The organism is Streptomyces orinoci, from assembly GCF_003121295.1.
Taxonomy (GTDB): Bacteria; Actinomycetota; Actinomycetes; order Streptomycetales; family Streptomycetaceae; genus Streptomyces; species Streptomyces orinoci.
Map to the genome: position 1 here is coordinate 622459 of NZ_PHNC01000029.1, position 57434 is coordinate 679892.

Annotated in this window: 51 protein-coding genes and 1 tRNA gene (2 of these 52 only partly in view); 21 read left to right on the forward strand and 31 right to left on the reverse strand. The window is 72.6% G+C overall.

Going from position 1 to position 57434, the window contains the following annotated elements; genetic code table 11:
• The 7 genes from CV755_RS17625 to CV755_RS17655 form a co-directional block, all read left to right on the forward strand.
• Nucleotides 1–2799 carry the 3' portion of a glycoside hydrolase family 84 protein gene (locus tag CV755_RS17625; protein ID WP_109281940.1) on the forward strand. The gene continues 270 nt to the left of window position 1, outside the view, so only the last 2799 of its 3069 coding nucleotides appear in the window; its start codon lies beyond the left edge, outside the window; the stop codon is at nt 2797–2799.
• Between the two features lie 101 nt (nt 2800–2900).
• The gene (locus CV755_RS17630) at nt 2901–3365 is read left to right on the forward strand and encodes an aegerolysin family protein (RefSeq protein ID WP_109281173.1); all 465 of its coding nucleotides are present in this window, start codon (nt 2901–2903) and stop codon (nt 3363–3365) included.
• A 249-nt stretch (nt 3366–3614) separates the two neighbouring features.
• Nucleotides 3615–4592 carry an MBL fold metallo-hydrolase gene (locus CV755_RS17635; protein WP_109281941.1) on the forward strand — a complete coding sequence of 326 codons (978 nt, stop codon included), beginning with the start codon at nt 3615–3617 and terminating at the stop codon, nt 4590–4592.
• 123 nt (nt 4593–4715) lie between these two features.
• Nucleotides 4716–4955: a hypothetical protein gene (locus CV755_RS17640; protein WP_109281174.1), complete on the forward strand. Its 240-nt coding sequence runs from the start codon at nt 4716–4718 to the stop codon at nt 4953–4955.
• Nucleotides 4930–5454 (forward strand): DUF6879 family protein, encoded by a 525-nt coding sequence (locus tag CV755_RS17645; protein WP_109281175.1) that lies wholly within the window; start codon nt 4930–4932, stop codon nt 5452–5454. Before CV755_RS17640 ends, CV755_RS17645 begins: the two co-directional genes overlap by 26 nt.
• Before the next feature lie 25 nt (nt 5455–5479).
• Complete coding sequence (locus CV755_RS17650) at nt 5480–6328, forward strand: helix-turn-helix domain-containing protein (RefSeq protein ID WP_109281176.1); 849 nt, start codon at nt 5480–5482, stop codon at nt 6326–6328.
• 63 nt (nt 6329–6391) lie between these two features.
• A complete protein-coding gene (locus tag CV755_RS17655; protein WP_109281177.1) occupies nt 6392–6685 on the forward strand; it encodes a hypothetical protein in 294 nt (97 codons plus the stop codon).
• Nucleotides 6686–6750: 65 nt separating this feature from the next.
• On the opposite strand, the gene CV755_RS34710 is transcribed toward CV755_RS17655, so the two are convergent.
• Nucleotides 6751–6891 carry a hypothetical protein gene (locus tag CV755_RS34710; RefSeq protein ID WP_161968711.1) on the reverse strand — a complete coding sequence of 47 codons (141 nt, stop codon included), beginning with the start codon at nt 6889–6891 and terminating at the stop codon, nt 6751–6753.
• 128 nt (nt 6892–7019) lie between these two features.
• Between CV755_RS34710 and CV755_RS17660 the strand changes: the two genes are divergently transcribed.
• Nucleotides 7020–7883 (forward strand): serine hydrolase domain-containing protein, encoded by an 864-nt coding sequence (locus CV755_RS17660; RefSeq protein ID WP_109281178.1) that lies wholly within the window; start codon nt 7020–7022, stop codon nt 7881–7883.
• A gap of 16 nt (nt 7884–7899) precedes the next feature.
• Here the strand turns inward: CV755_RS17660 and CV755_RS17665 are convergent, their stop codons facing one another.
• The 3 genes from CV755_RS17665 to CV755_RS17675 all read right to left on the reverse strand — a co-directional run bounded on the left by CV755_RS17665 (nt 7900) and on the right by CV755_RS17675 (nt 12116).
• On the reverse strand, nt 7900–10866 hold the full coding sequence (locus CV755_RS17665; RefSeq protein ID WP_161968712.1) for an AfsR/SARP family transcriptional regulator: 2967 nt from the start codon (nt 10864–10866) through the stop codon (nt 7900–7902).
• Nucleotides 10863–11402 (reverse strand): hypothetical protein, encoded by a 540-nt coding sequence (locus CV755_RS17670; RefSeq protein WP_109281180.1) that lies wholly within the window; start codon nt 11400–11402, stop codon nt 10863–10865. Before CV755_RS17670 ends, CV755_RS17665 begins: the two co-directional genes overlap by 4 nt.
• Nucleotides 11403–11579: 177 nt before the next feature.
• Nucleotides 11580–12116 carry an HNH endonuclease gene (locus CV755_RS17675; RefSeq protein WP_109281181.1) on the reverse strand — a complete coding sequence of 179 codons (537 nt, stop codon included), beginning with the start codon at nt 12114–12116 and terminating at the stop codon, nt 11580–11582.
• Between the two features lie 259 nt (nt 12117–12375).
• Between CV755_RS17675 and CV755_RS17680 the strand changes: the two genes are divergently transcribed.
• The 9 genes from CV755_RS17680 to CV755_RS17720 all read left to right on the forward strand — a co-directional run bounded on the left by CV755_RS17680 (nt 12376) and on the right by CV755_RS17720 (nt 24251).
• On the forward strand, nt 12376–13482 hold the full coding sequence (locus tag CV755_RS17680) for a mechanosensitive ion channel family protein (RefSeq protein ID WP_109281182.1): 1107 nt from the start codon (nt 12376–12378) through the stop codon (nt 13480–13482).
• A 638-nt stretch (nt 13483–14120) separates the two neighbouring features.
• Nucleotides 14121–15410: a hypothetical protein gene (locus CV755_RS17685; RefSeq protein ID WP_109281183.1), complete on the forward strand. Its 1290-nt coding sequence runs from the start codon at nt 14121–14123 to the stop codon at nt 15408–15410.
• A gap of 44 nt (nt 15411–15454) precedes the next feature.
• The gene (locus CV755_RS17690; protein ID WP_109281184.1) at nt 15455–16423 is read left to right on the forward strand and encodes a glutamate ABC transporter substrate-binding protein; all 969 of its coding nucleotides are present in this window, start codon (nt 15455–15457) and stop codon (nt 16421–16423) included.
• Between the two features lie 117 nt (nt 16424–16540).
• Nucleotides 16541–17845, forward strand: coding sequence for a coiled-coil domain-containing protein (locus CV755_RS17695; protein ID WP_109281185.1), 1305 nt, complete (start codon nt 16541–16543; stop codon nt 17843–17845).
• A complete protein-coding gene (locus CV755_RS17700) occupies nt 17842–20307 on the forward strand; it encodes a serine/threonine-protein kinase (protein ID WP_109281186.1) in 2466 nt (821 codons plus the stop codon). Before CV755_RS17695 ends, CV755_RS17700 begins: the two co-directional genes overlap by 4 nt.
• A gap of 3 nt (nt 20308–20310) precedes the next feature.
• A complete protein-coding gene (locus CV755_RS17705; protein ID WP_109281187.1) occupies nt 20311–21456 on the forward strand; it encodes a PP2C family protein-serine/threonine phosphatase in 1146 nt (381 codons plus the stop codon).
• A 114-nt stretch (nt 21457–21570) separates the two neighbouring features.
• On the forward strand, nt 21571–22881 hold the full coding sequence (locus CV755_RS17710; RefSeq protein WP_109281188.1) for a vWA domain-containing protein: 1311 nt from the start codon (nt 21571–21573) through the stop codon (nt 22879–22881).
• A gap of 68 nt (nt 22882–22949) precedes the next feature.
• Nucleotides 22950–23807, forward strand: coding sequence for an FHA domain-containing protein (locus CV755_RS17715; protein WP_109281189.1), 858 nt, complete (start codon nt 22950–22952; stop codon nt 23805–23807).
• 39 nt (nt 23808–23846) lie between these two features.
• Nucleotides 23847–24251, forward strand: a complete 405-nt coding sequence (locus CV755_RS17720; protein WP_161968713.1) for a globin — start codon at nt 23847–23849, stop codon at nt 24249–24251.
• A gap of 126 nt (nt 24252–24377) precedes the next feature.
• Here the strand turns inward: CV755_RS17720 and CV755_RS17725 are convergent, their stop codons facing one another.
• The 7 genes from CV755_RS17725 to CV755_RS17755 all read right to left on the reverse strand — a co-directional run bounded on the left by CV755_RS17725 (nt 24378) and on the right by CV755_RS17755 (nt 33149).
• A complete protein-coding gene (locus CV755_RS17725) occupies nt 24378–25061 on the reverse strand; it encodes a DUF8010 domain-containing protein (RefSeq protein ID WP_109281190.1) in 684 nt (227 codons plus the stop codon).
• Nucleotides 25058–25492, reverse strand: coding sequence for an acyl-CoA thioesterase (locus CV755_RS17730; protein WP_109281191.1), 435 nt, complete (start codon nt 25490–25492; stop codon nt 25058–25060). The genes CV755_RS17725 and CV755_RS17730 overlap by 4 nt, the downstream gene beginning before the upstream one ends.
• Before the next feature lie 2 nt (nt 25493–25494).
• Nucleotides 25495–27159, reverse strand: coding sequence for an energy-dependent translational throttle protein EttA (ettA, locus tag CV755_RS17735; protein ID WP_109281192.1), 1665 nt, complete (start codon nt 27157–27159; stop codon nt 25495–25497).
• Nucleotides 27160–27316: 157 nt separating this feature from the next.
• Nucleotides 27317–28750: a thioester domain-containing protein gene (locus CV755_RS17740; RefSeq protein ID WP_109281193.1), complete on the reverse strand. Its 1434-nt coding sequence runs from the start codon at nt 28748–28750 to the stop codon at nt 27317–27319.
• A gap of 264 nt (nt 28751–29014) precedes the next feature.
• Nucleotides 29015–29530, reverse strand: coding sequence for a single-stranded DNA-binding protein (locus CV755_RS17745; RefSeq protein ID WP_109281943.1), 516 nt, complete (start codon nt 29528–29530; stop codon nt 29015–29017).
• A 153-nt stretch (nt 29531–29683) separates the two neighbouring features.
• Complete coding sequence (locus tag CV755_RS17750; RefSeq protein WP_109281194.1) at nt 29684–31510, reverse strand: GTPase; 1827 nt, start codon at nt 31508–31510, stop codon at nt 29684–29686.
• A gap of 4 nt (nt 31511–31514) precedes the next feature.
• Complete coding sequence (locus CV755_RS17755; RefSeq protein WP_109281195.1) at nt 31515–33149, reverse strand: dynamin family protein; 1635 nt, start codon at nt 33147–33149, stop codon at nt 31515–31517.
• A 303-nt stretch (nt 33150–33452) separates the two neighbouring features.
• Between CV755_RS17755 and CV755_RS17760 the strand changes: the two genes are divergently transcribed.
• From CV755_RS17760 to CV755_RS17770, 3 genes are all read left to right on the forward strand, one after another.
• Nucleotides 33453–33528 (forward strand) — tRNA-Arg (locus CV755_RS17760).
• Nucleotides 33529–33856: 328 nt separating this feature from the next.
• Nucleotides 33857–34483: a TetR family transcriptional regulator gene (locus tag CV755_RS36210; protein WP_241561266.1), complete on the forward strand. Its 627-nt coding sequence runs from the start codon at nt 33857–33859 to the stop codon at nt 34481–34483.
• Entirely contained in the window at nt 34480–35733 is a 1254-nt protein-coding gene (locus CV755_RS17770) for an MFS transporter (RefSeq protein ID WP_109281196.1), read from the forward strand. The genes CV755_RS36210 and CV755_RS17770 overlap by 4 nt, the downstream gene beginning before the upstream one ends.
• On the opposite strand, the gene CV755_RS17775 is transcribed toward CV755_RS17770, so the two are convergent.
• The 20 genes from CV755_RS17775 to CV755_RS17865 form a co-directional block, all read right to left on the reverse strand.
• Nucleotides 35667–36518 carry an MOSC domain-containing protein gene (locus tag CV755_RS17775; RefSeq protein WP_109281197.1) on the reverse strand — a complete coding sequence of 284 codons (852 nt, stop codon included), beginning with the start codon at nt 36516–36518 and terminating at the stop codon, nt 35667–35669. The genes CV755_RS17770 and CV755_RS17775 overlap by 67 nt on opposite strands.
• Nucleotides 36515–37693, reverse strand: coding sequence for an insulinase family protein (locus tag CV755_RS17780; RefSeq protein ID WP_109281198.1), 1179 nt, complete (start codon nt 37691–37693; stop codon nt 36515–36517). Before CV755_RS17780 ends, CV755_RS17775 begins: the two co-directional genes overlap by 4 nt.
• Complete coding sequence (locus CV755_RS17785; protein ID WP_161968714.1) at nt 37690–38832, reverse strand: M16 family metallopeptidase; 1143 nt, start codon at nt 38830–38832, stop codon at nt 37690–37692. The genes CV755_RS17780 and CV755_RS17785 overlap by 4 nt, the downstream gene beginning before the upstream one ends.
• Nucleotides 38829–39614, reverse strand: a complete 786-nt coding sequence (locus tag CV755_RS17790) for a DUF5944 family protein (protein ID WP_109281200.1) — start codon at nt 39612–39614, stop codon at nt 38829–38831. Before CV755_RS17790 ends, CV755_RS17785 begins: the two co-directional genes overlap by 4 nt.
• Before the next feature lie 20 nt (nt 39615–39634).
• Nucleotides 39635–41755 (reverse strand): TOMM precursor leader peptide-binding protein, encoded by a 2121-nt coding sequence (locus tag CV755_RS17795; protein WP_109281201.1) that lies wholly within the window; start codon nt 41753–41755, stop codon nt 39635–39637.
• Nucleotides 41752–43485 carry a SagB/ThcOx family dehydrogenase gene (locus CV755_RS17800; RefSeq protein ID WP_109281202.1) on the reverse strand — a complete coding sequence of 578 codons (1734 nt, stop codon included), beginning with the start codon at nt 43483–43485 and terminating at the stop codon, nt 41752–41754. The genes CV755_RS17795 and CV755_RS17800 overlap by 4 nt, the downstream gene beginning before the upstream one ends.
• Before the next feature lie 2 nt (nt 43486–43487).
• Nucleotides 43488–44399 carry a hypothetical protein gene (locus CV755_RS17805; RefSeq protein WP_153068689.1) on the reverse strand — a complete coding sequence of 304 codons (912 nt, stop codon included), beginning with the start codon at nt 44397–44399 and terminating at the stop codon, nt 43488–43490.
• 99 nt (nt 44400–44498) lie between these two features.
• The gene (locus CV755_RS17810; protein WP_109281204.1) at nt 44499–45629 is read right to left on the reverse strand and encodes an acyl-CoA dehydrogenase family protein; all 1131 of its coding nucleotides are present in this window, start codon (nt 45627–45629) and stop codon (nt 44499–44501) included.
• Complete coding sequence (locus CV755_RS17815; RefSeq protein WP_109281205.1) at nt 45626–46147, reverse strand: type II toxin-antitoxin system RatA family toxin; 522 nt, start codon at nt 46145–46147, stop codon at nt 45626–45628. Before CV755_RS17815 ends, CV755_RS17810 begins: the two co-directional genes overlap by 4 nt.
• A gap of 25 nt (nt 46148–46172) precedes the next feature.
• Nucleotides 46173–47414 carry an aspartate aminotransferase family protein gene (locus CV755_RS17820; protein ID WP_109281206.1) on the reverse strand — a complete coding sequence of 414 codons (1242 nt, stop codon included), beginning with the start codon at nt 47412–47414 and terminating at the stop codon, nt 46173–46175.
• Nucleotides 47411–48421 (reverse strand): SDR family oxidoreductase, encoded by a 1011-nt coding sequence (locus CV755_RS17825; protein WP_109281207.1) that lies wholly within the window; start codon nt 48419–48421, stop codon nt 47411–47413. Before CV755_RS17825 ends, CV755_RS17820 begins: the two co-directional genes overlap by 4 nt.
• A gap of 90 nt (nt 48422–48511) precedes the next feature.
• A complete protein-coding gene (locus CV755_RS17830) occupies nt 48512–49321 on the reverse strand; it encodes an SDR family oxidoreductase (protein ID WP_161968715.1) in 810 nt (269 codons plus the stop codon).
• The gene (locus CV755_RS17835; RefSeq protein WP_109281209.1) at nt 49288–50523 is read right to left on the reverse strand and encodes a beta-ketoacyl-[acyl-carrier-protein] synthase family protein; all 1236 of its coding nucleotides are present in this window, start codon (nt 50521–50523) and stop codon (nt 49288–49290) included. Before CV755_RS17835 ends, CV755_RS17830 begins: the two co-directional genes overlap by 34 nt.
• A complete protein-coding gene (locus tag CV755_RS17840) occupies nt 50520–50774 on the reverse strand; it encodes an acyl carrier protein (protein WP_161968716.1) in 255 nt (84 codons plus the stop codon). Before CV755_RS17840 ends, CV755_RS17835 begins: the two co-directional genes overlap by 4 nt.
• A 32-nt stretch (nt 50775–50806) precedes the next feature.
• Nucleotides 50807–51526: an SDR family NAD(P)-dependent oxidoreductase gene (locus CV755_RS17845; protein ID WP_109281211.1), complete on the reverse strand. Its 720-nt coding sequence runs from the start codon at nt 51524–51526 to the stop codon at nt 50807–50809.
• Nucleotides 51516–52496: an ACP S-malonyltransferase gene (locus CV755_RS17850; protein ID WP_109281212.1), complete on the reverse strand. Its 981-nt coding sequence runs from the start codon at nt 52494–52496 to the stop codon at nt 51516–51518. The genes CV755_RS17845 and CV755_RS17850 overlap by 11 nt, the downstream gene beginning before the upstream one ends.
• Nucleotides 52497–52571: 75 nt before the next feature.
• Nucleotides 52572–53501 (reverse strand): class I SAM-dependent methyltransferase, encoded by a 930-nt coding sequence (locus CV755_RS17855; protein WP_109281213.1) that lies wholly within the window; start codon nt 53499–53501, stop codon nt 52572–52574.
• A gap of 102 nt (nt 53502–53603) precedes the next feature.
• Nucleotides 53604–53732, reverse strand: coding sequence for a hypothetical protein (locus CV755_RS36725; protein WP_277751827.1), 129 nt, complete (start codon nt 53730–53732; stop codon nt 53604–53606).
• A 208-nt stretch (nt 53733–53940) separates the two neighbouring features.
• Nucleotides 53941–54600, reverse strand: coding sequence for a helix-turn-helix transcriptional regulator (locus CV755_RS17860; protein ID WP_153068691.1), 660 nt, complete (start codon nt 54598–54600; stop codon nt 53941–53943).
• 59 nt (nt 54601–54659) lie between these two features.
• A complete protein-coding gene (locus CV755_RS17865) occupies nt 54660–56888 on the reverse strand; it encodes an MMPL family transporter (RefSeq protein ID WP_153068692.1) in 2229 nt (742 codons plus the stop codon).
• A 264-nt stretch (nt 56889–57152) separates the two neighbouring features.
• On the opposite strand from CV755_RS17865, the gene CV755_RS17870 reads away from it, so the two are divergent.
• Nucleotides 57153–57434: the start of a flavin monoamine oxidase family protein gene (locus tag CV755_RS17870; RefSeq protein ID WP_338323677.1), read on the forward strand. The gene runs 1170 nt beyond the window's last position; 282 of the gene's 1452 nt are visible here — the first part of the coding sequence; the start codon lies at nt 57153–57155; its stop codon lies beyond the right edge, outside the window.

The following is a 57434-nucleotide window of genomic DNA, read 5'->3' on the forward strand; positions in this document are numbered from 1 at the left end:
GGGGCGTACGCCCCCGTGGGCACCGAGGTCACCCTGATGTCCGGCCCGGACACCGACCACCAGGCCATTGGCGCCCTGCGCGACCTGCTGCACGACCTGGGCGCCCGCACGGTGGTGGACGCCCAGCCCGGCGGCACCCCGCCGCCGCGCGGCCTGATCGTCTACGCCGGCGGCAGGCCCGCCGAGGACGCGCTGCACGCCCTGGGCGCCCCGCCGGTGGGCGACCTGCCCCAGGGCGGCTACCGGCTGGCCACCGGGGTACGGGACGGCCGCCCCACCGTGGCGCTGTCCGGCGAGGGCGAGGACGGGCTGTTCCACGCCGTCCAGACGCTGCGCCAGCTGGCACAGGAACGCGACGGCGGGCACGCCTTCGCCGGGGCGGTGATCCGGGACTGGCCGGGCACCGCGGTACGCGGGCTGACCGAGGGCTTCTACGGGCAGCCCTGGTCCTGGTCCCAGCGGCTGTCCCAGCTGGACTTCATGGGCCGCAACAAGCTCAACCGCTATCTCTACGCGCCCGGTGACGATCCCTACCGCCAGGCCCGCTGGCGCGACCCCTACCCCGCCGACCAGCGCGACGCCTTCCGCGAACTGGCCGAGCGGGCCCGCCGCAACCATGTGACGCTCGGCTGGGCGGTCAGCCCCGGCCAGGCCATGTGCTTCTCCTCCGCCGCCGACCTCCGGGCGCTCAAGCGCAAGGTGGACGCCATGTGGGCACTGGGCGTACGCGCCTTCCAGCTCCAGTTCCCCAATGTCAGCTACACCGAGTGGCATTGCGGAGCGGACCGGGACAAGTTCGGCCGCGGACCGGAGGCGGCCGCCAAGGCCCAGGCCAAGGTGGCCAACGCCCTGGCCGGCCACCTGGCCGCCAAGGGCGGCGCGGCGCCACCGCTGTCCCTCCTCCCCACCGAGTTCTTCCAGGACGGCCGCACCACCTTCCGGCGCGCCCTGGCCGAGCACCTGGACTCCCGGGTGGAGGTGGCCTGGACCGGTGTGGGCGTGGTGCCCAAGACCATCACCGGTGGCGAACTGGCCGCGGCCCAGAGCGCCTTTGGCCACCACCGGCTGGTCACCATGGACAACTACCCGGTCAATGACTTCACCCAGAACCGGATCTTCCTGGGCCCCTACACCGGCCGCGACCCGGCGGTGGCGGTGGGCTCCTCGGCCCTGCTGGCCAATGCCTCGGCCCAGCCCACCGCCGCCCGCATCCCGCTGTTCACCACCGCCGACTACGCCTGGAATCCGCGGGGTTACCGCCCCCAGGAGTCCTGGCAGGCCGCGATGGACGCCCTCGCGGGCGGCGACGGCAAGGCCGGGGACGCCCTGCGCGCCCTGGCCGGCAATGACGCCTCCTCCGTGCTGGGCGGCGATGAATCGGCCTATCTGCGGCCGCTGCTGGACGACTTCTGGTCCGCGCTCTCCGGCACCGACTCCGACCGTCTGACCGCCGCCGCCGGAAAGCTGCGCGCCGCTTTCCGGGTGATGGCCGGCGCCCCCCGGGCCCTGGGCAACACCCTGGGTACCGAAGTCGGGCCCTGGCTGGACCAGTTGGGCCGCTATGGCGAGGCGGGCGGCCAGGCGGTGGAGATGCTCACCGCCACCGCCCGGGGCGACGGCGCGGCGGTCTGGCGGGCCGAACTGGAGCTGCTGCGGCTGCGCGAGCGCATCGGCCGGGAGGAGGCCGTGGTCGGGGACGGTGTACTGGCCCCCTTCCTCACCCAGGCGCTGGCCCGCGCCAATGGCTGGCTGGGCGTGGACCGTCCCCTGGGCACCGCGGGCCGGGCCACCGACGGCGACCCCGCCTCCACGGTGACCGCCAAGCCCGGGGACACCCTGGATGTCCCGCTCCGCCGCGCGATGCCGCTGACCGCCGTGACCGTTCTCACCGACCCGGCCTCCGGGGTACGCGGCCAGGTGCAGGCCCGAACCGACCGGGGCTGGCAGCCGCTGGGCGCCGTCGCCGACAGCGGCTGGACCCACCTCGCCGCACACGGGGTACGGGCCGACGCCCTGCGCGTGGTCTGGGACTCCGGCGCCACCCCGCCCGCCCTGCACGAGATCACCCCCTGGGCCGCCGACGGCTCCACCGCCGGCCTCCGGCTCACCTCCTCCGAGATCACCGCCGACGCGGGCGGCGACGCGGCGGTGGCCGAGCTCAAGGTGGTCAACCAGCGCCCGCAGACCATCACCGAATCCCTCGCCGTCAAGGCGCCCAAGGATGTACCGGTCAGCGCCCCCTCCCAGGTGACGGTGGTGCGCGGCGGCGTCACCACGGTCCGGATCGAGCTCAAGGTCCCGGCTGGGAACACCGCCCGTACCTTCACCGTGCCCATCCAACTGGCAGGCCAGGAACGCACCTTGACGGTGCACGCCTATCCGCCGGCCGGCGGGCCCGACCTGGCGCAGGGCGGCCGGGCCGATGCCTCCAGCACCGAGGCCGCCGACTACCCCGCCTCGGCGGCCGTGGACGGCGACCTGGCCACCCGCTGGTCCTCCCGGCCCGACGACCACGCCTGGTGGCAGGTCCAACTGCCGCGCACGGTACGGCTGGGCAGCGTGGTGCTGCACTGGCAGGAGGCGTATGCGGCCCGCTACCGGGTCCAGGTCTCCGCCGACGGCCGCATCTGGCGCGACGCCGCCACGGTCACCGATGGCAAGGGCGGCGTGGAGACGCTCCGGATGGACGCGCCGGGCACCCGGTACCTCCGCGTCCAGGGCGAAAAGCGGGCCACCCCCTTCGGCTACTCCCTCTGGGAGGTCGAGGCCTACGCCACCCAGGATGCCGGAGGCCACTGAAACGCCCGCGTTCATCGGTTGTTGACCGAGCTCTCGGAACGTTCGCCATGGCGCGGGAAACGCCCCGCCGCCACCACGGACGACCGAAACGAGGACAGCACATGCGCACCTCCGCACGCTTCGCGGCCCTGGCCGCGGTGACCGCCATCGGCCTCGGCGCGCTCGCCACCGGCACGGCCCAGGCCGGCGCCCAGGCGGCCCGCAGCACCCATATCCGTCTGCACAACGGCACCGGATGCACGCTGACCCGCACCGACTACGGCCTGGACCACGGCATCTGGTCACAGGGCCAGGAGCCGCCGTACCGGATCGGCAACACCGTTGACGCCGACTTCCAGTCGGAGAGCAACGGCTTTATGACCGGCACGGAGGGCCATGTGACCTTCCAGGCGTCCGAATGCGAGGACGGCTTCCGCAACGGCCGCACGGTCCGGCTGCACTGGGACAACCCCTATGCCGGCTCCAACGGCTATGACAGCGACGGCACGGACAACACATTCCGCACCACGCGTGACGGTGGCGGGGGCGACAACGCCTATGTCGCATGGGGCATCTGGAAGAACTGACCCTGTGCCGGGGCACCGTCGCGGCCGGCGGTGCCCCTTCAGGGGCGCGGGCCGCCGGAGAGCGCCCCTTCAGAGGCGGGGCGAACCGCCCCCCTCCCCGCAACTATCCCCCCGCCCCACGCGTCCGTGATCGACGACCACTTCAACCGATCACCCCGGAGGCACGCGATGTGCGGAACCCATGAAACGGGCGGAACCCGGCGAAACGCCGAACCGGCGGTCGGCCGACGCGGCCTGCTCCGCGGCGCCATGGCAAGCGCAGCGCTCGGTACCGGCCTGGCCGCCACCGCACACCCCGCGGCGGCGTCCCCGGCGAACAGCCGCCGCTCCCCGGACGGTCTCAAACTCCGCTGGCTCGGCGTAGCGGGCTGGGAACTCTCCTTCGGCGAACACAGCATCCTCGTGGACCCGTATCTCTCCCGCCAGGAGTACCGCAGAGCGGACGGCACCACGAACCCCGCCATGCCCCTGAAGCCGAACCCCGGAATCGTCGAGACCGTGGCCCGCCACCACCTCACCAAGGCCCCCGACCTGGTCCTGGTGACCCACGGCCACTGGGACCACCTGCTCGACGTCCCCCAACTCCTCGGCCGCGGCGGCTGGAAGGACGCCACGATACGCACCCTGTGCGGCGAAACCCACCTCTACCTGCTGCAAGCCATGGACACCGATCCCGCCCGCCTGGAGCACTGCATCACCGTCACCGGCGGCGAAGTCCTCCGCTTCCCGGAGGGCTCGTCCGCCCAGCCGCCCGCCTGCACGGTGGAGGTCTTCCGCAGCCTGCACAGCCAGCTGCCCGGCTATGGCTTCCCGTACCACGGCCATCTGATCGCCCGCCCCGAGCGTCCCACCCAGCTCCAACACCTCCTCGAAGGAGGCACCTTGGGCTATCAGGTCACCGTGGGAGCCAACGGCCCCCGAGTGATGTTCCTCAGCGGCACCGCCAACTTCGCCGAACGCGAGGTCGCCGGGGCCCGGCCCGACGTCCTGGTACTCGGCGTCAGCGGCCACACCGGTGTCCACCGCCATATCGAGCGGGCCATGGAAGCCCTGGGCAACCCGCCGGTCGTGGTGCCCAGCCACCACGACAACATGCTCACCGAACTGACTTCCCCCGATATCGCCAAGTCCATCAACCAGGACGCGGTGCGCGACCTCCGCCGGATCGTCGAACCCTTGGGCGCCACCGTTCTGGAACCGCGTCATCTGGCGCAGTTGGCGCTGTGAGCCACCGCTTACCGTACGAGCGGCGATACGGGGCGCGCGAGGAATCACTTGCGCCCTTGACCGGAATGACCCGCAGGGTCGATGGTCCTGCAACCGCAACCATGCGCTGCACGGGAGGCAGTCGTGACGCTACGGTTCATCGCGAAAGACCCCCAGACCGACGGCAAGGACTGTCCGACAGCTTGGGTGGACGACGAGGCCAAAGAGATCGTCATCCAGGGATGGAAGGCCGGCAAGGAAACGCTGGCCAAGTGCCGGGAAACGGGGCCGATCCCGGAAACCGAGGCAGTGGTGAGGCCTCCGTTCCGTATGATCCCGGTCACCAGGGAGGCTTGCGATGTCGCAGAAGGCGTTCGACTTTGACGAGCTGTTCAACTCGGCCGAACGATCCGCGGTACACCTGGAGATGCGCGACACCTATGGGGTCGTCGAAGGGAACGCGGACTTCGCGGCCTGGAAAGCCGGTGATTCCAGCAGCCGTTACGACCGCACGGGGCGCCGCAGAGCATGGCTGGAGCTGGTCGCTCGCACCGTGACCCGCGGAGTGGTCATGCGCCGGGCCCGGATCGTGTCCGAGCCGGTAAGTGACTACATCCGATTCGAGCATGAGGGCACCGGACTGAACATCGAGGCGGGCGAACTGGTGCGGTGGCTCCCACGTCGTCAGGCCTCCGACATCGCATTGCCCGGCAACGACTTCTGGTTGTTCGACAACCGAGTTGTCCGGTTCGGCCACTTCTCGGGAGACGGCGCCTATATGGGAGAGGACTTCACCGACAACCCTGCGGTGGCGAAGCTATGCTCAACGGCCTTTGAGTCGGTCTGGGAGCGGGCAATTCCGCACGAGAAATACAGCGTCTGAACAAGTAGGTACCGGAAGCCAGTTCATGCCCACGTCGCCTTCCTCCGGCGTCCAAGAGATCCGCAAGTCCATCGCGGCGCGTCTGCGAGAGATCCGCCTGGATGCCGGACTGACCGGGCGTGATCTGGCCTTCCACTGCGGCTGGCACCCGGCGAAGTCATCACGAATCGAAAACGTGAAGGCCCTGCCGTCGGACGCCGACATCAGGGCCTGGTGTACCGCTTGCGGAGCCGAATCGGAGGCGGACGACCTCATCGCCATATCGCGCAACGCCCGTTCCATGTACATGGAATGGCGCCGCTTGCAGCGCACGGGGCTACGTCGGCTCCAGGAGTCCTACGTCCCCCTGTTCGAGCGCACCAGGCTGTTCCGGGTGTACTCCTCCCATGTGATCTCCGGGCTGCTCCAGACGCCCGGCTACGCGACGGCTCTGCTGTCGGCCATCACAGCCTTCCGCCGCATCCCCAATGACGTCGAAGCGGCGGTCAACGCCAGGATGGCTCGCTCCCATGTGATCTGCGAAGGCAATCACCGCTTCGCCATCTTGCTTGAGGAATGCGTACTGCGGCACCGCATCGCCGGTGCCGATGCCATGGCAGAGCAACTCGGCCATCTGCTCGCGGTGATGTCTCTGCCATCTGTCTCGCTCGGCATCATCCCATTCACCGCCGAACGGCACATGTGGGTCATCGAGCCATTCATGGTCTTCGGCGACGCGGAGGCCGGGATCGAATTGCTGTCCGCCGATGTGACACTGACCGCGCCCAATGACACACATCTGTACCTCCGGGCCTTCTCCGAGCTGCAACGCCTTGCGGTGTACGGCACCCAGGCCAGGCGGCTCATCGGCGCCGCGACGGCTGCCCTGAAGTGAGTGACCTGCAATCGATTGCAACATCGTGGCCGCCCCCCAACCCCCCTCCCTACCGTCTCCCTCATGACCCCCGAATCCACCGCCACCGCCCAAGCCGCCGCCACCCTCCTCGCCGGAAAGCGAAAGGCCGACGACGCGGCGTTCATGCTCGAACGCGCCCTCGCGGAGCTGGGCATCCGGGTCGGCGACCCGGACTCCTGGCCCCAACTGACCGGACGGGCCTCGCTCTCCGGGGAGCCCGCCGTGTTTCTGGGGACCGTCCCCCTGCCCACCATCCGCAAGCTCATCGACACCCTGGTCCACGCCCGCTCCGAGCAGCACAAGCGCGACCAGCGCGCACTCGGCCACGACTGCTGACCAACCGGGCCGGGTTTCCGCCACGGCGGAGGCGCCCGGAGTGCGGAAACCCGGACCGACAACACCTAGCCGCCGCGCTGGCCGGGCAGCCGCTCCTTGGCCCGGCTGCGCTCCTCCCTACTCGGCCTGCGGTAACCGCAGTTGCAGATCCAGTCGTCGTAACGCAAGATCGTTCCGTCGTGAGCCAGGAGGATCTCACGCACCATGGTTCGGTCCATACAGCGTGTGCAGCGCACACCTTCGCACAGGGTTCGGGGGGATCTCTTCTGACCGGTCGTCTGGCCCATGTCCGCGATGATGCGCCCAAGTTGGCCCGTGGTCACCGGTATCGGGGATGACTCCACCGGATGAGGTACGCCGCCCGGCATGGGACCGTACCCCCACCTGCGTCCTGTCCCCCGCCGGCACCGAGGTCCGGTACGGCCATGACCCCGACGCCTTTGTGGAGATCGGCTCCCTCAGCAAGGTGCTGACCGGGACCCTGCTGGCGCGGCTCGCCACACAGGGTGTCCTGTCACCGGACGACCCCCTGGAACGGTGGCTGGACACCACCCCCGCCACCGGCATCACCCTGCACCGGCTGGCCACCCACACCTCCGGACTGCCCCGCCTCCCCCCGGGGATCCGCCCCTTCGACCCGTACCGTGCCTTCACCGAGCAGGCGCTGCGCGGGCTGCTCCCCCGCCTGGACACGCTGCGTACGGCCGAGCCGGGTGCCCATGAGCTGTACTCCAACTTCGGCTATGCCGTGCTGGGTTACGCCCTGGCCACGGCGGGCGGCCGTCCGTACCCCGAGCTTCTGGACGAGCTGGTGCTGGCGCCGCTGGGGCTGTCGGGCCTGGTCAGCCATGCCCCGCCCGGGGACCGGCAGCTGCTGCCCAAGGGGCTTCTGGGGCGCCCTCGCAGGCCCTGGACCATGACCGGTGCCATTCTGCCCGCCGGCGGTCTCTGGGCGACGCCCCGCGCCGTCGCCCGGCTGCTCACCGGGCTGCTGCTGGACCGTACCCTCGGCGACCCGGCCCCCAGCTGGCAGCGGACCCGTGCCCTCACCTGGCACAACGGGGCGACCGGCACCGCCTCGGTCTTCGCCGGGGCCTTTCCCGACGGCCGCTGGATCGTGGTCCACCGGCTCGGCGGGCGGCACCAGGTCACCGACCGGATGGCCATCGAGCGGCTGAGGGCGATGGCCAGGAGTTGAGCCGGTGGGCGATGAGTCAGGCGAGGGCGGAGAGGAGTTGCCGGGTCTGCTCGGCCTCGCTTCCGGCCTGGAGGCGGTCGAAGAGATCGAGGGCGGCCTCCAGACAGGCCCGGGCCCGGGACGGCTGGCCCAGCCGGCTCAGGCTGCGGCCCAGGGATCTGAGCAGGCCGCCTTCCAGCATGCCGCTGGTGCGGCGGGCCGGCGGCAGAAAGGTCTCGGCGGTGTCGGCAGCGAGGCTGAACCGGCCCTCGATGAGGTGGAGTTCGGCCAGCAGATTGCCGGTGGCCACTTCGAAGGCGGTGACGTTCAGCGATCTGAACAGGGCCAGGGCGGACTCGGCCGCGGCCCGCGCCTCGGCCGTCGCGCCGCATTCACGCAGTACCCGGGCCAGGTAGTAGCGGCCGATGGCCTGGGAGACCGACTCCTGGCCGCCGACCAGTTCCGCACCGCGCTCGGCCGCCGCGCGGGCCTCGTTCAGGCGGCCCAGGCGGGCGTAGTTGAAGGCCAGTTCGCCCAGCGCGGTGCCCTCGGCGACCGGGGCGCCCAGGGAGCGGAACAGTCCCACCGAGGACTCCCCATGCCGCACCGCCTCGGCGAAGCGGCCCTGGACCCGGGCACCGGCACACAGGGTGAGATGGGCGGAGGCGCGCAGCCGCGCCCCATCGGCGCCGGTGCTCAGTTCCAGGGCGCGGGTGAGCTCGAACTCCGCCTGGGGATAGGAGTTGGCGTGCCAGAGCGCGTTGCCGCGCACATAGCGGGCCAGCGCCTCGGCATCCCGCTCGCCCCGGCGGGCGGCCACCCGGGCCAGTTTTCCGGCCAGTTCGGCCATGGCGGTGACATGGTCGCGGCCGGAGAGCACCGTGTTCAGCCGGTCCACCAGGTCCACCGCCTGGGCCGCCGGCAGGGCGGGGTCGGTGCAGGCCCGGACCAGCACCGCGCGCTGGACGGGGGTTTCCCGGCGCATCCAGCCCGCGGCCTGCCGGGCGTCGGCGAAGTCCAGCCCGGGCGAGGCCACCGGCGCCTCGATCAGCCCCCGCTCGGCGGGATCCGCACTGTGCGCGATGGCGTCCGCGGTACGCGCGGTGGCCAGCAGGAAGTCCAGCAGCCGGGCGAAGGCGGCACCGGTGGCGGCGGGCTGGTCCTCCCGGGCGCTCCGGGCGCGGGCGAACTCCCGGAGCAGATCGTGGAAGTGGTAGCGGCCCAGGTGGTGGGATTCCAGCAGATTGAGGTCCACCAGGGATTCCAGGAGCTCCTCGGTGGGGCCGGGGTCGGCCGGGTCGTCGCCCAGCAGGGCGGCGGCGCAGGGCAGGGCCAGATCATCCGCCTCCGGCAGGGACAACAGGCGGAAGGCGCGGGCCTGCCGGGGGTTCAGCCGGGTGTAGGAGAGCTCAAAGGCGGCTTCCACGGCGGCGTCGCCGGAGCGCAGTTCGTCCAGCCGGGGCCGTTGGCCTGGGTGCGGACGTTCCTGGTGCCCGTGTTCCCGGTGCCGTGGGGCCTGGTGCCGTTGGCCGGTCAGCCGGCGGGTCAACTCAGCGATGGTGCAGTCGGGTTCGGCGGCCAGCCGGGAGGCGGCGATGCGCAGGGCCAGTGGCAGCAGCCCGCAGGCGGTGGCCAGGGCCGCGGCCGCCTCCGGCTCGGCGTCCACCCGGCGTTCCCCGGCCACCCGGCGTAACAGCTCCAGGGCCTGCCCGGCGGGCAGCACCCCCAGCCGCAGATGGTGCGCCCCGGCCAGCTCGGACAGCCGGGCGCGGCTGGTCACCAGGACCGCGCTGCCCGCGGTGCCGGGGATCAGCGGGCGCACCTGCTCAGGGGAGGCGGCGTTGTCCAGGACCAGCAGCCGGCGGCGGTCGGCCAGCAGCGAGCGGTAGAGCGTCACCCGCTCCCCGCCGTCCTCGGGGATGTCCTCGTCGGCGGTGCCCAACTCCCTGAGCAGCAGGGCCAGTACGGACTGCGGGTCGAGCGGCCGGCGGTCGGCTCCGCGCAGGTCGGCGTAGAGCTGCCCGTCCGGGAAGCGGCCGGCCAGGCCATGGGCGGTGTGTACGGCGAGGGCGGTCTTGCCCACCCCGGCCATGCCATTGACCGCCGAGACCACCACCGCCGGGGCGTCCGCGCCGGTCAGCAGCCGGGTGAGCTCCGTCAGCTCCGCGGTACGGCCGGTGAATCCGCCGATGCGGGGCGGCAGGCTGCCGGGCCGGGGCGCGACGGCCGGGGCGGCGGGCCGCAGTGCCGGGTCGGAGCGCAGGATCCGGGCGTGGAGGCGGCGCAGCGGCTCGCCGGGGGCGGTGCCGGGGCCCAGGAACCGCCGGGTGTCCTCGAAGACGCCCAGCGCCTCGGCCTGCCGCCCGGCCCGGTACAGCGCCAGCATCTGCACCGCGCGCAGCCGCTGGCCGGCCGGGTACTCCACCACCAGGGCGCCCGCCTCGGCGGCCAGATTGGGGCGGTCGCCGATTTCGGCGTCCAGTTCCAGCCGGGTCTCCAGCAGCGACTGGCGTACCCCGGCCAGTTGGGTGCGCAGCGCCCGGGCGTGCGGCCCGTACAGCCCGGCCAGCGGCTCGGCGGACCACAGGCGCAGCGCCTCGGTGACCACCTCGCGGGCCTCGCCGGCGGCGCCGCCCGCGGCCCGGATGCGCTCGGCCCTGGACCGGGCGCGGACGAAGTCCCAGGCGTCCACGGACGGGCGGGGCACCCGCAGGGTGTAGCCGTCGCCCACGGTGAGCAGCGGCGGCTGCCCGGCGTACGGGGCGAGGGCGCGGCGCAGCCGCCAGATGTGGGTGCGTACCGCGTGTTCCGGACGGGCCGGGCGGTCGCCCTCGTCCCATATCGCGTCGATGATCAGCGGCATGGACACCGTCCGCCCGGCGGCCGCCAGCAGTACCGAGAGCACCTCGCGCTGCTGGGGGCGGCCCAGGTCCACCTCGGTGCCGTCGTACCAGGCGCGGACCGGGCCGAGCAGGGCGAAGCGGAAGCCGGGGGCGGGCGTCACCGGGTGGCGCACTGCGGCGCGTAGCCGAAGAGTGTGGACCAGGCCGCGATCCGGTAGGGGGCCTCGCTGTCGGGGTGATCGGCGTCCGGCCGGGTCTCATAGATCATCATGCTGCCGCCGGGGACCACCGCGAGGCGCTTGTACGCCATGTGCATACAGTTCGCGGTCCCGCTCTGCCAGACGATCCGCTGGTCGCGGTCGGTGACCACCAGCTCCCCGTCGGGGCGCATCACCGCCCGCTCGCCGCGCCCGGCGGTGTCGGTGTGCCACCGCTGCTGCTCGGTCCCGTCCACGGTGGTGACCAGGGCAAGGTCACCGTTCTCGCGCATCCGCAGGCTGGTGTCGCCGACGTCGAAGTGCCGGCCGGGGGCGAGGGTCTCGCCGTCGCCCAGCGCGTCCGAGGGCAGCGGGCTCTCGGTCCGGGTGGTGGCCCGGCCGGTGGCCCGGCTCTCGGCCGAGGCAGTGCCGCCGGCGGTCAGCAGGGCGGTCACGGCGAGCAGTGCGGAAACGGTGGCGGCGGTGCGTCTGGCCTTCATCGCGGACCTCTCGATTGCCGGGTACCGGGTTGGTCCGACTCTCCTGGCCCGCGATCAATGGACAATCAACGATGCGCAAACGGGGATCCGGGCACGATCCGGGAACGGGGCGGTGCCTGGGTCCGCGCCTGGGCCGATGGGCCGGGCCATCGCCGATACGACGATGGCCCGGTCCTCTCAGGCAGAGATGCCGTCGATCCGGGCCATCGCGTCCTCCGCGCCGTATGCCTGAAGGTAAGGCAGCCAGCGCGGATCCCTATGCCCTGTGCCGATGATGCGCCAGGCCAGGCCGGTGGGCGGGGCGGGCTGATGGCGCAGCCGCCAGCCCAGCTCGGAGACATGGCGGTCGGCCTTGACGTGGTTGCAGCGCCGGCAGGCGGCCACCACGTTCTCCCAGGAGTGCTGACCGCCACGGCTGCGCGGGACGACGTGATCGACGCTGGTTGCGACGCCACCGCAGTAAGCGCAGCGGCCGCCGTCACGGGCGAAGAGTGCGCGGCGGGTGAGCGGAACCGGGCCCCGAAAGGGGATCCGCACAAAGCGCTTCAGCCGGACGACGCTGGGTGCGGGGATGGTGCAGGACGCGCTGTGCAAATAGGCGCCGGTGTCCTCAAGGCTGATCGCCTTCTCGTTGAGGACGAGTATGAGCGCGCGGCGGAGCGGTACGACGCCGAGCGGCTCGTACGACGCGTTGAGGACCAGAACATGCGGCACGGGTGCCTCCCTGTACGCCGGCGGCGCGTGGCTCGCGCCGGGACGATCTCCTGCAAGTGTCCCCTGGCCGCTGGTCATGGCGCCACCATCGGCGGGTAACGGGTCACAGGTGTTTTGTGACACACCTCGGTCATCCCCGCACAGGACCTGCCCCACTTCGAACACAACAACGGACCATCCGCCCTGCCCCGATAGTGTGGTGGGTCGGCCGGTCCGCCGCTTCGCGGACCGGTGAAGGACATCACGAAGGGTTCCCGCTGTGTTTCGGTCCGCTGCCCTGGTCGCCGCAGACTCGACTCCCCTCCCCCTGGCCGTCGGCTCCGGCCGGGCAGGGGGGACCCCCCCCACTTCCCTGGACCAAGCGCAACGCACGGCCGACGACGCCGCCGGCTGGGTGGAGCAGAACTGGTCCGTCTGGCTCACCAATGGGCTGCGCATCATCCTGATCCTGGTGATCGCGGTGGTGCTGCGGTCGCTGATCCGCCGGGCCATCACCAAACTGATAGCCCGGATGAACCGCACGGTGGAGGCGGTGGACCACACCGCGCTGGGCGGTCTGCTGGTCAACGCCGAACGGCGGCGGCAGCGCTCGGAGGCCATCGGCTCGGTGCTGCGCAGTGTCGCCTCCTTTGTGATCATGGGCACCGCGGCGCTGACGGTGCTCTCGGTGCTGAAGATCAACCTGGCTCCGCTGCTGGCCAGTGCGGGTGTGGCCGGTGTGGCCATCGGTTTCGGCGCCCGGAATCTGGTCACCGACTTCCTGTCCGGGGTGTTCATGATCCTGGAGGACCAGTACGGGGTCGGGGACGAGATCGACGCGGGGGTGGCCAAGGGCACGGTGGTGGAGGTCGGCCTGCGGGTGACCAAGCTGCGCGGGGCCAATGGCGCGATCTGGTACGTCCGCAATGGCGAGGTCAAGCGGATCGGGAACCTCAGCCAGGGCTGGTCCCAGGCGGAGGTGGATGTCACCCTCCGCTACGACGAGGACCTGGAGCGGGCCCGCGAGGTGATAGCCGCGGTGGGCGAGGAGATGGCCAAGAGCGCGCCCTGGGACGAGAAGCTCTGGGAGTCGGTCGAGGTGATGGGCCTGGACTCGCTGGCGCTGGAGTCGGTGGTGGTACGCATCCAGGCGAAGACGGCGCCGGGTGAGGCGGCGGCGGTGGAGCGGGAGCTGCGCTGGCGGATCAAGGGGGCGCTGGATGCGGCGGGGATCCGGCTGGGCTCGGTCCAGCCGGCGCAGGCGGATCAGAGTACGTCCGTGGACCCCATGGCGAATGTGGCCGCCCCATCGGCGCTGGGCAACCCCTCTTCGCCGCAGTCCCTGGCCACGGCGCCGATACCGCCGGGGCCGACGCTGAGCAAGTAAGGGCTCCCCGTCGCCGGGGGCGTTTGCGTCTGCCGATGGCCGTTGCCGGCCGGCCGCAGGCCGTGGGGGCTGATCGCGCAGTTCCCCGCGCCCCTGACGGAGCGCACCGTGATCGACCTCGCCCGGCAGGGCCACCCCTCTCCGGGCACGCCCTTAAGGGGCGCGGGGAACTGCGCGACCAGCCACACTCGACCCGCACCCAACCGGCCACGGTCATCGGCAGACGCCGCATCATCGCCGGGGTGCGCCCCTTCAGGGGCGCGGGGCAGCTGCGATATGCGGCTCCGCCGCGTGGGCGCGACCGGCCACCGACGGCCCGCGGCCGACCGACAACATCCCCCCGCAGACGCCACACCCCCGCATCGCGATCTGAACAAGATCACCGCATAACCGGTGTCTTTGTCAGCCCCTACGGCCATACTTCAGGCCAGGCACCCATTCCCCGCCGCCCCGCGGCGAACGGGCGAGCGGGCGGGGGGCGCCACCAGCGACCAAGGGGGGGTCACGTGTCACACCCGCAGCCACCCGGCGCGGCGCCGGGGCGCGCACCGGGGCGAGCACCGGCGCACGCCCCGGCCACCGCCCGCCAAGGGCTCGCCGCCCTACGCGAAGCCCTAAGACGCACCCGCACCGCGGCCATGCGGACCGAGCCCGGCCGGCTGCGCGCGCTCGGCGCGGCCGTCGCCGCCCTGCTGATCGTCTTCGGCGCCCTCACCGCCTGGCAGGTCAGCGACCGTTCCACCGCGGCCGACGCCGTGGTGAACCACAGCCAGCCGCTGAGCGCGGCCGCCGCCGATATCTACCGCTCGCTCGCCGACGCGGACACCACCGCCGCCAGCGGCTTCCTGGCCGACGGCAAGGAGCCCCGCACCGTTCGCGAACGCTATGAAAAGGACATCGACACCGCCTCCGCCCTTCTGGTGAAGGCGGCCGCCGGCGCCGACCGGGCATCCTTCGAGCACACCCAGATAGCCAAGCTCAATCAGCAACTGCCGCTCTACACCGGCCTGGTGGAGTCCGCCCGGGCCAACAACCGGCAGGGCCTGCCGCTGGGCGGCGCCTATCTGCGCTATGCCAGCGACCGGATGCGCCTGGAGCTGCTGCCCGCCGCCCGCAAGCTCTATGAGGCGGAGACCGGCCGGCTGCGCTCCGACTACCATGACGCCGAGTCCTGGCCCTGGTTCGCCCTGGCCGCCGGGGTGCTGACGCTGGCCGCCCTGGGCTGGGCCCAGCACCGCGAGTACCGCCGCACCAACCGGGTGTTCAACCAGGGGCTGCTGGCCGCCACCGCCGCCACCACGGTGGCCCTGCTCTGGCTGACCGCCGGCCATGGCTTCGCCTGCGCCGGTCTCAATGGCTCGTACCAGCACGGCGCCAAGTCCATGGATGTCCTGCACACCGCCCGGATCGCCTCGCTCCAGGCGCGCGGCGCGGAGAATCTCACCCTGGTCGCCCGGGGCGCCGTGGTCACCGCCGACAACCGCGATGCCTATGAGGAGAGTTACGGCCTGAATATGCGGCAGCTGGCCGGCGATGCCTCGGCCGCCGCCCCGGTCGGCGGCCTGCTGGCGCGCGCCGGTTCGCTGGCGGACGGCCAGGGCGGGCGGCAACCGGTCGCCCGTGCCCAGGAGTTCGTCCGCCAGTGGCGCCAACGGCACCAGCGGGAACGGACGGTGGACGAGGCCGGTGACTACGCCAAGGCCCTGCCCATGGTGATCGGCGACAAGGACAGCACCGGGGAGTCCTTCGACCGGGTGGACGCCGAGCTGCAAAAGGCCCTGGACCATGAACAGGGCGAGTTCCGGCGCTCGGCCGACGACGGCCGGGGGGCACTGACCGGGCTGGCCGCGGGCGCCGCCGCCCTGGCCCTGCTGGGGGCGCTGGGCGTGCTGCTCGGCATCGGCCGCCGGCTGTCGGAGTACCGATGACCGGGGCATCGAGGACCGGGGTACCGAGGACCAGGAGAGAGCGGATGAGCGGACGACGGAGCATGAGGTCCTCCACCGCGGGCGCGGCCGCCGCGCTGGCCTGCGCGCTGGCCACCACCGCCGCGGTGCTGGTGCCCACCTCGGCGGGCGGCGCCGGCCAGCTGCCCGTCTCCCGGGCGGCCCGCCACGCCGCGGCCCCGGCCGCCGACTGCACCGACCCGGAGGCCAGCCTGCGTCCGTCCACCGTGGACGGACCCGCGGTACGCCGGATCAAGGAGCGCGGCAAACTGGTCGCCGGCATCGACCAGAACAGCTATCGCTGGGGCTATCGCGACCCGTCCACCGGGGAGTTGAGCGGTTTCGACATCGATCTGGTGCGGGCCATCGCCAAGTCCCTGCTGGGCGACCCCGACAAGGTCATCTTTCTGGCCATCCCCACCAACCAGCGCATCCCCGCGCTGAAATCCGGCAAGGTGGACATCGTCGCCCGCACCATGACCATCAACTGCACGCGGCTGCGCGATGTCGCCTTCTCCACCGCCTACTTCGAGGCCGGCCAGCAGCTGCTGGCCCCCAAGGGCAGCCCCGTCAAGGGCTTCGACGACGCCTCGCTGGGCGGCCGCCGGGTCTGCGCGGCCAGCGGTTCCACCGCCGAGACCGAGCTGGCCAAGAACAACCACGGCGCCGCCGTGCTGCATGTCCCCAATCAACTCGACTGTCTGGTGCGGCTGCAGCTGAGCCAGGTCGATGCAGTGCTCACCGACAACGCCCTGGCCGCCGGACAGGCGGCCCAGGACCCGTCCGTGGGACTGGTCGGCAAACCGTTCACCACCGAGTTCTACGGCGTGGCGATGAACCTGGACGCCACGGACCTGGTACGCCGGGTCAACGCGGTTCTGGAGGACTACCGCCGGGGCGGGTCCGACAGCCCCTGGATGGTCGCCTACCGCAAGTGGCTGGCGTCCGCGGATCTCGGGATCACCGCCCCGCCGGAACCCAGGTACAAGGATTGAGGCGGGCTGGCGCAGACTGGAAGCGACGGACCTGTGAAGCCGAACCCCCGGCGGCCGCAAGGCGCTTGGGGACGGCACCGAAACGACGCGGCTCGGCCGCGACGGGAAAGGGGATCGATGGCGGTCGCGGGACCCACCGGGCCGGCCCTGAGCCGCGAGGAGGTGGACCGGGCGCTGGCGCGGCTCGGCGCGGAACACGAGGCCGTCGAGTCCTCCCTGCTCGCCCTGCAGGACCACGCCGGCCGCCGGCTGCTGGAGGGCGCCGAGCTCACCGGTGTCACCCGTGGGCGGTGGGCGACGGCCGAGGCGCTGATCGCCCGGCTGTGGGCGTACTTCGACGTCTATACCGCCGCCCTGGAGCGGGCCCGTGAGCTGCGCGGGCGCCGACGCTGGCCCACCCAGGGCGAGTTGGGCGAGCTGACCGATCTGCTGCTCGGGGACCGGGTCACCCTGCCCGGCGCCACGGCCGCCCTCTCCGGCGCGGGGCCCACCGCCCGGCTCAGTGAACAGCTGAGCCTCCAGGAGCTGGTGGACCGGATGAACCGCTGGTACGCCGAGGCACTCGATGTGGTGGTGATCGCGGACGCGGTGTGGTCGGCGCTGCCCGCCCGGATCGATCTGCTGGCCGCCGAACTCCAGCGCACCCGCTCGCTGGCGCACTCGGTGGGGGTACGGCCGGGTGAGCACCCGGCCGGTGACGACCTGGAGCGGATCACCGCCGAACTGGCCGCGCTGCGCGCCGAGGTGATAGGGGATCCGCTGTCCTTCTGGACCGGTGACTCGCCCAGCGCCGCCCCCGGCGGCGGCCGCCCCGACACCGGGCGCTACGACCGGGCGGCGCGCGCCCTGGAGGAGGTGCGGCGCGAGATCGAGGCGGTGCTGACCGTCCGGCAGGACGCCGAACAGCGGCTGATGCGGGTGCGCGATGTGCTCTCCCGCGCGGACCGCACCCTGCAGGAGGCCCGCCAGGCCCGGGTGGAGGTGCTGTCCAAGATCGCCGCCTCGGTGGTGCCGGCCGTCTCCGGCCCGCCCACCGCGCTCCATGAGCATCTCTCGGCCGCCGCCGAGCACCGCAGACGTGCCCAGTGGCACCGGCTCTCCCCGCTGCTGGAGGAGCTGGAACGGCGCGCCGAGGAGGAACTGCTGCGCGCCCGCGAGCAGTTGACGGCGGTGACCGCGCCGCTGGCGGTACGGGCCGAGCTGCGCGGCCGGCTGGACGCCTACAAGGCCAAGGCGGCCCGGCACGGGCTGGCCGAGGATCCGGTCCTGGTGGAGCGCTATGACGCCGCCCGCCGGATGCTGTGGAGCGCGCCCTGCGATCTGGCGGCCGCCGAAGCGGCCGTACTGCGCTATCAGCAGGCCATCGCGGAGGCTGTCATACCGCCCGCACCGGGCGTAGCGGACCATAGGGGGAACCGATGAGCGAACAGTGCCAGCGATCCGACTGTCCGGGGTCGTACGAGGACATGGGCGGCGGTGAACTGTACTGCGACACCTGTGGGTTGGCGCCGGTGGTCTCGGCCTCCGGAATGATCTCTTCCCCGCCCACCGGGATGGCCGCCGCCGCGCTGGGCTCCCAGCACAGCGGCCGGGGCTCGGCACCGTCCTCCCGCTCGTCCCGGTCCGCCTCCTCCCGCCGCTCGGTCTCCGGACGGCTCTCCCGCTCGCTCTCCGGCGGCACCGAGGCGGCCTCCCGCTCGGTGTCGGTACGCACCTCCAGCACCGGAACCGCCGGCTCCGCCCGGGGCAAGCTGGGTGCGGGCCTGGTGAGCATGCCGCCGGTGCCGCGCCCCGATCCCCGGGCGGCGGTGCTGGCCGACCCCGAGGTGCCGGAGCGCAAGCGGTTCTGCAGCCGCAGTGAGTGCGGCGCCCCGGTGGGGCGTTCCCGCGGCGACCGGCCGGGGCGCACCGAGGGCTTCTGCACCAAGTGCGGCCACCCCTACTCCTTCGTCCCCAAGCTGCGCGCGGGCGATGTGGTGCACGGCCAGTACGAGGTGGCGGGCTGTCTGGCGCACGGCGGCCTGGGCTGGATCTATCTGGCCATGGACCGCGCGGTCTCGGACCGCTGGGTGGTGCTCAAGGGCCTGCTGGACACCGGTGACGAGGACGCCCTGGAGGTGGCGCTCTCCGAACGCCGCTTCCTGGCCGAGATCGAGCACTCCAACATCGTGCGCATCTACAACTTTGTGGAGCATCTGGACCAGCGCACCGGCAGTCTCGACGGCTACATCGTGATGGAGTACGTCGGCGGCAAGTCCCTCAAGGAGATCGCCAATGAGCGGCGCACCCCGGAGGGCCGGCGCGACCCGCTGCCGGTGGAGCAGGCCTGCGCCTATGGCATCGAGGCCCTGGAGGCCCTGGGCCATCTGCACAGCCGCAATCTGCTGTACTGCGACTTCAAGGTGGACAACGCGATCCAGCAGCACGACCAGCTCAAGCTGATCGACATGGGCGCGGTCCGGCGGATGGACGACCGCACGAGCAGCATTTACGGCACCGTCGGCTACCAGGCTCCCGAGGTCGCCGAGGTCGGCCCCTCGGTGGCCTCCGACCTCTACACCGTGGCCCGCACCCTGGCGGTGCTCACCTTTGACTTCCAGGGCTACACCAATGTCTTCGTGGACAGCCTGCCGGACCCGGACCATATCGAGGTCTTCGCCCGCTATGAGTCCTTCTACCGGCTGCTGGTACGGGCCACCGACCCCGATCCGGGGCGCCGGTTCGCCTCCGCCGAGGAGATGGCCGACCAGCTGACCGGGGTGCTGCGCGAGGTGGTGGCGATCCAGACCGGCAAGCCGCGCCCGGCGCTGTCCACCCTGTTCGGGCCGGAGACCAAGGTGGTGGACGACAAGCTGTTCCCGGAGCTCACCGAGGCCCCCTCGGTGCTGGGCGCCCGTACCGCCCGGGGCGCCGGGCCCGCCCCGGCGGCGCTCCCGGCGGGCGGGACGGTGGCCACCGCCCCGCTCGACGCCGGGGCCGCGGCACTGGCGCTGCCGGTGCCGCTGGCCGATGCGGCCGACCCCAACTCCGGTTTTCTGGCCGGGCTTTCGGTCTCCAAACCGGCCGAGCTGTACACCGCCCTGCAGGCCGCCCCGGTGAACTCGCTGGAGCTGCGGCTGCGGCGCTACCGGGCGCAGCTGGAGCTGGGCGAGCTGACCCATGCCGCCAAGGCGCTGGCCACCCTGGAGGCGGAGTACCCGGAGGACTGGCGGATCGTCTGGTACCGGGGGCTGCACTCGCTGGTCACCGGGGACCATGAGACGGCCGCGCTGTCCTTCGACGCGGTCTACGACGCCTTCCCCGGCGAGCCGGCGCCCAAGCTGGCGCTGGGCGTATGCGCCGAGGTGCTGGGCCAGCTGGACAATGCCGCCGAGTACTACCGCCTGGTGTGGACCACCGATCCCGGCTTTGTCAGCGCCGCCTTCGGGCTGGCCCGGGTGCTGCTGGCGGGCGGGGACCGGGCGGGCGCGGTCGGCGCCCTGGAATCCGTACCGGAGGCGTCCATTCACTTCACCGCGGCCCGGGTGGCGGCGGTACGGGCCCGGCTGCGCGGGCGGCGGCCGGCCGAGTGGCTGCGGGAGGATCTGGACGCGGCCGCCGGGCAGGTGGAGCGGCTGGCCGACTTCGGCCTGGACCCGGCGCGCCGGGAGCGGCTGGCCACCGAGGTGCTGGGTACCGCGCTGGACTGGGTACTCTCCGGCAGTCCGGGCGGCGCGCCCGGGCCGGGCACCCTCACGCTGCTGGGCAGCGAGGCGGACGAGCGCGGCCTGCGCTTCGGCCTGGAGCACTCCTACCGGGTGCTCGCCCGGCTCGCCCAGCGCGGCGAGGAAAGGATCGAACTGGTGGAGGCGGCCAACCGTTTCCGCCCCAGGACATGGGTGTGATCGATGTCGCAACTGCCGCAACCCGCACAGCTGACGGTGTGTCCCGCCTGCCGTGAGCCCCTGGACCCGGCCGACAACTACTGCGGCGGGTGCGGCGCGGACCTCTCGGCGCCGCCCGCGGAGGGCACCGCCCGGGCGCGGCGGCCGCACCCCGGCGACGGCGGGGCGCCACCGGAGCACCGGCCGGGGCTGCCGGCCCAGTCGGCACACCAGGCGCCGCCCGGCACCGGGCGGCGCTGTGCCGCCTGCCGTTCCGGCATGATCGACAACGACGGGTACTGCGAACACTGCGGGCATGCACAGCCGCGCGAACGGGATCATATGGAGCACGAGACGGCGGGCGTGGCCGCGGTCAGCGACCGGGGGCTGCGCCACCACCGCAATGAGGACGCCTATGCCGTGTCCAGCACGGCGCTGCCCGACGGCGGCACCGCCGTGGCGGCCGTGGTCTGTGACGGGGTGTCATCGGCGTCCCGGCCGGACGAGGCATCGGCCGCCGCCAGCGCCGGGGCGCTGGCCGCCATCGAGGAGGCGCTGGGCCGGGGCGTACCCCCACGTGAGGCCACCCACCAGGCGATCCTGCTGGCCGCCGGGCAGGTCAGCGCGCTGGCCGGGCCCGGCCACCAGCCCCGGGAGCACAGCCGCTACCAGCAGGAGAACGCCCCCGCCTGCACCATCGTCAGCGCGGTGATCACGGGCGAGCTGCTGACCATCGGCTGGGTCGGCGACAGCCGGGCCTACTGGGTGCCGGACGACCGCGGCACCCAGCCCGCCCGGCTCACCGAGGACGACTCCTGGGCGGCCCAGATGGTGGCCGCCGGGCTGCTGTCGGAGGACGAGGCGTACGCGGACGAACGGGCGCACGCCATCACCGGCTGGCTGGGCGCGGACGCCTATGAGGTGGAGCCGCACACCGCCGCCTACCATCCGGACCGCCCCGGGGTGGTGGTGGTCTGCACCGACGGCCTGTGGAACTACGCGGAGACCGCCGAGCAGATGGCCGCCGTGGTCCCCGCCGACGCCCGTACCCACCCGCTGGAGAGCGCCCGCCGGCTGGTGGAGTACGCCCTTGCCTGCGGGGGCCACGACAATGTGACGGTGGCCGTACTACCGTTCCCCGCACGGGCCGAGGGGGCAGCGACGGCCTGACGCCGCCAGGCGTGCACGGGGGGAAGCACACGGTGCTCCGGCAAGGGGCACCACTGGTCAATCCGCCCGTTTCGCCGCCCAGTTGACACTGCGCAGACCGAAGGAGCGGATCGGATGTCCAACCTCGCCAGGCCCGAAGTGCCGCGATTCACCGTGGATGTGTACCAGAACGCCTACCTTCCCGAGGGCGGGCGCGAGGTCAACGCCATCGTCACCGTCAGCTCCACCGGCGGCGGCGCACCGGCCGGAACGGCTCCGGACGCGGCCGTGGTCATCATGGTGGACTGCTCCGGCTCGATGGACTATCCGCCGGCCAAGATGCGCAACGCCCGGGACGCCACCGCCGCCGCGGTGGACGCGCTGCGCGACGGGGTCTCCTTCGCCGTGGTGGCCGGCACCCACCAGGCCAGGGAGGTCTATCCCGGCGGTGGCCGGCTGGCGGTGGCCGACGCCACCACCCGGGCCCAGGCCAAGGAGGCGCTGCGCAAGCTCAGCCCGGGCGGCGGCACCGCCATTGGCACCTGGCTGCGGCTGGCCGACCGGCTGCTGTCCTCCTCCGGCCGCTCCATACGCCATGGCATTCTGCTCACCGACGGCCGCAATGAGCACGAGGAGCCGCAGGCGCTCCGCGCGGCGCTGGACTCCTGTGCCGGACGGTTCAGTTGTGACGCCCGGGGGGTGGGCACCGACTGGGAGGTCAAGGAGGTCACCGGCATCGCCTCGGCGCTGCTGGGCACCGCCGACATCGTGGCCGACCCGGCCGGGCTGGCGGCGGACTTCACTCGGATGATGGAGGCCGCCATGGGCAAGGAGGTGGCGGATGTCGCACTGCGGCTGTGGACCCCGATGGGCGCCGAGGTCACCTTTGTCAAGCAGGTCGCCCCGAGCATGGAGGAGCTGACCAGCCGGCGGACCGAGGCCGGGCCGCGTGCGGGCGACTACCCCACCGGCGCCTGGGGCGAGGAGTCCCGCGACTACCACGTCTGTGTCCGGGTCCCCGAGGCCGCGGTGGGCCAGGAAATGCTGGCCGCCCGGGCCTCGCTGGTGCTGCCCTCCCCCGACGGTTCCGCCCAGGTGCTGGCCCAGGGCCTGATCCGGGCGGTGTGGACCGACGACCTGGCCGCCTCCACCACCATCAACCCGCGGGTCGCCCACTACACCGACCAGGCCGAGCTGGCCCAGGTCATCCAACAGGGCCTGGATCTGCGCAAGTCGGGCGATATGGATGGGGCCACCGCCAAGCTGGGCCGGGCCGTCCAGCTGGCCAACAGCTCGGGCAACGAGGCCACCGCCAGGCTGCTGGCGAAGGTGGTGGATGTGGTGGACGCGGCGACGGGTACTGTGCGGCTGAAGGCGAAGGTCACCGCGGAGGCGGAGATGACGCTGGAGACGCGCTCCACCAAGACGGTGCGCGTCAAGAAGTAACGCCGCAGAACGCAAGGCCGTGAAGAGGCACTTGCCCGCTTACCGGCTCATGAGGGGGAGAGACCGACATGCCGACCTGCCCTAACGGCCACCACCAGTCGGCGGCCGAAGACTGGTGCGAGGTCTGCGGCCACCGGATGTCCGGGGCCGCGGCGCCCGCCGGGAACATTCCCGCCCCGCCACCGCCGCCGCCCTACCCCCATCCGGCGCCCGGTCCCACCATGGCCGCCGAGCTGTGCCCCCAGTGCCGCACGCCCCGCGAGGCCCATGCGCCGTTCTGCGAGGAGTGCCGTTACAACTTCCTCAACCAGACGGCCTCTTCCTTCGCGCCCCCGCCGCCCATGGCACCCATGGCGCCCAACCCCTACCAACACCCCTCGTCCGCCCAGCCGTTCAGCTACTACGACTCCAGCTCCTCCCAAGTGCACCGGGAAGCCGAGCCACTTGGGCCGGACCCGGCGGCGCAGCCGGAGCAGAGCGAGGGCGACTGGATGCTGCCCCCGCCGCAGACCGCCCCGGCCGCCGGCTGGTACGCGGTGATCGCCCCGGACCGGGAGTACTTCCGGTCGATGATGAACCGCAGCGGCCCGGAGGCGGCCGGGCTCAACCTGCCCGCCTACTCCCCCGAGCAGCGGATCACCCTCACCGGCCCCCAGGTCACCATCGGCCGCCGCCGGCACAGCACCGGCGAGTCCCCCGATATCGACCTCTCCCGTCCGCCCGAGGACCCCGGCGTCTCCCACCAGCACGCGGTGCTGGTGGAACAGCCGGACGGCAGCTGGGCGGTGGTGGACCAGGACTCCACCAACGGCACCACCATCAATGGCTCGGAGGACTCCATCCAGCCCTATGTGCCGGTGCCGCTGCGGGACGGCGACCGGGTGCATCTGGGGGCGTGGACCACCATCACCGTGCACCGGTCCTGAGCCGCCGGTGCTCCGCCGGGCGTCTGCGACCATGGAGGGGTGAATGAGATGCGACGCGGCACGCTTGAGGAGCAGACCTTCTATGAGCGGGTCGGCGGCGAGCAGACCTTCCGGCGCCTGGTGCACCGCTTCTACCAGGGCGTCGCCGAGGACCCGCTGCTGCGCCCGATGTACCCGGAGGAGGACCTCGGCCCGGCCGAGGAGCGGCTGGCGCTGTTCCTGATGCAGTACTGGGGCGGGCCCCGGACCTACAGCGAGCAGCGCGGCCACCCCCGGCTGCGGATGCGTCACGTTCCGTTCACCGTCAACCGCGCCGCTCATGACGCCTGGCTGCGTCATATGCGGGAGGCGGTGGACGAGCTGGAGCTGCCCCCGGCCGAGGCCGGGGAGCTGTGGCGCTATCTGACCTATGCCGCCGCCACCATGATCAACTCCCCGGGCTGACGGGTCGCTCGGGGGCGCGGGGCGACTGCACCATGCGGCTCCGCCGCGTGGGCGCGACCAGCCCAAAGACGACCCGCGTCCGAAACGCAGAGCGGTGGCCCCACACGGACCGGCCGACCCGGGGTCTCAGGCCGGGGTGACGGTCAGCCCGGACAGCCCACCGGTGCGAACCGCGATGGACCCGTAGGGAGTACGCAGCCGCAGCCAGCCCCCGGCGGCGAACAACGCCAGGCCCTCCGGGGCGCCCGCCGGGCGCAGAAAGCCCAGCGACTGGGCGGCGTGCACCGCGCGCAGCGGCAGCCCGGTCCCGCCCAGGGTGCGGGACCAGATCTCCCGGCCCATCCGGTCGCGCTCCTGCCGGGTACGGTGCTGCTCGGGCAGGGCCGCGTCCCGGGTCCGGAACTCGGCCACCGCCGTGGCCAGCGCACCGCGCACCGCGGCGGGCTCCGGCAGGCCGGAGACCTGCCGCCAGCCGCCGCGCGGGGGCAGCACCCCGGCCCAGGGCGGTCCGGTGACCGCCGGGGGCAGGACGGCCTCGGTGCCCCCGGCGTCCAGCGCGTCCGCCAACTGCCCGGCGGAGACGGTCAGATCGAGGGTGTCGGCCGCCGCCAGCCGGGCGGTGCGGATGGCGAGCACCTCGAAGGACGGCGGCCGGCCGAAGACGCCGAGCACCCCCTGGCCGGCCTGGAGCCGGACCACGGCGGCCCGGTCGTAGTGGATCAGCCGGGCCAGGAAGGCGGCCAGGTCGTCCGCCTCCCCGGCATCGGCCAGCCGCAGCCGCTGCCCTGGTACGAGCGGGGCAGGCGTCATGCCGCGACGGCCTCCTCCGGCTCCCGGTCGTCCCGGAACTCCTCCAGGAACTCCCGCTCCCGGTCGGTGAGCCGGCGCGGGCGGCCCCGCTCCAGGTCGAAGGGGACCACCACAGTGGTCGCCCGGGCGTAGGTGTGCTCCTCGTCCTTGACCTCATAGGCCACGGTCAGCGAGGAGGTGCCCACCTTGGTCACCCAGGTCTCCACGGTCACCGGGGCATGCCGGTGCACCAGCGGATGGAGATAGTCGATCTCATGGCGGGCCACCACCGAGCCGCCCGCGAAGGATCCCTCACCGGCCCGGGGCGCCGTCTTGAACATGAAGTCGATCCGCGCCTCTTCCAGATAGCGCAGGAAGACCACATTGTTCACATGACCGAAGGCGTCCATGTCGGACCAGCGCACCGGGCAGGAGTAGACATGACGAGCCACGCTCAGCCCCGGGTCAGCTTCTTGTAGCTGGCACGGTGCGGACGCGCGGCGTCCGGGCCCAGGCGCTCGATCTTGTTCTTCTCGTAGGACTCGAAGTTGCCCTCGAACCAGAACCACTTGGAGTCGCCCTCGTACGCCAGGATGTGGGTGGCGACGCGGTCCAGGAACCAGCGGTCGTGGGAGACCACCACGGCGCAGCCGGGGAAGTCCAGCAGCGCGTTCTCCAGCGAGGAGAGGGTCTCCACATCCAGGTCGTTGGTGGGCTCGTCGAGGAGCAGCAGGTTGCCGCCCTGCTTGAGGGTGAGCGCCAGGTTGAGGCGGTTGCGCTCACCGCCGGAGAGCACCCCGGCCGGCTTCTGCTGGTCCGGGCCCTTGAAGCCGAAGGCCGAGACATAGGCGCGCGAGGGCATCTCGACCTGGCCGACGTTGATGTAGTCCAGCTCGTCGGAGACCACGGCCCACAGCGTCTTCTTGGGGTCGATATTGGCGCGGGCCTGGTCCACATAGGAGATCTTGACGGTCTCGCCGACCTTGATGTCTCCGGAGTCCGGGGTCTCCAGACCCTGGATCATCTTGAACAGCGTGGTCTTTCCGGCGCCGTTGGGGCCGATGACGCCGACGATGCCGTTGCGGGGCAGGGTGAAGGACAGGTCGTCGATGAGGACCTTGTCACCGAAGGCCTTGGAGAGGTTGCTGACCTCGACCACCACATTGCCCAGGCGCGGCCCCGGCGGGATCTGGATCTCCTCGAAGTCCAGCTTCCGCATCTTCTCGGCCTCGGCGGCCATCTCCTCGTAACGGGCCAGTCGCGCCTTGGACTTGGCCTGGCGGCCCTTGGCGTTGGAGCGGACCCACTCCAGCTCTTCCTTGAGGCGCTTCTGGCGCTTGGCGTCCTTCTGGCCCTCGACCTTCAGCCGGGCGGCCTTGTTCTCCAGGTAGGTGGAGTAGTTGCCCTCGTAGGGGTGGGCGCGGCCGCGGTCCAGCTCCAGGATCCACTCGGCCACGTTGTCCAGGAAGTAGCGGTCGTGGGTGATGGCGACCACGGTGCCGGCGTACTTGGCCAGGTGCTGCTCCAGCCAGTTCACCGACTCGGCGTCCAGGTGGTTGGTGGGCTCGTCGAGCAGCAGCAGGTCGGGGGCCTCCAGCAGCAGCTTGCACAGGGCCACCCGGCGCTTCTCACCACCGGAGAGGTTGGTGACCGGCCAGTCGCCGGGCGGGCAGCCCAGGGCGTCCATGGCCTGCTCCAGCTGGGCGTCCAGGTCCCAGGCGTTGGCGTGGTCCAGCTCCTCCTGGAGCTTGCCCATCTCCTCGAGCAGCGCGTCGGAGTAGTCGGTGGCCATCTGCTCGGCGATCTCGTTGAACCGGTCGAGCTTGCCCTTGATCTCCGCGACGCCGTCCTGGACGTTCTCCAGGACCGTCTTGTTCTCGTCCAGCTTCGGCTCCTGCATCAGGATGCCGACGCTGTAGCCCGGGGAGAGGAAGGCGTCACCGTTGGAGGGCTGCTCCAGCCCGGCCATGATCTTGAGGACGGTGGACTTACCGGCACCGTTCGGGCCGACCACACCGATCTTCGCACCGGGCAGGAAGCTCAGCGTCACGTCATCGAGGATGACCTTGTCGCCGTGCGCCTTGCGCGTCTTGCGCATGGTGTAGATGTACTCAGCCAAGAGAAACCGTCCGGCAATCGAGAAGGGCCAATGTGCGGCTCCGCCGCATGAGGGCAGACACATCCATCTTGCCGTACCGGCCGCCCTGGGCGGAAACGCGATACGGCCGTGGCCCGGCGCGACGGGCGGCCGCCGGGCCGCCCGCCCCGCCCGGCGCCTACTTCCCGGCCGCCGTCCTCTTCCGGCGCAGCAGGAACACCACGGCGCCGCCGGCCGCGATCAGCGCCCCGCCCACCCCGGCAATCAGCGGGGCGGTGCTGCCGCCGCCGGTCTGGGCCAGCGGGCGGCCGTCGGTGCCGGAACCGCCGGTGGAGCCGGTGCCGCCGCGGCCGGCCTGGGTGACCAGGGCCTCCCCGGTGGGCGCGGGGGCGGCTATGCCGGTCCTGCAGTCCAGGACGCCGGTGAAGGTCCGGTCCAGACCGCCGGGCCCGGTGACGCCGATCTTGTAGTTCTGGTCCTCGCCCACCTTGACCAGGGTGGTCTCCGAGCGTCCGGCGGCCACGGTGTGCTTGCGGCCGGCTATCCGGTAGCCGAAGGGCCGGTCGCCCCGGTTGTCCACGGTGATCTCCACCCCACCCCGGGCACAGTCCCGCTTGGCGCTCACCGCGGGCGCCGGGCCCTGCTTGGCCCAGGTCACGGTGGCGTTGGCGGTCACACTGCCGTCGCTGGACCCGGCCAGGACCATGGTCTGGGTCCTTATGCCGTCCCCGGTGAGGACCCGGCCCACCGGGACCTTGGTGGTGGCCGAGGCGGTGATCGAGGCGGCGCCATCGGCGGCCCCGGCCGGGACCTGGAAGAACAGCTGCCCGCCGTCGGCCGTGGTCTTCACGGGCTTGCCGTTTTTGTCGGTGACCCTCACTCCCCGGCTCGCGGCCTCGGGGCCGGGGGTGAGGGTGACGCTGTCGGCCTTGGTGTGCACCGTCACCGGCCCCAGCCGCCGCCCGGGCCGCCCGGAGACGGCGGGCGGGGTCAGGCTCAGCGAGGCGCCGGGCTCGTCCTGGTTCTCGGCGTGGTCATAGAGGTAGTCGGCCAGCTTCTGGGCCGCGGGGCTCACCGCCTTGACCTTGGCGTGGTCGGAGTAGCGCCAGATGGCCACCTGGGTGCCGGCGGCGGCCTGCCGGTCGTCCAGCGACCCCACCCCGGCCTTCTGGGCCAGCGCGGTCAGGTCGTTGACCTGGGGGTAGGAGTTCTGCAGGATCCAGCGGATCCGGCCGGCGTCGGCATTGCCCTGCAGCGAGGACTCCCGCCAGCCGGCCTCCTTGTAGTGAGCGCCTTCCACGGTGCCGGTGTTGATGTCGATGCAGTAGGTCTGCAGCGAGCCGCCCTTGTCCACATCCATGGTGAACAGCCCCGCCCGGACCGGGCCCTTCTGCGGGCTCTCCACGGTCACCCAGTCGCTGACGGTCAGCTTGCCCAGGGTGGCCGAGGCCCCGCCCGCGTTCTGCGGAGTGTTCTGCATGCTCTGGGTGTTCTGCGGTGCGTCCTCCGCCGCGGCCGGGCCCGCGGTGGCTATCGCGCCCATGGCGAGCAGACCGGCCGCGAGGGCGGCCGCGACAGGACGGGCGGCACCCCGTCTCCGCACAGACTTCATGGATTTCCTTTCGGGCGAGCGCGGTTGACGCACACCGGCCTGTCGAAATCTCGTCTCGCCAGGCAACTCGGAGATCGGCGGCCCCCGTTGTACCCACCGGATCCTAGGGAGCGCGCACAACCTCCAGGCTGCGGAGGCCGATCGAGCGGTGATCCGAATCGGAATCGTTATCGGATGATGGTGTTCCGCTTGGGATTGTCGACAAATCCCCAGAGCAAATCCCCCGATTCCCCCCGGCCCTGCCGGACGCCCTCGGAGACGCCCTCAGAAGGGGGCCACCACCATCGGCTCGGCGGCCGGCGCTCCCTGACCACCCGCTTCACCGGCCCCGGTCCGCGCCCCCGGATCCGTGGCATCCGCCGGACTCGCGGCATCCGCCTGACTCGCGGCCTCCACCGGATCCGCCGGCAACGGCCGCACCTGGCTGACCCGTCGGAACACCGAGGTTCCCCGCGCCAGGTCATGCCCGACCGACACCGCGTCAATATCCGCCGACAGCCAGTGCTTTCCGTCCCGCTCCTGGCTGGTGATCCGCAACTTGCCCCGGACGATGAGCGGTTCGCCCAGGGTGACCGAGGCCACCACATTGGAGGCCAGCGTCCGCCAGGCCCAGACCGTGTAGAAGCTGGTGTAGGCATCCGCCCACTCCTGCCGCCCCTTGTCCCACCGCCGCACCGTCGCCGCCAGCCGGAACCGGGACACCGCCGCCCCGTTCGCCGTCTCCCGGAAGTCCGGCTGGGTCGCCACATTCCCCACGACCGTCACCAAGGTCTCGTTCACCGTCATCGCCTCCCCCGCCGAGCGCCGGGCTGGTCCCGGCCGATGACGCCCATGCTGCCCATGATCGCCAGATCCCGCTGAGGGCTGTGGACCGGCGAGCGGCTGTGGAAAAACCCGTCACCCTCACGGGCAGCAGGGCACTCCCGCCGCCCCTCAGCCCTCGCCCGTAGCGATCACATACTGGGCCCGGACCTCCCGGTAACGCAGCAGCTCCGCCGCCACCGGCTCCAGCACCCGCTCCCGCCCGCACCCCGCCGCCCCGGCGCGCAGCCGGCGCTCGGTCTCCAGGGCGTATCCCTTGGCCGGTCCCCGCGCCGCCACCCGGCAGCACCAGGCCAGCAGCGGAGCCCCCGCCCCGCCCCCCGCCGACACCACCGGCGGCAGCCACCAGGGACCGCCCAGCTCGCCCAGCAGCACCCCCGACAGCCAGGCCAGGCCCAGCAGTTGGGTCAGCAGCAGCACCGCCTGGCCGATGGCCGCCATCGCCCACCACCGCGGCCGCACCGGCCGCACGGCCGCTCCCGCCCGCGTACGCCCCACACCGGTGCGCCGGCCGCCCGTACCCGGCCACCGGCCCTTCGCCGGCGGCACCGGGGCCCCGGCCGCGCCCACCTCGTCCAGCGCCTCCGCCAGCCCCCGGGCCCCGCGCACCGCCGCCTCGTGCACCGCCTGTGCCCAGGGCCCCGGCAGCCCGTCCGATGCCTGCTGCGCCAGCACCCGCACCGCCTGCTCCACCAGCGGCCGGGACGCCGTCCGGCGCGGCGCGCCCTCCGCCCCGGCCAGGGTGTCCCCGCCCGCCGTGTCCTTGCTCCGGATCCGCCCGTACCAGCCCCGCAGCCGTCCCCAGGGGGTGCCGCAGGCGCGTTCCGCCTCGCGCCGCCACATCCGTTCCGCCGCCAGGCCGGAGGCCCGGGCGCCCACCGCCTCGGCCAGCCGGTCCTCGAAGTCCCGGCGTGCCCGGTCGGTCAGTCCGGGCCGCCCCTCGGCCACATACGCCGAGCGCAGCCGGGCCGAGACGCCGTCCACATCGGCCGCCAGGCGCAGCTCGGCGGCGCACCGCCGGCCGGCGAACTGCCCCAGGGTCTCCCGCAGTTCGCCGACTCCCTCGCCGGTGAGGGCGGACAGCGCCAGCACCGCCGCCCCCGGCTCGCCGTGCTCGCCCAGCGCCAGTCCGTCCTCGTCCAGCAGCCGCCGCAGATCGTCCAGCACCTGGTCCACCGCCTCCGGGGACAGCCGGTCGGTCTGGTTGAGCACCACAAAGGTCACCTCGGCGTAGCCGGCCAGCGGCCGCAGATAGCGCTCATGCAGCACCGCGTCGGCGTATTTCTCCGGGTCCACCACCCAGATCACCGCGTCCACCAGCCCCAGCAGCCGGTCCACCTGTTCCCGGTGGCCGGGGGCGGCCGAGTCGTGGTCGGGCAGGTCCAGCAGGATCAGGCCGCTGAGCGCCGGGTCGTAGGGGCGCGGCGGCTGGCGGCGGCAGCGGGGCGGGATGCCCATCCGGTCCAGCAGTCCGTCGGCGCGGTCGGTCCAGGTGCAGGAGATGGCCGCGGCGGTGGTCGGCCGCCGCACCCCGGCCTCCGAGAGCTGGGACCGGGCCAGGGCGTTGAAGAGCGTGGACTTGCCGCTGCCGGTGGATCCGGCGATGGCCACCACGGTGACGTCCAGCGCATGGCGCTGCCGGGCCGCGGCCTCCTCCAGCACCCGGCCGGCCTCGGCGAGGGTGCCCGGGTCCAGCCGGGCCCGGGAGAGCCCGACCAGTTCCCGCAGGGCGTCCAGACGTTGCAGCAGTGCCCCGCCCAGGGCGGCCGCCGACCGCTCCCGGCCCGCCTCGCCGGTGTGCTCCGCGGCCTGCGGCCGTGCCTTGTCCTCCGCCTCGGACCGCGCCCGGCGCGCGATCAGGCCGTCGTCCCAGGAGCGGTCGGCCCGCTGCCGGGCGGGTGGTCTGCCGCGCTCACCACGGCCGTCGGCGACGGTCACCGGGTCACCTCTCCTTCTTCAGTACGGACAGGGCGGCGATCAGCTCGACTTGGGGGTCCGGGGTCACTTCCAGGGCGTCCAACGGGGCGATCCTGCGGTCGCGTTCGGCCTCCAGCACCCGCTCCAGACACTCCGTCAGCAGCCGCCCGCCCCGGTCCCGCAGCCGCAGCGCGCCCTGGGCGCCCAGCAGTCCGGCCAGGTTCTCCCCGGCCAGATGGGCCCGCCGGCCGCCCAGCAGCGCGGCGGCGAGCAGCGCGGCGGCCTGGTCGGGGTCGGCGGGGCGCTCCGGGGTGCGCGCCTCCTCCTCGGCCAGCTCCTCCAGACAGCGCCGCCAGTGCCGTACCGCCACGCCGATCCGGGCGCTGACGCCCTCGGCGTCCCGTGGTGCCAGCGCCTCGCCGGCGGCCGGGTCGCCGGCGGCGGCCTGGGCGATCTCCTCGTCGGCGGTGTCCACGGCACAGTTCAGCAGGGCGGCCAGGGCGTGGCAGAGCGCGGTGAGCAGTTCGTCGGAGGTGCTGTTGTCCGGATAGCCGCGCCAGTGGGTCAGCGCCTCCCCGGCCAGTGCCTCGCCCGCGGCGGCCTCCCGCCGGATCCGCTCCAGGGCCCGGCCGTAGGCGTCCTCGGCGCACTGCGACAGCCGTAGCGCCGCGGCGTGCTGCACCGCCGCCGCGTCGGCCAGTCCGGGCAGCCGGCTGCTCAGTGAGGAGAGCACGCCGTCGGCGGTACGGGCCCGGGCCACGGTCCGGGCGGCCGGGTCCTGGGCGCGCTGGGTGAGCCAGGCCCGCAGCCCGGCGACGGCGGTGCCGGGCAGCAGCCCGCTGCCGCCGGCCACCGACTCGGGCAGCTCGGGGATGGTGAAACGGGGCACATCACCCAGCCCGGCGGCCTCCAGCAGTGCCCCGAACTGCCGGGACACCTCCCCGGCCACCTGGTGCGGCACCCGGTCGATCACGGTGACCAGAGTGACGTCGTACTCCTTGGCCGCGCGCAGCAGATGCCAGGGCACTGCGTCCGCGTAGCGGGTGGCGGTGGTGACCAGCACCCAGATGTCGGCGGCGCAGATCAGTTCGGCGGCGAGTTCGCGGTTGCGGGTGACCAGGGAGTCGATATCGGGCGCGTCCAGCAGGGCCAGTCCCCGGGGCAGCGCGCGGTCGGTCTCCAGGCGCAGCCCCGCGGGCCCGTCCTCCTCGGGCTCCTCCTGGTACCCGCCGCCCTCCACGGCCTCCTCGCCCTCCTGCCCCTCGAAGGCGGCGGCCCCGTCCTGGGCGGGCACCACCCAGACCCGGCGCAGTCCGGGCAGCACCCGGGGCCCGGCGAACCAGTGGTGATCGTCCGGATGACAGACCAGCACCGGCGTACGAGTCGTCGGCCGCAACACCCCCGCCTCGGTAACCCGCCGCCCCACCAGGGAGTTGACCAGCGTGGACTTGCCGGCTCCGGTGGACCCTCCCACCACCGCCAGCAAGGGCGCTTCGGGGGCGCACAGGCGGGGCACCAGGTAATCGTCGAGCTGTGCGAGCAGCTCGGCCCGGTTACGGCGGGCGCGGGCGGCGCCGGGAAGGGGGAGCGGAAAGCGCGCGGCGTCAACACGGTCACGCAGTGCGGACAGCGCATCGAGCAGTCTGGGCCGTACATCCAAGGTCGCCACACGCGCAGAATGCCCAATTCTGGTGTGTTTTTGAAGCGTATAGCCCCTGGAGCGCGAGGCGTGGCGAGTGAGACCCTGGCATAACGAGTAGACAACACCCGCCGTGTGAGGCGTGAAAAACGGTGCATGATTCGCACCCGCCTGCGATTATCAGGACCGCTTCACCGAACCTCCACAACGTGTTACGGAGGTGAAGCAACCGGGACGAGGTACGCGGAGCCCTATCCTTGTCCCCGGCAAGGTCACGGCACCACCGAGCCCGGGGCTTCAGCCGTCCGCGACCGCCGCACACCGGCCCCCGTAGCTCAGTGGATAGAGCAGGCGCCTTCTAAGCGCTTGGCCGCAGGTTCGAGTCCTGCCGGGGGCGCCACACGGAGGGGAACGGAAGCCGCGCCGGTCCCGGCCTGTTCCCAGCGCCTCGGCGGCGAGGGTCCGGGTGGCCCACTTGGTGCGAGTGCCGGTGGAGTTGACTGCTCGTCCGCTGCGCGGAGCGGTACCCCGGCGGCTTCGAGCCGGTGCTCGACGAGTGCGCCGAAGTACCTGCGGCGCTCAACGCGTTCAATCGGCCTACAGATCACGGCAGTGAAGATCCCGCTGCGACCGCCAACTCACGCACCCTTACCCCGCGTTCGGCCGCGGCGAGAGGACGTTGACGGGAACGGCTTGCTTTCATACATGCATACATGTATGAAAGCCTTATGCGCAGAACCCCCGAGGAAGCCGCCCAGACCCGCGCGGCCCTGCTCGACGCCGCCCTCTTCACCTTCGCCGAACAGGGCGTCCCCTCGACCAAGCTGGCCGATGTCGCCCAGCGTGCCGGAGTCACTCGCGGCGCTGTATACCACCACTTCGCCGACAAGGCCGACCTCTATGCGGCCGTCATCGCCGAATCGTGGGACACGGTCACCGCCCCCGTATGGGCCGCCCTGGAGGGCGAGGCGCCCCTGGAGAGCCGTCTGTCCGGCTTCCTTGTCAGCTGGCTGCGCCGGCTCCGCGAGGACGCGCGCTTCCGGGCCCTGCTGACCCTCACACTCAACGCCTCCTACGCCCCCGCCCTCGACGAGTCACCCCGCGCACGCGGTTCCTCCGCGAGCCGCGAGGCCAAGGCCTTCGGGCTGGCCGACTGGCAGGGGCGGCTGGGGCGGACCCTGGCCGGCGCCGGCCCCTCCGCCCAGCACGGCGGTGCCGACGGTGCGGGCGCCACCGCTACCCATCTGCTGGCCTGGCTGTGCGGTACCGCGATGCTCGCGGCCGCCGATCCGGGCCTCCTGCCACCGGCCGACGCCTCCGGCGTCGCCCCCGTCATCAGAGGTGCACTCGGATGATTTCCCCTTCCGGCTCCCCCGCCCCCACCGCCGCCCCCTCGACCCGGCCAGGCGCCGCCGTCGCGGTGACCGCGACCGCGTTGGGGGTCGATATGTTCCTCTACGGCAGCCTTGTCCCGCTGCTGCCCAAACTCCCCGCCGTGGGCGGCTCCGCCCTGACCGCGGGTGTGCTCTTCGCCGTGTACGCGGTGGCGTTATTGGGGGCGACTCCCTTCGTCGGGGCCTGGGTTGACCGTCGCGGGCCCCGGTCCCCCCTCCTTGCGGGCCTGGTCGGTCTCGCCGCGGCCACTGTGTTGTTCGCCGCGGCCGTCGATGCCTCCGGAACCGGCGGTCTGACCCTGCTGCTGCTTGCTCGCGCCGCCCAGGGCGTTGCCGCCGCGGCGTCATGGACCGCCGGGCTGGCGCTCGTTGCCGCCACCCACGGTCCGGACCACCGGGGACGCGCCATGGGTGTGACCCTGTCCGCCGTGGGCGTGGGGATTCTCCTCGGGCCCGCCGTCAGCGGACCGCTTGTCGATGCCTTCGGTCCGCATTCCCCCTTCATCCTGATCGCCGTGCTCGCCGCCTGCGACGCGGTCGCCCGCCTTGTCCTGGTCAAGCCGGTGGACTCCGGCGAAGTAAGGCTGCCGTACCAGGTGTTGCTGCGCGGTCCCGGCGCCGGGCTGCTGATCACGCTCACCGCCATGGGCGCCACCGCGATCGCCCTCCCCGAACCCGTACTCCCCCTGCACCTGAACCACCTCGGTATGGGCCGCACCGGGATCGGCCTGGCCTTCGCCATGGCGGCACTCGCCGGCAGCCTCGCCGCACCCGTGGCCGGCGCGCTCGCCGATCGTTCCGGTGCCACTCGGATGGCGGCCATCGGCGCCGCGGTCACCGCGGTGGGGTTCGTCCTGGCGGGCCGCGATTCCATGGCCTGGTCGATCGCCGGCCTGGTCGTCGTGGGAGTGGGCGCCCAGGTCATCCTCGCCCCGACCCTGCTGCTCGTCGGCGGTCTCGCCGAACACGGCCGGCCGGCCGCCTATGGATCGGTGTATGCGCTGTACAACCTCGCCTACACCGGGGGGCTCGTTCTCGCCCCGCTCGCTGCCGGCTCGGTCACCAGGGCGACCAGCGTCGCCGTCACCACGCTGGTGGCCGCCACGGCGGCCGTCGTACTCGCCCTGGTACTGGGCACCCGGCGTCAGCCGGCCAGGACTTCCACCGAGTCCCCGCAGCCGATCCGTCCGGGCCGCTCCACGGAGGCGTAGCAGCCGACGTTGTGCCCGAAGTCGCGGTGCACGGTGCGCAGAAGGGCACGGTCGGCGGGGATGCCCTGCCTGGGATGCGAGATCATCACGCATCGCGGGCAGGGCGCCTCCACGCGCAGCACCGCGCCGCCCACCCGTATCGTCCGGCCCAGCCAGTCGGGCCCGGCCGGGCCCTCGACCACCAGGTTGGGGCGGAAGCGCAGCACGGCGACCGGGCTGCCGGTGGCCCGTTCCAGGGCCTCCAGGTCGCCGGTGGTGACCAGGTGGACGGGGAAGGCGTCGAAGTAGGTTCCGGGAATGGTCTGGAATTCGGCCACCTCCGGCGGCAGGACGGACAGGTCGGGCAGCTGCGAGAGGTCCGGCACTCCGAACAGCTCGCACAGGTACCGCTCCACGTCGTCGGGGTAGACCCGCAGATAGTGCTCGCGCTCACGGGCGGGGAGCCGGGGCCGCAGGCTCACCTTCCGGCCGAGGTGTTCGCTCAGGACGTCCGGGGTGGCCGGGTCGTCCGAGGCGGGTGTCCGGCCGTCCGGCAGCCGCAGTTCTACGACGGGTGACGGCCGGTCAGGGTGCGGGGGGCGGGCGTAACGCGGGTGGATGTCGAGCAGCGCCGGGAGCTTGCGGGCGTCGGCGATGCAGCCCCGCTCGTCGTCCAGGACCGCCCACCACCGGTCCCCGAGCAACCCGTCGGAGCCGACCGGGCAGTCGGTCAGTTTCTCACCGGCCATGCTCTTGACCGGGTACCGCCAGACCTCACGCACCATCAGCCGGCCGGTGTGTGTCATGGAGCCTCTCCTTTGCGGCGATACGGGTGCCCGGGCGGGTCGAGGCACCACCGGAATGCGTCGCGCACCTGTCCGGGGGTGACCCGGGCGATGTGTGCCGCATAATCGGCCGCCGTGGCGGCCGGGACGCCCGCGACCTCGTATCCGACGAGCCGTTCGGTGGTGCCACGAGCGGTTTCCAGGGCCTGGTGACCACGGACGATCAGTTGTTCCTTGGCCGGCTCCAGGAGCCCGGGCGCGATGGCCTCCTCGGCAAGGCCCTGGAGGACGGCCCGTACCCGCTCGGCGACCTCGGCCGCCACCCTCTCCTCGCAGGCGGCGGCGCACATGCAGTAGCCGCCCTCGGCGAACTCGCGGCTGAAGGCGGCGAGGGAGTAGGTCAGCGCGCGTCCCCGGCGCAGGCTGCGGTCGAGGAGCCCGCCCCGGCCGCCTGCCACCGCCCAGGCCACATGCAGCGCATACTTGGCCGGCGAGGCCAGCGGCACGCCGGCGGTACCCAGCAGGTACCACGCGCGCCCGGGCCCGGCCGGCAGCGTCCGGGAGACGGGCGGCCGGGCGGGCAGCGGGACGGTGGCCGGGGCCGGGCGGAAGACGGCAGCGGACAGCGCCGCCGCCAGGGCGTCCACGGTGGCGGGGGCCGCATGGGAGAGGGCCACCACCGGAGCCCTGCCGAGCAGTCCGGCCGCGTCCGCGTGGATCCCCTCCGGCGAGCGGGAAGCCAGGTACTCGCTGCGTTCGTCGTGGCCGATGGCATAGCGATGGCCGGAGCCGAACAGTGCTCTGCGCAACGGGTCGGAGTGGTGCTCGGCGGTGGGTGCACCGGCCGGTACGGCCGAGGGCGGCGGGTGGTGCGGCAGTTCGGCGAACCAGTCCGCCAGCCTTCCCAGTGCCCGTGCTTCCTCCGCGGGCGTCTCCAGAGTGAGCCCGGTGAAGTCGGCGGTGGTCACGGGCTCGGCCCGGACCGCGGCCCCGGCGCGCCGGGCCAGGGCGGTCACGGAACGGGCCCAGCCGAACGCGGCCAGGGGAGCGGCGAGTGCCGCGGCCCGGCCGGCCCCGGCCAGCGGCACCGCGAGGGTGGCGGCCGCCACCAGCGGTGGGGGAGCCTCCGCCGCGGGGGGTGCCGCGGTGACGAGCACCGCGCCGCCCGGCAGCGCAATGCGCCGTGGCCCGGTCATGACTGCTCCGGCCCGTCGCCGCAGGAGTCGAGTTGACCGGACCAGCGGGCGACGCAGCGGGCCGCCTCGGGTGCGGTGACGGCGGTGAGCCGGGCGGGCCAGGCCAGGGCGGCGTCGGCACCGAGCCATACGGCCCGGTCGGCCATGGCCTGCACGGCGTGGGCGGAGCGGAGTTCGGGGACCAGGGCGTCGGTGCGCAGCCGGTACGGGCCGTCAGCGCCGAGCAGGGTGTCGTGCACCCCGGCGAGGGCCCGCGCGACGGCGACGGCCGCCTGGCGCGGGCCATTCGCCGCCACCATGATCCAGGTGCAGCTCCGGTCGCGGAGTTCCAGGTGCTGGATGTCGAGTCCGCCGGCGGTACGGACCACACGGCGGGCCAATGCCTCCGGTGCGGCCGCGCCGGGCTCCGGGGGCCGGGTGAAAGCGAAACCGACGGCCTGACGATTCCCTGCCGGGACCTGAGCCATGACGGGCCGTTCGACCAGGTCCCGGCCAGGCCGGCCGGCCACGGGCCGGGGCCCGGGGGCGGCCGGCCGGGGCAGGCCGGCGGCCGCCTCGGCAATGGCATCGGCGTGCCGTTCCGGACGATCGGTCACCAGCAGCAGGGTGGCGTCCTGCGGGCGGTACCAGGCGGCGTGCAGGTCGCGGACGAGCGCCGGGGTGCACCGTGCCAGGACCCCGGGGTCGCCCAGGGTCGGGTGTGCGTGGCCGGTGCCCTCCCACAGGGCGGCGAAGAGGGCTTCCTGGAGGCGCCAGCGCGGGTCCGCGGTGCGCTGTGCGCGCTCGGTGCGGATGGTCGCCAGCTCGTCGGCCAGTTCGGCCTCGGTCACACACAGCGGGGCGAAGGCCGCGGCCAGCAGGGTGGCGGTGGCCACGATGTCGTGGTGGCGCACCAGGGCCTTGTAGAGGGTGTACTCGCGCGAGGTTGCTGCGGCGACCCGGTCGGCGGCCCCGCCCAGGGAGCACCGGACGACGAGGTGTTCCAGGACGTGGGCCAGGCCCTGTTCACGGGGGCCTTCCCCGGCACTGCCGACCGGGATGCGCAGAGCCAGAGCGGCGAGGCGGGTGCCCGGCCGGTCGAGCGCGACAAGGCGGAGTCCTCCGGGGAGGGTGCGCCGCAGCGGGGCGGCCGTGGTCATGGGCGGCATGGCCGGCCGGTGGCGGGGACGAGGGTGACCAGGGTCTGGGCGAGCAGCCGGTCCTTGTCATCGACGGCGATGACGACCCAGTCGCCGGGGGCGAGGTGCGGGTTGTCATCGAGCACCATGTCATGGGTGACAGCGGGCTGTTCGGGGGTGCAGACCAGTTCGGTCCGGTGGATGACGCCGACCGCCTCCCAGGCAACGGCGATGTGCTCGGGTCCGGTGAGGCCGGTGAGGGAGAGCGAGAAGCGGGCCACCCGGCGTCCTTGTGCGTCCCGGGTGAACCGCAGGTCAGCGGCGTCCAGGGCGAGCGGGCAGACGTACTGGGAGGTGAAGGGGTAGGGGACATGGCGCCCGGCCCGGTCGAAGACAACGGCCTGGACGGCGAGCAGCCGGTTCTCGCCGTCGTGGACGGAGGCATGGCAGTAGTCCCGGTCGCGGCCGTCCTCGAAGAGGACCAGGACCTCGGAGGTGGCGGCCGGTTCCTCGGGGGTGAGGGTGCGGTGGTAGATGCGGCATTCGTCGCGGTCGACGAAGAAGAACTTGTGGGTCACGGTGGCGGGGCCGGTGAGCTTGCCGACGGCGCTGGTCAGGGTGAGCCTGATGCCCGTACCAAGGGGCTGGGTGTCCACCGTGAGCTGAAGCGGGCTGCTCTCGGGCGGTAGTTGACGGCTGGACACATGCCGGGCGAATGCCTCGCGGATGTCGCTGGTGTGCGCGAAGTCGTCCTTGCGGACCATGCCCACCACTTGCCGGGCGTCGAAGGAAGGGGGTTGCATACGGGTTCGGTCCTTTCCGCTCAGGGCAGGGGATGCGGATACGGGTTGTCGGGCAGGGAGCCGAAACCGAGGGCGGCCGGGAGGGAGTTGAGGCGGCGGGAGCCCAGCAGCCGGCAGGAGTGGACGCCGGAGAGGTGCTGGAGGCCGGGGACCAGGACCCGTACCACGTGCACGCCGGCCCGCCGGACGTCCGGGGTGGTCAGGTCGGCGACGAGGACGCGGTGCCCGGCGTCCCGCAGCTCCGCCGCGATGCGGTCGAGGGGATCGTCCTCGGCGGGCGGCGCGGGGCGTTCGGGGCGGAGGCACTCGGCGGGCCGGGTGGGATGGACGAGGTAGCCGGCCCGCTCGCGCAGCCCGGGGTATTTCGAGTAGAGGATGGCGTGCTTGTTGAAGTCGTCCACGTCGGAGAAGTCCTCGGCCATCTCCCAGTCCTCATGCTGGCGCAGCAGCCGGCGCACATAGGTGAGGCCCTGGGCGGCCTCCAGGAACGCCTTTTCCACGGCGGCCGTCGGCGACCAGCGGCAGGCGCTGCCGAAGGACATGATCTGTTCGCTGCCGCTGTGGTGTTCCATGACCGCGACCACGGTGGCGGGCGACAGGTCGAGCGAGAGGTCGTGGAAGCGGACCCGCCAGGTCTTGGCGCGCTCCACGAGGTAGGAGACGCGGGAGGAGGCCGTCACCGCGTCGGCGGGCATCGGGCGGGGCGGCAGCCGGTGCAGCCAGGAGATGGCGAGGGCGTCCCGTTCGATGATCTCGTACAGACCGCTGAGCACCGCCTGGCGGAAGGTGGGCCCCGCGGCCAGCCCGGTGGAGATGGACGGGCCGATGGGCGCCTCCTCCTGGACGCGGCGGTAGTGCATATGGACCTGGGAGGCGGGAGCGAGGACGGTCTCGCCGGTCAGCCAGTCGGTGCTGGGCGCCCAACGGACGGGAGTGGTCTCGCCGAAGGGGAGGAAGGGGAAACCGGGCTGCTCGTACTGGTGCGGGGCGAACAGGCCGAACTCGCCGGGGTGGACCGCCGGTTGACCGAGGTCACACCAGCGGGCGAGGCGCAGGTCCGCGCCGCGGTAGAAGCCGGCGGCGTACCGTTCCAGGGATTCCCCGATGGCCGCGGCGACGGCATCGGACTTGGTGAAGCCGGCCCCGCCATTGCGGGTGACCCGCATGGGTGGCTTCAGCAGGGAGAAGTCCGCGGAGACGCTGCCGCTGAGATAGACGGCGGGGCCGCTTTCGGCCCGGCGGACGCTGACGCCGTGGACGATCCCCACGCGGTCGTCCTCCACCGCGGCCATGCCGATGGCGTCGGGGTCCTCCTCCTCGGGCCGCTCGGCCGGATGGCCGGAGCAGACCGGGCAGTTGGGGACCGGCAACAGGTGGCGGCGGGCCGGGTCCGGGCCGCTGTCATCGCCCCACAGCAGCTCGTCGGCGTGGTCGGCCCGGGGGTCGGCCAGCCAGCCGGCGACGCGCCGGCCCACCGCGGCGGCCAGCCGTGCGGCGGTCCATGGCGCCACCCCGTGCTGCACCGGCCGGCCGCCGGTGCGGTCGAGGAGACGCATATAGTCCCGCCAGGTGGCGCCGTGCACCGAGTTGGAGCAGACGCGCATCCGCAGGCAGGCGTAGCAGGCGCCGCCGCGTCGCGGGCACCACAGGGGCCCGGCGAAGGTGCTGTTCTCGCCGGCGATGCCATAGACGAGGTGGGCGAGCCCGCGCTCGACGCAGCTCTTGCTCAGCGCCGCGGCCCTGGGATCGAAGAGCGAGGCGGTGGCGAGGATCACCAGCGCGGGAGGTGCGCCGTCCGGACCGTCCGCATCGGTGCCGGTTGCGGGAAGCTCGCCGACATCCACGGCCCCGGTCCCCGGGGTGCCGTCGGTGACGGCGAGCAGATGCCGGGTCAGGGCCCGGGGCCCGTAGACCGCCAGCCGGTGCACCGGTGCGGCCGCCGGTTCCCGTGCCGTGTCGTGCACCGGCTCGGCGGGGGCGTCCGGGGCCAGCATGGCCCGCAGCCGGTGCAGGGCGTCCGGTGCGGTGGCCAGCCCGCCGAGCCCCTTGCCGCGCACCCGGCGGACCTCGCCCAGGGTCTCGACAAAGCCGTTCTCGTCGTCGGCCAGGTGAATGCGGGTCCGGGTGTCGATGCCGGTCATGCGTTCCGCTCCTCCTTGCGTGTGCCGAGCAGCGTCAGATACAGGACCGCGTCGTCGCTGCCGTCCACCCCGACGAAGTCGTTGAAGTAGTCGTCGATGAAGGCGATCATCGGGTGGGCCACCAGACCGAGCGCGGTGGCGTTGGTCACCACGCTCTGTGCCAGATGACCGCAGTCCAGCAGGACGGTGCGGTAGCCGCGTTCGCGGTACTTCCACTGGTTGCGGCGGAATGCGCCGACATAGATGACCAGGGCCGCGGCACCCGCGACCCGGTCGCGGTATCCGGTGTACTCGGCGACTTCGGCCAATGTGCGGGAGCCATCGACAAGTTGCAGGGCGCATTTTCCGGGGTGGAAGTAGTAGAGGCCGCGTTCGATGCCCGTGACATTCTCGGCCAGCAGGAACAGGTCGCTGGAGTAGAGGCCGCCCGCGGACGGGGTGGCCCGCAGGGGCAGCCTCAGCCCCTCCCTCGCATCGGCGCTGCCGGTGACCGCGTAGCTCAGGCTGAGCAGGTGGGCGAGTTGGTCGCGGTCGAGGGGGCGGCTGCCCATGGGGGCCCAGGAACGGCGGCGGCGGACGCAGATATCGAGCGGCAGCAGCTCCGGGTCGCCGGCCGGCCGCAGCGGGTACTGGCGACGGGTGTGGCCGAAGTCCCGGTAGGCGAGGCCGAGCAGCCGGCGGGCGCGGGGGGCCATCTGTGCCAGATCGACCAGCGGAAGGCCGCCGGGGACGGTGCGCATCTTGGAGTTCTCGTGGAACACCCGGCTGATGCGGACCTGATCGCGCTCATAGGCCAGGGAGAGCTGGACGGGTGCCCGGAGCCCCGGGGGCGGGTCCTCGTGGACCGGGGCCGCGACGCCGGAATCACCGGGGACGATGCGGCAGCCGACGACATGGCCGGGGGTGTCCGTGGCGGCCGGGCTGAGAAGCGTGGCCGTTGCCCGGTATCCCGATCGCCGCAACCGCGCCCGGATTTCCGCCAGTTCACCCAGTTCATCCGGAGGTGACGGAGCCAGGCCGGAGTCGCCGGCGCCGTCATCCGGCAGCACGCCGACGGCCTGAGCCGGCCCGCGGCCCGCCATGGCGCCCGCGAGGGACACCGCCCCGGGAGCCGCCGCCCGGACCGGCCGGCCGGGGAGGGCGGCCGCATCGTCGCGTCCGCCGAGGGAGTCGATGACAAAGGCACGGAGGGCCGCCCAGACGGCCCGTTCGACGCCGCGCTCCTCCGACAGATCGCAGACGGTCGCCGTCCAGGGCTGTGCGGCGCGCTCAAGACGGACCACGGCGGTGAACGCGGGCACTCCGGCGACGTCGCCGGTGCGGTGGCAGTCGAGCCGGCCCGCGACCTCGCGCAGGGCCGGGACGGGCGGGCAACTCACCTTGCGGGACTGGCCCGTTGGCCGGTGCCGGCGGGCGAGCTCACCGTAGACGGCGCGGCAGACGGCCTCTTCCCGGGTCGGGGCGGCGCCCACGGCGCAGCGGGAAAGGGGGCCGGCGGCGCGGCGCAGGCGGAGCGCGGCGGCCCGTTCGGCCAGTTGCCAAAGAGCGGTCCGGCGGTCGGCGGCAACGGCCACGTCCAGCATGGGGATCGGGGTGGCGCGCAGGTCGAGGACCTCCCGGGCGGAGGCGGGGGGGACCAGCGCGGCGGCGTAGGCCCGGACGAACAGGGGCAGGGGAACGGTCCTGACGGCATACCCCTGCTCGGTTACACAGCGCAGCGGATCCGCCATGGTCAGACCTCCGTCCATTCCTGGGCGGCGGGGGCGTGGCGGGTGCACACGGAACAGTAGGGGTCGCGCCAGATGGCGGTGGTTGTCTGCTCGCAGTGGGTGGTGTCCACGGTGGTGACGCGGCCCCAGGGGTGCTCGCCCTCGATGGGGAGGAAGGCCCGCAGGGCCTGATGCGCCATCAGTCCGCCGAGCCAGCGCAGGGCGGCGGGCTGCGTGGTGGACCAGCTCGCGGGGCTGACGCGCGTGGCGTCGGCGGTGGTGCCGACAGGGCCGAAGCAGCTCAGGCAGGCGGTCTCCCCGGGGATGGTCCAGGGCCCGACCCGGACCTGGTGAAGACCGGCGAACACCGGCACCAGGGGGCAGCCGGCGTCGCACAGCCGTTGATTGGCCTCGTCGAGCTCGGCCTCGTCGGTGGCGACGACCACGGTGAGAGCAGGGGTGGTGCCGGGCTCGGCAAGGACCAGTCCCTGCTCCGCCAGGGCGGTGGCCAGGGGCGCGGTGAGAAGCGCGTCGCCCGTCAGCGCCAGCGGCTTGTCCTTCACCGCGCCGTAGGCGGGGCCGGGGGTGTCGGTCCGGCGGGCGATGAAGGAGTACAGCGCGCGGTCGGCCGCCGTGCGGACGGGGCTGTCCGGCCCGGTGGGGAGCAGCACACCGAGGTGCGTCAGCTGGTCGGCGAAGGGCAGGAGGCGGTCGAGGTCCTCGGCCGGGAGCTGTTCCCGCAGGGGAATGCTCCGGGTGAGCCGCGGAACGAGCCGGGTGACCACATCCCGCAGTTCCGCGCCGTGTTTCCCCGGCGCCTTCACCACATAGCGGCGTGGGCCCGCCAGAATTTCGAACCGGTCGTCCCCCAAGGAGGTCAGGGCCACATCGGTGGCCCCGACAACGGTGGTCTGTGCCAGGTCAGTTGGGTTCACGCCGCCAACGTACGGGCCGGGCCGGGGGCGGGCCGATACCGATTTCCCGTAGTACGGAACCACGGTTTTCCGGGCCATTGACAGCACAACTGCCCCTGGTCATTCGACAGTTGCGGATTGCCCGCGCAAATGATCCGCCAGAGTGCCGGTGGCGGCGGCGCGGGCCGGCGGGTGGAAGGCGAGGCAGCGGACGGCCGCTTGGAGGTAGGCGGCCCCGGGATCGGCGAGAAAGCCGCCTCCGCCCAGCGCCTCGACCGCGGCGGCCGCCACTTGGACGACGGCGTCCTGAGTGTGGTAGCGGGCCAGCAGGGCGGGCCCCAGGAGGTCGGTGCCGGCCGTGAGTTCGTCGGCCCGGGCGGCGACGCCCTCCAGTGCATAGCAGGCGCCCTCCAGGGTGACGGCCATGGCGGCCAGCGGCGCCTGGGCGGCGAGGGGCGCGGCCAGCACCCGTTCGACCAGGGCGGCGGCCATACCGGCGTAGGAGGCGGCGATCAGCAGCTCGAAACGGACCAGGGACTGGCGCAGGGCCTCCGAGGTGGTGCCCACCGGACCGACCTCGGAGACCAGCCGCCTGGGGACGAACACGTCCCGGAGGATGACTTCGTCACTCTCCGCCCCGGCGAGGAGGTGGCTGGGCCAGAAGGAGCGGCGGTCCAGTCCCGGGGAGTCGGCGGGGATCACGGCGATGGCGAGCCTGGGGTCGCCTGGGCCGTCGATCCGCACGGTGGCGAAGAGCAGGTCCATGGAACTGCTGAGGCTGCAGGGTTTCTTGCTGCCCGAGACAAGGATGCCGCCGTCGGTGGGGCGGCCGCTCATGTCGGGGCGCAGGATGCCCGAGCCGGGCCTGCCCTCGGCGGCACCGGACGCGACGAGCAGGGAGTTCCGGGCGACGGCCTCGGCCAGCAGCCACTCCATGCCCGCCTCCTGCCGGTCCCAGACGGTGAGTCCGGCCACGGAGAAGTGATGCATGGTGGTGGCCACCGCCAGGGAGGGTGCCCGGCAGCCGATCGCCCGCTGGATCCGGATCCCGTCCCGCAGGCCCACGCCGAGGCCGCCGTGGTCCCGGGGGATGAACAGGCCCGGCGCTCCCGCCTGCCGGAACCAGTCGATGGCGGGTGAACCGGGACGTTCGAGGGCGTCGAGGCCGGCCTGGGCGAGCCGGGCGTCGAGGCCGGGCAGGTGGTCCTCCAGCAGGCGGCGGTCCTCGGCCAGGAATCCGGCGTCGCTCATCGCCGTCCCCCGTCGTCGGCGGCTGTGGGGCGGTCCGCGCCGGGTCCGGCGCCCGGCTCCGTCCCGCTCTCCGTCCCGGCCTGGATCTCGATCTCCCCGACGAGCGCGCGGAGGATCACGGCTATGTAGTCGCCGAGGGTCTGCGCGGCGATGGGCTCGATGACATCGGCCAGGGTGGGGATGCCCATGTCGAATTCGCAGGCGAACTCCACCCGGCAGCCGCCCTCCTCGTCCCGGAGCTGCCAGTGGCCGGTGAGGTGGTCGAGGTCGCCGTCCCGGAGGGTGAACTCGACCCGGTGCCGGGCGGCGTCGAACCGTTCCTCCTCTGTCCATTTGAGGATGCCGCGGCGGAATTTCACCTCCCAGGAGCAGCCGGCCCGGCCGTCGCCGAAGTCCTCGGTGTCCACCCGCAGCACCGCGTCGGTCAGTTCCGGGTAACGGGGGAAATCACAGATGACCGGGTAGAGTTCGGCGGCGCTCCGCCCCTTGGCCACACCTGTCGTACGTACCTGTCGCATGGGAATCCTCCTGACCGCAAAGACGCTAGAGGTGGCGGCGCGCGACGGCGGCGGCGGCGCCCGCGACCGCGGTGCCGAGCCAGCTGAGTTCGTCGTCGCCGTAGAACACCGACGGGGTGAACCGCACGGTCCCCAGGGAGTTGGCCGTCGGGCAGACCACGACGTCACGCTCGAGGAGTTCCAGGACGAACTCGCCGGCCAGAGACTCCGAGATGAACTCGACACCGAAGAGCACACCGCGGCCGCGGACCTCACTGACCAGGTGCCGGCAGCCGGCGAGCCGGGTGTGCAGGAGCTCCCTCAGGCGGCCCTCCAGCTTCCGGGCCCGGCCGGGCGCGTCCTCGCGCAGGACCGCCTCGACGGTGTGCCGGACGGCGACGGCGGCCAGGGGATTGCCGCCGTAGGTGGAAGTGTGCAGGAAGGGGTCGCGGTTGAGGGGGGCGAAGACCTCGCCGGTGGCGACGACGGCGCCGACCGGGATCACTCCCCCGCCCAGGGCCTTGCCGCTGAGCAGCATGTCGGGTACGACGCCCTCGGCCTCCACGGCCCAGAGCTCGCCGGTCCGGCCCAGCCCGGTCTGCACCTCGTCGATGATGAGCAGGGCACCGGCCCGGCGGCAGGCCCGCGCGATGTCACGCAGGTAGCCGGGGGGCGGGATGCGGACGCCGCCCTCTCCCTGGACGGGTTCGACGATGACGGCGGACCGTTCGGTGAGGCGGGCGGCGAGGGCCGCGGCATCGCCGTACGGGACGAAATCGACCGGGCCGGGCAGCGGTTCGCAGGGGCGGCGGAAGGTGTCACGGCCCGTGACGCTCAGGGCGCCCAGCGTCTTGCCATGGAAGCCGCCACGGGTGGAGACCACATGGTTCCTGCCGTTCAGCCGGGCCAGCTTGAGTGCGGTTTCGCAGGCTTCCGCGCCCGAGTTGGCAAGGTACACATACTCCAGGCCGTCCGGGGCGGCGTCGGCCAGGGCCCGGCAGGCGCGGGCCAGTTCCTCGTGGAAGACCAGCGGTCCGGTGATGGCGAGGTCGGCCAGCTGGGCGCGGACCGCCTCGACCACCGGAGGGTAGCCATGGCCGAGGAGGAAGACACTGAACCCTCCGCAGTTGAGGAGCCGCCGGCCGTCGGCGGTATGGAGGTGGTCGCCCTTGGCGCGGGCGATGACCGGGGCGGCCATCAGATCCGCCAGCCGGGCCAGCCCCGAGTTGACGTGGCGGCGGTAGAGGCCGAGGACGTCGGCGCGGGACATCCGTGGTTCCGTGGTCATGCGATGGCCCCCGGAGGAATCAGACGGACCCGGCTCCCCCAGTGGGAGAGGGACGCATCGAGGCAGGAGACGAGGTCGGGAGGGTCACCGGGACCAGGCAAACCCGGCTCGACGGTGGGCAGTTGGCGGTCGGTCGTCAGCGGGCCGAGGATGTCGGTGAAGAGCTCCAGGCGCTTGCGGACATCGGCGCCGAGACGGTCACCGAAGGCGGGCATGATCAGGCGGTGCACCATCTCGGAGTCCACCATGCGGGGAGTGGGGACCTGCCAGCCCCTGCGCCGGGCGTAGGCGGTGCAGACCGCGGTGAACTGGTCGATGGTCAGGGCTCGTTTGCCGGCGGTGATCCAGTGCTCGCCGCCGGCTCCCGCCTCGATCAGGGCCACCGCGCAGGCGGCGGCATAGTCGCGCGGGAGGAAGTCGATAAAGGAGCCCGGAGCCACGGGGATGACATGGGCCTCACCGGTGACCAGGGCCTTCATGGCGGCGTACACGCCCTGGAAGCGGGGGATGGAGCCGTCGGCGCTATGGCCGATCACCAGGGACATGCGCAGGATCGACCAGGGCACTTGAGCGGCACGGACGAGTTCCTCCGCGGCCTGTTTGGACTCCCGGTAGGCGCGCGACCGCCCGGTGGGGATGCTGCCGGGGCGGCGCTCCACATAGATGGTGCTGATGAGGTGGAACGGGACTCCCGCGTCGGTTGCCAGACGCAGGGCATGGGCGGTTCCACCGGCGTTGACGCGGTGGATGTCGGCGGCGGACCGGGTGAAGGAAGTGATGGCCGCACTGTGGATGACACCACCGATCCGTCCGGCGAGCCGGCGGTACGGGCCTGGAGCCAGCCCCAGGGCGGGGACGGTGACATCGCCGGTGAGCAGGCCGGCGGCGTGGGACGGCCGGGTGCCGCCCTCCCGGACCAGGCCGATCGCCGCATGCGCGGGCAGGGCCGCCAGCAAGCTCTGTCCGACGACGCCCGCCGCTCCGGTGACAAGGTAGGGACGAGACATTGGAGGTGTCCTCCGGTTCGGTCGCGGGCCGGACGTGCCGGGCACGACCGGGTGTGTGGAGCGCGGGCCGGGCCGGTATCGGCGCCTGGCTCACATCAGCAGGGAGTAGCCGCCGTCGATCACCACCGTCTGCCCAGTGATCATCTCCGCCTGGCCGGAGAGGAGGAAGGCGGCGAGTGCGCCCACATCCTCGGGCCGGGTCAGCCGGCCCGCGGGGGTCCTGCCGAGGGCGGTCTCGAACAGTTCGGCATGCCAGGGAAAGCCCCGGGCGGCGTCGGTATCGACGAGGCCGGGGGTGACGGCGTTGACCCGGCAGTGCGGGGCGAGCTCGACGGCGAGGTAGCGCACCAGGGATTCCTGGGCGCACTTCGCTGCGGCGAGCAGGCCATAGGCGTGCGGCAGGACCCGCCGGGCGCCGAGGCTGGAGACGGCGAGCACGGCGCGCAGGCCGGGTGCGGCCTGGACGAGGCGGAGCAGGGTGCGGGCATGGGTCTCCACGGCCCAGTCCCAGTGGCTGCGCCGGGTCTGCGTCAGCGAACGCTCCACTCCGGTACCGGCGTTGGAGACGAGCAGGGTGGGTGCCCCGAGTTCGGCGGTGACCCAGTCGATCACAGCGGCCGGGACGTCACTGTCGGGGTCGCCGAAGAATGCGCGGCGGGCGACGGCCCGTACGCCGAGCTTTTCGAGGGCCGTCACGGTGTGTGCGGCGGCCTCGCGGTCGCGAAGGTAGGTGACGGCGACATCGGCGCCGTCGGCGGCGAGGCGGCGGGCGATACCGCCGCCAATGCCCTTGGTGCCGCCGGTGACCAGGGCCACCTGTCCGGCGAACGGCCGGGGCTCGGACGGGCCGTCGGACGGCGTCGGGGTCAGCTCCGGGGAGCGGCCAGGGCGAGGGAGCAATTGACACCTCCCAGCGCGAAGGAATTGCTGAGGGCGAGCGTGGTACGGGCGTTCCGCGCCCGGTGGGGAATCACATCGAGGTCGCAATCGGGATCGGGACGGCCGTAGTTGGCGGTCGGCGGCAGAATGCGGCGGTCCAGTGCGAGGGCGGTGGCGGCCGCCTCGGTGGCGGCGGTGGCACCCATGAGGTGGCCGTGCAGGGACTTGGTGGACGACACCGGGGGCGGGTCGGCGAAGAGCTCACGGATCGCCCGGGCCTCACAGGCGTCCCCGGCCGGGGTGCCGGCGGCGTGGGCATTGACGTATCCGACGTCGCCGGCCGGCCGGCCGGCCATGCGCAGGGCTCCCTTCATCGCGGCCAGGGCGCCCCGCACGTCGGGCCGGGGGCGGGAGAGGTTGTAGGCGTCGGCGGTGTGGCCGTAGCCGACGACCTCGGCGTAGATATGCGCCCCGCGGGCGCGGGCATGCTCCGCCTCCTCCAGGACCAGCACGGTCGCTCCCTCGCTCATCACCAGGCCGTCGCGGGCGGCGTCGAAGGGCCGGCAGGCCTGCGCGGGGTCGCCGCCGTGGGTGGACAGGACCCGGGCGCGGGCGAAGGTGCTCAGCGCAATGGGGTTGAGCGGGGCGTCGCACCCGCCGGCGAGAACGATGTCGGCGGTGTCCTGGCGGATGAGGTCCATGCCGCGGGACAGCGCGTGGCCGGAGGCTGCGCAGCCGGTGGTGGGACATTCGACGGGTCCCATGAAGCCGTAGCGCATGGAGACCAGGCCCGCGGCGACCGTGGGCATCATGGCCATGCTGGTGGAGGGCGAGATGGCCCGCCAGCCACGGGCGGTGAGCACCGCGGCCTCGCCGGCGATGCGTTCCATGCCGGCGTAGGCGGTCGCGATGACCACGGCGGAGCGCAGCGGGTCGGCCTCGGTGCCGGTGAGAGCGGCGTCCTGCATGGCCAACGCGGCCGCGTGCACGCCGAGTTGGGCGAATCGCTCGGCACGGCGCAGGACATGGCCTTCGATGTGGTCCTCGGGCCGGAAGCCGTGGATCTCCCCGGCGGCGGTGACGGGGAAGCCGGGGAGAGTGACGCGGGTGAGGGGGCCGATGCCCGGGCGGCCCTCCCACAGGGAGTCCTCGAAGTCCTTGACGCCGATTCCGATGGGGGTGACCGGGCCGATACCGGTGATCGCCACCCGGCGGGCGGTCATGAGCGCTCCAGCAGTTGGGTGACCCGGTCCACCAGCCCCCGGACGACCAGCATGTCCTGGAGGTTTTCGTCGGTGATGGTCAGGCTGTGGCGTTCCTCGAGGATGGCGACGGCACTGATCAGATCGACCGAGTCCAGGCCGAGATCGTCGAAGAGGTGGGCCTCGGGGGTGATCTGTTCGGCGGGTACGGCGAACCGTTCGGTGAGCAGCGTGCGCAGTTCGTGCTCCACCGTGTCCCTGGTGCTCTTCACGGCTGTACTCCTTGCCGGTCGGGGATGTCGGGTCACAACCCGCCGTCGATGTGGATGAGTTGTCCGGTCATGGCGGGGTTGTTCACGCAGTGCCGTACGGCCGCGGCCACATCCTCGGCGGATACCAGGGCTCCGGTCGCGGTGAGCTGGAGGTACCGGGTGCGGGTGGGCCCGCCCACGTCGGCGGTGAGGCGGGAGGCGACGAGGCCGGGCGAGACCACATTGGCGGTGATGCCGTGCCGGCCGGTCTCCCGGGCGACGGCGCGGGTCATTCCCAGCAGACCTGCCTTGGCGGCGGCGTAGTTCGCCTGGCCGGGCACGCCCAGCGCCGCGGCGGCCGAGCCGATGCTGACGATCCGGCCATGGCGCGCGGCGAGCATATGGGGCAGAGCCTGACGGATGCAGCGGAACGCCCCGGTGAGATTGGTGTCAATGACCTCGTCCCAGTCCTCGTCGCGCATGCGGGCCGCGGGCCGGTCGTGCCGCATGCCCGCGGCGTTGACCAGGACGGTCACCGGGCCCAGCGCCTCGGCCGTGGCGCGGAACGCGGCGCGGACCGCGGCGGCGTCGCGGACGTCGAGCGGGAGGGCGACGGCTTCGGGCAGTGCGGCCGCCAGGGCGCGGGCCGCGCCCTCCGCGGTGCGGTAGCAGGCCGCGATGCGTATGCCGTCGGCGGCCAGCGCCCGGCAGGCCGCCGAGCCGATGGCGCCGCCGGCACCCGTGACGAGGGCGACGCGGGGCTCATCCGCCATGGCGGTCCTCCGTGCCGGCCGGCCGGGGCGCCGCCCGGTCCTGCCGTTCGGGCTGGAAGGGGCGCGGGGTACGGGCCTCCTCGTCGCCCGAGACCAGCCGCAGGTCGAGCCGGTGCTGCGGCAGCGTCTCGCGGATGAGGCCGAGCAGCCGGGCGGGGGAACCGGGGCCGAGTTCGGTGAAGGCCCGGTGTCCGTCGGCGGCGGCGCTCTCCACGGCCGCCCGGAAGTCCACGGTCCTGCTCATCCCCGTCACCAGGAGCTCCTTGATGCGGCCGGGATCGGTGGTGGCGGTGCCGGTGACACAGGAGTACAACGGGGCGGCGGGCGGGCGGAGTTCGATGTCCTTCAGGGCACGGCGCAGCGTGTCCGAGGCCGGCTCCATCAAGGGCGTGTGGGCGGCGTAGGGCACCCGCAGGACCCGCGTGCGGTGGGCGCCGCGGGCCCGGCACCGGCGGGCCGCCTCCTGCATGGCGGCGTTCTCGCCCGCGAGGACGGTCTGGGTCGGGCTGTTGACGTTGGACACCGCAATGGCCGTTCCCCGGCGGGCAATTGAGCCGCAGACGGCGCGGACCTGGTCGGCGGTGAGGCCGAGGACGGCCATCATGCCGGTGTCCGTCGTCGCGGCGTCGGCCATGGCCCGCGCGCGCTGCGCGGTGAGGACGAGGCCGGTCTCGAAGGAGAGCGAGCCGACCGCGGTGAGGGCGGCGAACTCGCCGAAGCTGTGGCCGATCACGCCCTCGGGGGGCGGCCCGTGCCGCAGCAGCGCCCGGGCCGTGGCGACACCGACGACAAACAGGGCGGGCTGCACGGTGGCGGGGTCCCACGCGGGCTCCGGGTCGGTCAGGCAGCAGCCGGTCAGGTCGGTGCCGAGGATGTCGCGGGCGGTGCGGAGCAGGGCGGGGGCCTCACCGCAGCCGGCCGCCATATGCGGGCGCTGTGCGCCCTGGCCGGGGAAGACCCAGATGCTCATGTTCCCTCCTGCGGTGAGGTCGCGCAGTGCCCTTCCCGACCGATCCCCAGTGAGCCTAGGGAATGCCGCACACGGTCAGCCATCCCGGAATTCCTTAACAATGTCCTGGGGATTCCCGGGAGTATCCGCGGGGGTGTACGCGGTGACCAGCGCCGGCCGAATGGTGCCCGCCTCGTATTCCCGGCGGGCGGCGGCAAGAGTGGCCCGGAGCAGGTCGGCCTCGGCCTGCCCGAAAATCGCTGCCACATCGCCGGAGAAGATCTCCATCACTTTGAGCCGGTCACGCAGCAACGCGGCGGCCCAGTCGGTGAGATCACGGATCCGTATGCCGAGGAATCCCGCTTCCGTCAGCTGGCGGAGCCGCTCGGATTCGCCGGTGAGAAAGAAGACGCCGGGCGGGTGGAAACGGCGGAATCCGGCCGAGGGCGTGCGTCCCGCGCGAACCAGGCTCACCTCCTCGGTCATCACCAGCACCCCGCCGGGCCGGAGCACCCGGAAGGCCTCGGCCAGCACCGCGCCGGGGTCCGGGAAATGCGGCAGGGAACCGGTGCACACCACCGCGTCGAGACAGCCGGTGCGCAGTGGCAGGGCGTGCACATCGGCCTGGAGGGGCCGGACGGGCGGGCCCGTGGCGGCCGCGATGCGGGCGCAGAGACGGATGTGTTCGGCAACGATGTCGATTCCGACGGGCGTTGCGACGGTACGGCCCCGGGCGCGCAGCCCGGTGGTGAGGTGGCGGAGGGCGCCCCCGAGGCCGCAGCCCAGTTCGGCGAGTGTGAGGGGGCCGCCGGGCGGGAGGAGGCGGGTGAGGGCGGCGACGACGAGGTCGCAGCCGGGCGGCCCGAAGTGGCCGAGTTGGTCAAGACCCAGCGCACGGGCCTGTGCGGGGTCGCCGGCCAGGTCGAGGGCGTCGGCGTAGGAGCGGTCCCAGTCGTCCAGTGCGTGGAAGAGCCCATGGTGGTAGTCGCCCTGGATCCGGCGCTGATGGGCGGTGTCGTTCCGCATGGCTGATCCCGGTGGTCCTTCCGGCAGGGGGCAACACATGACGGCGTGCGCCCGCTCCGTCGCGAGACGGAGTGCGGACGCACGCCCGGGATACTGCGGTGATTACTCGAACTCGACTTCGGAGATGTCGAGCGAGGAGGTGGACGTGGAGGTGCTGCAGCCTTCCTCGACACCGATGGCCTCAAGGCTCGATACCTGCTCGTCCACAATCTCGAACGTAATGTCCGCCATTGCCTTCCCCTCCTTCACTTGGGCTTTCCTGATGGTGCGTCATCACCCTAGGACGACCGGGTAAAACCGGCCTCACGGGTTGCCGTGGGATTTCGCGGATTACTCGGACTCCACCCAGGCGATCTCAATCGAGGAGGCGCAATTCGCAGCACGGCAGGAGCACCCGGCGGGACGGACATCACGGGATTCCGTGGGAATTCCGGGACGCTCAGGCCAGGCCGAGCACCGTGGCCCGTTCGACGACTTCCAGGCGGTTGCGGGCGCTGAACTTCGCCAGCAGGTGCCGCATGTGGTACTCGACGGTGTTCTCGCTGACGAACAGCACGCCGGCGATCTCGCGGTTGCGCAGCCCCCGGACGAGGAGTTCCAGGACGTCGCGTTCGCGCCGGGTGAGATGGGGAGCGGGGCCCGTGGCCCGTTCGCGGAGAGCGTCGCTGAAGACGCGGTCCATCACATTGACGTCGAGGGCGCGGGCGGCGCGCAGGGCGGCGGCGGCGCGACTCAGACTTATCGTTTCTTCAAGGTAGACCTGACAACCCCGGCGCATCCAGCGGTCGCGCCGGCGCCAGTCCCCCCGCCGCCCCAGCATGGCCAGACGGACGTTCTCACGGACGGCCCGGGCGCCGGAAACGGCGGTCTCGATGTCACCGTCGTCCAGTTCCTGTCCGGCCAGGACCCAGTCGGCGCTGCGGGTGTGCACGGCCGGCGCGAGCTCGTCGCGGTCGGCGCAGCGGTAGACCCCCATCCCCCCGGACTGCTGGAACCGTCCCTCGGGCATGGCGGACCACGACCCGACGAGGATGACATGACAGTCCACCGTGTGGGATGCGCACAGCGGACTCGTCATATCGCTCGGCATGACTCGCATCACAAAGCTCCCCCGATCCAACAGATGTGACATGGTCAGTCGCTCGGCGCGCGGACCGGTCAGCCCTCCCCCTTGAGCCCGGCCCGCGCGTACAGCCACCGCAACCAGCGTGGCGCCCACCAGTTGGCGCGTCCCATGACCAGCATGAACGCGGGTACCAGCACGCCACGGATCACCACGGCGTCCACCAGCACGGCCAGGAACATGCCCAGCCCGAGCAGTTTGAGCACGGAGACACCGGAGCTGGCGAGTGCCAGCAGCACCCCTCCGATCAGTACGGCCGCCGCCGTGATGATCGAGCCCGTCCTGCCGACGCCCTCGATCACCGCGCGGGTGTTGTCGCCGTGCAATGCGTACTGTTCACGGATCCGTGACATCAGAAAGATCTCGTAATCCATGGACAGGCCGAATGCGGCGCAGAACATCAGGACCGGTACCGTCACATCCAGGTATCCGGTCGAGACGAAGTCGCCCACCAGCCACTTGAGATGGCCGTCCTGGAAGACGTACACCATCGCTCCGAACGAGGCGGTCAGGCTGAGCGTGTTGAAGAAGATGGCCTTCAGGGGCACTACCAGGCTGCCGGTGAAGAGCAACAGCAGGACGAACATCACCAGCGCGATGAGGCCCGCCGCATAGGGAAGCCGGTCGGTGATCACCGATTTGGTGTCGGTGAAGAGCGCGGACGCGCCCGCGACAAACCTCTCGCCCGGCCCGGGACCCGCTCTGATGTGCCGGACGACCTGCTCGCTGCGGTCCGAGAAGGCGTTGTCCTCCGGCACCGCCATGATCCGGGTGACCCCGGCATGCTCATAGGCGTCGGGCGGGAGATTGGCCGGGCCCGTCCTCGTCCCGTGCTCATAGCGACCGGAGGCGCCCATGGCGTAGGCGACGCCGTCGAGCCGCGACACCTGCCGCAGATACGCCTCTCCGGCACCGGGAGAGGCGCCCCGGACCACCACCTGGATGGGGTCGAGCACTCCCTTGTCGAAGTGGCCCTCGATAAAGCGGGCGGCGCGGTACGCCTCGGCGTGGGCGGGCAGCACCCGCTCATCGGTCAGACCGAACGTGGCTTGGGTAAACGGCAGTCCCAGCAGTACCAGGAACCCGGCGACGGGCAGGGCCACCCGCAGCGGCCGGCGGGAGATCCGGGTTGCCAGCCTCGACCACCAGGACTCGGCGGCCCCCACGGATGGCCGGTGGCCGAGCCTGCGCAGCCAGGGAGTGATGTCCCCGGCCTCCAGCCACCGGCCCGCGGCCAGCAGCGCCGCGGGCAGAACGACCACGGCCACCACCCCGGCGCTGAGCACCGCGGGAATCGCCGCATAGGCCAGGGAGCGCAGGAAGTACAGCGGAAAGAGCAACAGGGCGCTCAGGCACAGCGCGACGGTCAGCGAGGAGAAAAACACCGTCCGCCCCGCCGTCCGTACCGCGGTGACCGCCGCGTCATGGGCGTCCCTCCCCCGGGACGTCTCCTCCCGGAACCGCATCAGGAGGAAGAGGCTGTAGTCAACGGCCAGTCCGAGCCCCAGAGCCGTCGTCAGATTGAGCGCGAAGACCGAGACATCGGTGAACTCGGTCACCACCCGCAGGATGGTCAGGGTCAGCACCACGCCGACCACGCCGACCGCGAAGGGCAGCAGCGCGGCCAGGACCGTGCGGAAGACCACCAGCAGGACGAGCAGGATCACGGGAGCGGCGAAGAGCTCGGCCCGCGCCAGATCGTTGTCGCTCTGCCGCTGGAGTTCGGCGCTGGACTCCGCCTCGCCGGTGGCCATGACGTCGAATGGGACATGACGTCCCGTCAGTCCGGGGACGATGCGTTTGGCCGTCCGCTGGGCCCGGTCGTCGTCACCGGCCAGACTCACGGCGACCACGGCGGAGCGGCCGTCGCGGGCACGCAACAGCGGATCGCCCGTCGTCCACGGGGACTGCGCCGCCGTCACGCCCGGCAGCCGCTCGACCTGCCGGACGTAGTCGAGGCCGGCCCGGCGGACCGCCGGGGAGTCCACGGGCGCGTCTGCACGGAGCAGGAGAACCAGCCGGGGACGCTCCATGGAGAAGGCCGCGCGCAGTTCGGCCTCCGCCGTCCGTTCACTGGCGGTTTCAGCCGCATACCCGCCGTTGGAGAGCCGCCCGACGGCCCCGGAGCCGTACCAGCCGGCCAGCGCCACCACGACCACCGTCAGAGCGAGCACCAACCGGCGGTGACCCAGGACGAGTTCGGTGACCTTGACCAAGGCGGTGCGACTGCCCGGTGCGGCGGAACAACTGTCTGCTGCGCCCAAGACTCCCCCCAGCTTGGCCGTGCTCGGACGGGTGGACCGGCACCGTCCGCGGGGCCTGTGCCCGCAGGCCGGTGCCGCCACCGCCAAAATGATACACGCAAGTATGTATGATCCTTTGGATCATATGGCGGCACCCGGAAACCCGTAGCCATCGTGACGGCCCTTACAGGGCGGATAAAACGGCAGAACCGGCCAGTTGACGGGTCGTACCCCACTGCCCATCATGTGCCGCAGAGCGCCGCACACAGCGGGGCCGGCGCCGGTATGGCGGATGGGGTGCGCCGGTCAGGTCCGTCCTGTCCAGGAGTCCCCATGCCCCACCGCCGCACTACCACCTTCACTCCCCCAACAGCCGCGGTGCACCGCAGCGTCGATGTCGTCGTCGTGGGAGCCGGAATGGCCGGCCTCGCCTGCGCCCGCGCCCTGCACCGGCGCGGGGCCGACACCATCGTGCTGGAGGCCCGCGCCCGGGTCGGCGGCCGGGTGCTGACCACCTCGGCCGACGGCCGGCTCGTGGAACTCGGCGGACAGTTCATCGGGCCGGGA

Excerpts from the sequence above, each read along its gene's own strand:
- CV755_RS17705 (WP_109281187.1), top strand. The coding sequence starts at position 20,311 with ATGTCGCAACTGCCGCAACCCGCACAGCTGACGGTGTGTCCCGCCTGC.
- CV755_RS17685 (WP_109281183.1), top strand. The coding sequence starts at position 14,121 with ATGCGGACCGAGCCCGGCCGGCTGCGCGCGCTCGGCGCGGCCGTCGCC.
- CV755_RS17715 (WP_109281189.1), top strand. The coding sequence starts at position 22,950 with ATGCCGACCTGCCCTAACGGCCACCACCAGTCGGCGGCCGAAGACTGG.
- CV755_RS17820 (WP_109281206.1), bottom strand. The coding sequence starts at position 47,414 with ATGACCACGGAACCACGGATGTCCCGCGCCGACGTCCTCGGCCTCTAC.
- CV755_RS17650 (WP_109281176.1), top strand. The coding sequence starts at position 5,480 with ATGCCCACGTCGCCTTCCTCCGGCGTCCAAGAGATCCGCAAGTCCATC.
- CV755_RS17655 (WP_109281177.1), top strand. The coding sequence starts at position 6,392 with ATGACCCCCGAATCCACCGCCACCGCCCAAGCCGCCGCCACCCTCCTC.
- CV755_RS17800 (WP_109281202.1), bottom strand. The coding sequence starts at position 43,485 with ATGGCGGATCCGCTGCGCTGTGTAACCGAGCAGGGGTATGCCGTCAGG.
- CV755_RS36725 (WP_277751827.1), bottom strand. The coding sequence starts at position 53,732 with ATGGCGGACATTACGTTCGAGATTGTGGACGAGCAGGTATCGAGCCTT.
- CV755_RS17780 (WP_109281198.1), bottom strand. The coding sequence starts at position 37,693 with ATGACCGGGCCACGGCGCATTGCGCTGCCGGGCGGCGCGGTGCTCGTC.
- CV755_RS17660 (WP_109281178.1), top strand. The coding sequence starts at position 7,020 with ATGACTCCACCGGATGAGGTACGCCGCCCGGCATGGGACCGTACCCCC.
- CV755_RS17770 (WP_109281196.1), top strand. The coding sequence starts at position 34,480 with ATGATTTCCCCTTCCGGCTCCCCCGCCCCCACCGCCGCCCCCTCGACC.
- CV755_RS17790 (WP_109281200.1), bottom strand. The coding sequence starts at position 39,614 with ATGCAACCCCCTTCCTTCGACGCCCGGCAAGTGGTGGGCATGGTCCGC.
- CV755_RS17775 (WP_109281197.1), bottom strand. The coding sequence starts at position 36,518 with ATGACACACACCGGCCGGCTGATGGTGCGTGAGGTCTGGCGGTACCCG.
- CV755_RS17785 (WP_161968714.1), bottom strand. The coding sequence starts at position 38,832 with ATGACCACGGCCGCCCCGCTGCGGCGCACCCTCCCCGGAGGACTCCGC.
- CV755_RS17695 (WP_109281185.1), top strand. The coding sequence starts at position 16,541 with ATGGCGGTCGCGGGACCCACCGGGCCGGCCCTGAGCCGCGAGGAGGTG.
- CV755_RS17700 (WP_109281186.1), top strand. The coding sequence starts at position 17,842 with ATGAGCGAACAGTGCCAGCGATCCGACTGTCCGGGGTCGTACGAGGAC.
- CV755_RS17710 (WP_109281188.1), top strand. The coding sequence starts at position 21,571 with ATGTCCAACCTCGCCAGGCCCGAAGTGCCGCGATTCACCGTGGATGTG.
- CV755_RS17825 (WP_109281207.1), bottom strand. The coding sequence starts at position 48,421 with ATGTCTCGTCCCTACCTTGTCACCGGAGCGGCGGGCGTCGTCGGACAG.
- CV755_RS17860 (WP_153068691.1), bottom strand. The coding sequence starts at position 54,600 with ATGCGAGTCATGCCGAGCGATATGACGAGTCCGCTGTGCGCATCCCAC.
- CV755_RS17740 (WP_109281193.1), bottom strand. The coding sequence starts at position 28,750 with ATGAAGTCTGTGCGGAGACGGGGTGCCGCCCGTCCTGTCGCGGCCGCC.
- CV755_RS17635 (WP_109281941.1), top strand. The coding sequence starts at position 3,615 with ATGGCAAGCGCAGCGCTCGGTACCGGCCTGGCCGCCACCGCACACCCC.
- CV755_RS17810 (WP_109281204.1), bottom strand. The coding sequence starts at position 45,629 with ATGAGCGACGCCGGATTCCTGGCCGAGGACCGCCGCCTGCTGGAGGAC.
- CV755_RS17815 (WP_109281205.1), bottom strand. The coding sequence starts at position 46,147 with ATGCGACAGGTACGTACGACAGGTGTGGCCAAGGGGCGGAGCGCCGCC.
- CV755_RS17835 (WP_109281209.1), bottom strand. The coding sequence starts at position 50,523 with ATGACCGCCCGCCGGGTGGCGATCACCGGTATCGGCCCGGTCACCCCC.
- CV755_RS36210 (WP_241561266.1), top strand. The coding sequence starts at position 33,857 with ATGCGCAGAACCCCCGAGGAAGCCGCCCAGACCCGCGCGGCCCTGCTC.
- CV755_RS17630 (WP_109281173.1), top strand. The coding sequence starts at position 2,901 with ATGCGCACCTCCGCACGCTTCGCGGCCCTGGCCGCGGTGACCGCCATC.
- CV755_RS17645 (WP_109281175.1), top strand. The coding sequence starts at position 4,930 with ATGTCGCAGAAGGCGTTCGACTTTGACGAGCTGTTCAACTCGGCCGAA.
- CV755_RS17725 (WP_109281190.1), bottom strand. The coding sequence starts at position 25,061 with ATGACGCCTGCCCCGCTCGTACCAGGGCAGCGGCTGCGGCTGGCCGAT.
- CV755_RS17670 (WP_109281180.1), bottom strand. The coding sequence starts at position 11,402 with ATGAAGGCCAGACGCACCGCCGCCACCGTTTCCGCACTGCTCGCCGTG.
- CV755_RS17850 (WP_109281212.1), bottom strand. The coding sequence starts at position 52,496 with ATGAGCATCTGGGTCTTCCCCGGCCAGGGCGCACAGCGCCCGCATATG.
- CV755_RS17690 (WP_109281184.1), top strand. The coding sequence starts at position 15,455 with ATGAGCGGACGACGGAGCATGAGGTCCTCCACCGCGGGCGCGGCCGCC.
- CV755_RS17855 (WP_109281213.1), bottom strand. The coding sequence starts at position 53,501 with ATGCGGAACGACACCGCCCATCAGCGCCGGATCCAGGGCGACTACCAC.
- CV755_RS17795 (WP_109281201.1), bottom strand. The coding sequence starts at position 41,755 with ATGACCGGCATCGACACCCGGACCCGCATTCACCTGGCCGACGACGAG.
- CV755_RS34710 (WP_161968711.1), bottom strand. The coding sequence starts at position 6,891 with ATGGTGCGTGAGATCCTCCTGGCTCACGACGGAACGATCTTGCGTTAC.
- CV755_RS17845 (WP_109281211.1), bottom strand. The coding sequence starts at position 51,526 with ATGGCGGATGAGCCCCGCGTCGCCCTCGTCACGGGTGCCGGCGGCGCC.